This is a genomic window from Actinoplanes subglobosus (genome assembly GCF_042650585.1).
Classification (GTDB): Bacteria; Actinomycetota; Actinomycetes; order Mycobacteriales; family Micromonosporaceae; genus Actinoplanes; species Actinoplanes subglobosus.
In genome coordinates, this window is record NZ_JBHSBL010000020.1 from 1 (window position 1) to 57,671 (window position 57,671).

46 protein-coding genes and 1 tRNA gene (1 of these 47 running past the window's edge) are annotated in these 57,671 nt (G+C 70.4%); 32 read left to right on the plus strand and 15 right to left on the minus strand.

The window, feature by feature from the left end:
• From ACFO0C_RS29185 to ACFO0C_RS29195, 3 genes are all read left to right on the plus strand, one after another.
• A partial coding sequence (locus ACFO0C_RS29185; RefSeq protein ID WP_378069928.1) for a type I polyketide synthase occupies positions 1-5,003 on the plus strand: 5,003 nt, incomplete at its 5' end.
• A gap of 71 nt (positions 5,004-5,074) precedes the next feature.
• Positions 5,075-5,974, plus strand: a complete 900-nt coding sequence (locus ACFO0C_RS29190; RefSeq protein WP_378069929.1) for a proline iminopeptidase-family hydrolase — start codon at positions 5,075-5,077, stop codon at positions 5,972-5,974.
• Positions 5,975-5,988: 14 nt separating this feature from the next.
• Positions 5,989-6,936 carry an ACP S-malonyltransferase gene (locus ACFO0C_RS29195; RefSeq protein WP_378069930.1) on the plus strand — a complete coding sequence of 316 codons (948 nt, stop codon included), beginning with the start codon at positions 5,989-5,991 and terminating at the stop codon, positions 6,934-6,936.
• Positions 6,937-6,970: 34 nt separating this feature from the next.
• Here ACFO0C_RS29195 and ACFO0C_RS29200 read toward each other — a convergent pair whose 3' ends face one another.
• Positions 6,971-7,216 (minus strand): phosphopantetheine-binding protein, encoded by a 246-nt coding sequence (locus ACFO0C_RS29200; RefSeq protein ID WP_378069931.1) that lies wholly within the window; start codon positions 7,214-7,216, stop codon positions 6,971-6,973.
• Positions 7,217-7,333: 117 nt separating this feature from the next.
• Between ACFO0C_RS29200 and ACFO0C_RS29205 the strand changes: the two genes are divergently transcribed.
• The 13 genes from ACFO0C_RS29205 to meaB all read left to right on the plus strand — a co-directional run bounded on the left by ACFO0C_RS29205 (position 7,334) and on the right by meaB (position 22,006).
• Positions 7,334-8,839 (plus strand): AMP-binding protein, encoded by a 1,506-nt coding sequence (locus tag ACFO0C_RS29205; protein WP_378069932.1) that lies wholly within the window; start codon positions 7,334-7,336, stop codon positions 8,837-8,839.
• A gap of 125 nt (positions 8,840-8,964) precedes the next feature.
• On the plus strand, positions 8,965-10,509 hold the full coding sequence (locus ACFO0C_RS29210; protein ID WP_378069933.1) for an AMP-binding protein: 1,545 nt from the start codon (positions 8,965-8,967) through the stop codon (positions 10,507-10,509).
• Entirely contained in the window at positions 10,506-11,753 is a 1,248-nt protein-coding gene (locus ACFO0C_RS29215; RefSeq protein ID WP_378069934.1) for a type III PLP-dependent enzyme, read from the plus strand. Before ACFO0C_RS29210 ends, ACFO0C_RS29215 begins: the two co-directional genes overlap by 4 nt.
• 9 nt (positions 11,754-11,762) lie before the next feature.
• A complete protein-coding gene (locus ACFO0C_RS29220) occupies positions 11,763-12,242 on the plus strand; it encodes a cobalamin B12-binding domain-containing protein (RefSeq protein ID WP_378069935.1) in 480 nt (159 codons plus the stop codon).
• Positions 12,239-13,546, plus strand: coding sequence for a methylaspartate mutase (locus ACFO0C_RS29225; protein ID WP_378069936.1), 1,308 nt, complete (start codon positions 12,239-12,241; stop codon positions 13,544-13,546). Before ACFO0C_RS29220 ends, ACFO0C_RS29225 begins: the two co-directional genes overlap by 4 nt.
• Before the next feature lie 72 nt (positions 13,547-13,618).
• Positions 13,619-13,846, plus strand: coding sequence for a DUF5988 family protein (locus ACFO0C_RS29230; RefSeq protein WP_378069937.1), 228 nt, complete (start codon positions 13,619-13,621; stop codon positions 13,844-13,846).
• Between the two features lie 30 nt (positions 13,847-13,876).
• Positions 13,877-14,218 carry a VOC family protein gene (locus ACFO0C_RS29235; RefSeq protein WP_378069938.1) on the plus strand — a complete coding sequence of 114 codons (342 nt, stop codon included), beginning with the start codon at positions 13,877-13,879 and terminating at the stop codon, positions 14,216-14,218.
• Positions 14,215-15,024: a mycofactocin-coupled SDR family oxidoreductase gene (locus ACFO0C_RS29240; protein ID WP_378069939.1), complete on the plus strand. Its 810-nt coding sequence runs from the start codon at positions 14,215-14,217 to the stop codon at positions 15,022-15,024. The genes ACFO0C_RS29235 and ACFO0C_RS29240 overlap by 4 nt, the downstream gene beginning before the upstream one ends.
• Positions 15,025-15,128: 104 nt before the next feature.
• Positions 15,129-16,550, plus strand: coding sequence for a mycofactocin biosynthesis glycosyltransferase MftF (gene mftF / locus ACFO0C_RS29245; protein ID WP_378069940.1), 1,422 nt, complete (start codon positions 15,129-15,131; stop codon positions 16,548-16,550).
• Positions 16,547-17,719: a pre-mycofactocin synthase MftD gene (gene mftD, locus ACFO0C_RS29250; protein ID WP_378069941.1), complete on the plus strand. Its 1,173-nt coding sequence runs from the start codon at positions 16,547-16,549 to the stop codon at positions 17,717-17,719. Before mftF ends, mftD begins: the two co-directional genes overlap by 4 nt.
• On the plus strand, positions 17,719-19,026 hold the full coding sequence (locus ACFO0C_RS29255) for a methylmalonyl-CoA mutase subunit beta (RefSeq protein ID WP_378069942.1): 1,308 nt from the start codon (positions 17,719-17,721) through the stop codon (positions 19,024-19,026). Before mftD ends, ACFO0C_RS29255 begins: the two co-directional genes overlap by 1 nt.
• Positions 19,023-21,023, plus strand: a complete 2,001-nt coding sequence (gene scpA, locus ACFO0C_RS29260) for a methylmalonyl-CoA mutase (RefSeq protein ID WP_378069943.1) — start codon at positions 19,023-19,025, stop codon at positions 21,021-21,023. Before ACFO0C_RS29255 ends, scpA begins: the two co-directional genes overlap by 4 nt.
• Positions 21,024-21,025: 2 nt before the next feature.
• Positions 21,026-22,006 (plus strand): methylmalonyl Co-A mutase-associated GTPase MeaB, encoded by a 981-nt coding sequence (meaB, locus tag ACFO0C_RS29265; protein ID WP_378069944.1) that lies wholly within the window; start codon positions 21,026-21,028, stop codon positions 22,004-22,006.
• Here meaB and ACFO0C_RS29270 read toward each other — a convergent pair.
• From ACFO0C_RS29270 to ACFO0C_RS29290, 5 genes are all read right to left on the minus strand, one after another.
• Positions 21,996-23,756, minus strand: a complete 1,761-nt coding sequence (locus ACFO0C_RS29270; protein ID WP_378070482.1) for an ATP-binding protein — start codon at positions 23,754-23,756, stop codon at positions 21,996-21,998. The two genes, meaB and ACFO0C_RS29270, sit on opposite strands and share 11 nt — an antisense overlap.
• Before the next feature lie 21 nt (positions 23,757-23,777).
• On the minus strand, positions 23,778-23,966 hold the full coding sequence (locus tag ACFO0C_RS29275) for an acyl-CoA carboxylase subunit epsilon (protein ID WP_378069945.1): 189 nt from the start codon (positions 23,964-23,966) through the stop codon (positions 23,778-23,780).
• Positions 23,963-25,585: an acyl-CoA carboxylase subunit beta gene (locus tag ACFO0C_RS29280; RefSeq protein WP_378069946.1), complete on the minus strand. Its 1,623-nt coding sequence runs from the start codon at positions 25,583-25,585 to the stop codon at positions 23,963-23,965. The genes ACFO0C_RS29275 and ACFO0C_RS29280 overlap by 4 nt, the downstream gene beginning before the upstream one ends.
• An 85-nt stretch (positions 25,586-25,670) precedes the next feature.
• Positions 25,671-26,165 carry a hypothetical protein gene (locus ACFO0C_RS29285; RefSeq protein WP_378069947.1) on the minus strand — a complete coding sequence of 165 codons (495 nt, stop codon included), beginning with the start codon at positions 26,163-26,165 and terminating at the stop codon, positions 25,671-25,673.
• Positions 26,166-26,346: 181 nt separating this feature from the next.
• Positions 26,347-28,524, minus strand: a complete 2,178-nt coding sequence (locus ACFO0C_RS29290) for a hypothetical protein (protein WP_378069948.1) — start codon at positions 28,522-28,524, stop codon at positions 26,347-26,349.
• Positions 28,525-29,061: 537 nt separating this feature from the next.
• Between ACFO0C_RS29290 and ACFO0C_RS29295 the strand changes: the two genes are divergently transcribed.
• A complete protein-coding gene (locus tag ACFO0C_RS29295; protein ID WP_378069949.1) occupies positions 29,062-32,553 on the plus strand; it encodes a TIR domain-containing protein in 3,492 nt (1,163 codons plus the stop codon).
• 54 nt (positions 32,554-32,607) lie between these two features.
• Here ACFO0C_RS29295 and ACFO0C_RS29300 read toward each other — a convergent pair whose 3' ends face one another.
• The 5 genes from ACFO0C_RS29300 to ACFO0C_RS29320 form a co-directional block, all read right to left on the minus strand.
• On the minus strand, positions 32,608-33,672 hold the full coding sequence (locus tag ACFO0C_RS29300; RefSeq protein ID WP_378069950.1) for a calcium-binding protein: 1,065 nt from the start codon (positions 33,670-33,672) through the stop codon (positions 32,608-32,610).
• Positions 33,673-33,885: 213 nt separating this feature from the next.
• Entirely contained in the window at positions 33,886-34,791 is a 906-nt protein-coding gene (locus ACFO0C_RS29305; RefSeq protein ID WP_378069951.1) for a hypothetical protein, read from the minus strand.
• Positions 34,792-34,814: 23 nt separating this feature from the next.
• Complete coding sequence (locus tag ACFO0C_RS29310) at positions 34,815-35,087, minus strand: hypothetical protein (protein ID WP_378069952.1); 273 nt, start codon at positions 35,085-35,087, stop codon at positions 34,815-34,817.
• A gap of 4 nt (positions 35,088-35,091) precedes the next feature.
• A complete protein-coding gene (locus ACFO0C_RS29315) occupies positions 35,092-35,523 on the minus strand; it encodes a DUF697 domain-containing protein (RefSeq protein WP_378069953.1) in 432 nt (143 codons plus the stop codon).
• 705 nt (positions 35,524-36,228) lie between these two features.
• On the minus strand, positions 36,229-36,696 hold the full coding sequence (locus ACFO0C_RS29320) for an aldo/keto reductase (RefSeq protein WP_378070483.1): 468 nt from the start codon (positions 36,694-36,696) through the stop codon (positions 36,229-36,231).
• Between ACFO0C_RS29320 and ACFO0C_RS29325 the strand changes: the two genes are divergently transcribed.
• Complete coding sequence (locus tag ACFO0C_RS29325; RefSeq protein ID WP_378070501.1) at positions 36,607-36,801, plus strand: hypothetical protein; 195 nt, start codon at positions 36,607-36,609, stop codon at positions 36,799-36,801. The genes ACFO0C_RS29320 and ACFO0C_RS29325 overlap by 90 nt on opposite strands.
• 134 nt (positions 36,802-36,935) lie before the next feature.
• Here ACFO0C_RS29325 and ACFO0C_RS29330 read toward each other — a convergent pair whose 3' ends face one another.
• Positions 36,936-37,985, minus strand: coding sequence for an NAD(P)-dependent alcohol dehydrogenase (locus ACFO0C_RS29330; RefSeq protein ID WP_378069954.1), 1,050 nt, complete (start codon positions 37,983-37,985; stop codon positions 36,936-36,938).
• Between the two features lie 214 nt (positions 37,986-38,199).
• Between ACFO0C_RS29330 and ACFO0C_RS29335 the strand changes: the two genes are divergently transcribed.
• Positions 38,200-38,577: a nuclear transport factor 2 family protein gene (locus tag ACFO0C_RS29335; RefSeq protein ID WP_378069955.1), complete on the plus strand. Its 378-nt coding sequence runs from the start codon at positions 38,200-38,202 to the stop codon at positions 38,575-38,577.
• A gap of 10 nt (positions 38,578-38,587) precedes the next feature.
• On the opposite strand, the gene ACFO0C_RS29340 is transcribed toward ACFO0C_RS29335, so the two are convergent.
• Entirely contained in the window at positions 38,588-39,457 is an 870-nt protein-coding gene (locus tag ACFO0C_RS29340; protein WP_378069956.1) for a helix-turn-helix transcriptional regulator, read from the minus strand.
• Positions 39,458-39,598: 141 nt separating this feature from the next.
• Here ACFO0C_RS29340 and ACFO0C_RS29345 point away from each other — a divergent pair, with 141 nt between their 5' ends.
• From ACFO0C_RS29345 to ACFO0C_RS29375, 7 genes are all read left to right on the plus strand, one after another.
• A complete protein-coding gene (locus ACFO0C_RS29345; RefSeq protein WP_378069957.1) occupies positions 39,599-40,633 on the plus strand; it encodes an alcohol dehydrogenase catalytic domain-containing protein in 1,035 nt (344 codons plus the stop codon).
• Positions 40,634-40,693: 60 nt separating this feature from the next.
• Positions 40,694-41,551, plus strand: coding sequence for a helix-turn-helix transcriptional regulator (locus ACFO0C_RS29350; RefSeq protein WP_378069958.1), 858 nt, complete (start codon positions 40,694-40,696; stop codon positions 41,549-41,551).
• Positions 41,552-41,652: 101 nt separating this feature from the next.
• Positions 41,653-42,198, plus strand: a complete 546-nt coding sequence (locus tag ACFO0C_RS29355) for a flavodoxin (RefSeq protein ID WP_378069959.1) — start codon at positions 41,653-41,655, stop codon at positions 42,196-42,198.
• A 15-nt stretch (positions 42,199-42,213) separates the two neighbouring features.
• Positions 42,214-42,591 carry a DUF2255 family protein gene (locus ACFO0C_RS29360; protein WP_378069960.1) on the plus strand — a complete coding sequence of 126 codons (378 nt, stop codon included), beginning with the start codon at positions 42,214-42,216 and terminating at the stop codon, positions 42,589-42,591.
• A gap of 16 nt (positions 42,592-42,607) precedes the next feature.
• Positions 42,608-43,630 carry an aldo/keto reductase gene (locus ACFO0C_RS29365; protein WP_378069961.1) on the plus strand — a complete coding sequence of 341 codons (1,023 nt, stop codon included), beginning with the start codon at positions 42,608-42,610 and terminating at the stop codon, positions 43,628-43,630.
• Between the two features lie 163 nt (positions 43,631-43,793).
• Positions 43,794-45,260 (plus strand): MFS transporter, encoded by a 1,467-nt coding sequence (locus tag ACFO0C_RS29370; RefSeq protein ID WP_378069962.1) that lies wholly within the window; start codon positions 43,794-43,796, stop codon positions 45,258-45,260.
• Between the two features lie 22 nt (positions 45,261-45,282).
• Positions 45,283-46,863 carry a Na+/H+ antiporter gene (locus ACFO0C_RS29375; RefSeq protein WP_378069963.1) on the plus strand — a complete coding sequence of 527 codons (1,581 nt, stop codon included), beginning with the start codon at positions 45,283-45,285 and terminating at the stop codon, positions 46,861-46,863.
• A gap of 54 nt (positions 46,864-46,917) precedes the next feature.
• On the opposite strand, the gene ACFO0C_RS29380 is transcribed toward ACFO0C_RS29375, so the two are convergent.
• Complete coding sequence (locus ACFO0C_RS29380; RefSeq protein WP_378069964.1) at positions 46,918-47,511, minus strand: acyl-CoA-like ligand-binding transcription factor; 594 nt, start codon at positions 47,509-47,511, stop codon at positions 46,918-46,920.
• Positions 47,512-47,599: 88 nt separating this feature from the next.
• Here ACFO0C_RS29380 and ACFO0C_RS29385 point away from each other — a divergent pair, with 88 nt between their 5' ends.
• Both ACFO0C_RS29385 and ACFO0C_RS29390 read left to right on the plus strand, forming a co-directional pair.
• Positions 47,600-49,156 (plus strand): MFS transporter, encoded by a 1,557-nt coding sequence (locus ACFO0C_RS29385; RefSeq protein WP_378069965.1) that lies wholly within the window; start codon positions 47,600-47,602, stop codon positions 49,154-49,156.
• A 657-nt stretch (positions 49,157-49,813) separates the two neighbouring features.
• On the plus strand, positions 49,814-51,361 hold the full coding sequence (locus ACFO0C_RS29390) for a recombinase family protein (protein ID WP_378069966.1): 1,548 nt from the start codon (positions 49,814-49,816) through the stop codon (positions 51,359-51,361).
• A gap of 18 nt (positions 51,362-51,379) precedes the next feature.
• Here the strand turns inward: ACFO0C_RS29390 and ACFO0C_RS29395 are convergent.
• A tRNA-Leu gene (locus ACFO0C_RS29395) sits at positions 51,380-51,464 on the minus strand.
• A gap of 169 nt (positions 51,465-51,633) precedes the next feature.
• Here ACFO0C_RS29395 and ACFO0C_RS29400 point away from each other — a divergent pair.
• The 4 genes from ACFO0C_RS29400 to ACFO0C_RS29415 all read left to right on the plus strand — a co-directional run.
• Complete coding sequence (locus tag ACFO0C_RS29400) at positions 51,634-53,118, plus strand: tetratricopeptide repeat protein (RefSeq protein ID WP_378069967.1); 1,485 nt, start codon at positions 51,634-51,636, stop codon at positions 53,116-53,118.
• Between the two features lie 141 nt (positions 53,119-53,259).
• Complete coding sequence (locus ACFO0C_RS29405; RefSeq protein ID WP_378070484.1) at positions 53,260-55,812, plus strand: fibronectin type III domain-containing protein; 2,553 nt, start codon at positions 53,260-53,262, stop codon at positions 55,810-55,812.
• Entirely contained in the window at positions 55,806-56,777 is a 972-nt protein-coding gene (locus tag ACFO0C_RS29410) for an AAA family ATPase (RefSeq protein ID WP_378069968.1), read from the plus strand. The genes ACFO0C_RS29405 and ACFO0C_RS29410 overlap by 7 nt, the downstream gene beginning before the upstream one ends.
• A gap of 4 nt (positions 56,778-56,781) precedes the next feature.
• Positions 56,782-57,671: the 5' portion of a DUF58 domain-containing protein gene (locus ACFO0C_RS29415; protein WP_378069969.1), read on the plus strand. It continues 232 nt past the right edge of the window; the window shows 890 of its 1,122 coding nt (coding positions 1-890); its start codon is at positions 56,782-56,784; the stop codon falls past the right edge of the window.

A 57,671-nucleotide genomic window follows, 5' to 3' on the forward strand; every position in this document is an offset into this window, starting at 1 on the left:
ATGGCACGGGTACGACGCTCGGTGACCCGATCGAGGCGCAGGCGTTGCTGGCGACCTACGGCCAGGGCCGCTCGGGTCAGCCGCTGTGGCTCGGCTCTCTGAAGTCGAACATCGGTCACGCTCAGGCGGCGGCGGGTGTCGGCGGGATCATCAAGATGGTCATGGCCATGCGCCACGGCGTCCTGCCGAAGACGCTGCACGTGGATGCTCCGTCACCACATGTCGATTGGGCTTCCGGCGATGTCCGGCTGTTGACCGAATCGCGGGAGTGGCCGGTTACGGATCATCCGCGCCGGGCGGGTGTCTCGTCGTTCGGGATCAGCGGGACGAACGCGCACGTCATCCTCGAACAGGCCCCGGTTGTGGAGGCCCCGGTTGGGGAGGCCTCGGTTGGGGAGGCGCAGGCGGGGGAGGCGCCGGTTGGGGAGGCGGGGTCTGCGGTTGTGCCGTGGGTGCTGTCGGCGCGATCGGCTGAGGCTCTGCGCGACCAGGCTCGCAGACTGTCTGCATATGTTGGGAAGAGCCGGGCCGACGATGTGGGGTACTCGCTGGTCACCGGCCGCGCCCTCTGGGAGCACCGCGCAGTCGTGGTCGGCGAGGACTTCGCCGGCCTGCTGCAGGCCGTCGTCGATGGCGACGATGCCCCGGACTCGAGTCGGTCCACCGGTCGGCTGGGCTGGCTGTTCTCTGGTCAGGGTGTGCAGCGCCTGGGTATGGGTCGTGGTCTCTACGAGGCGTTCCCGGTGTTCGCTGCCGCGTTTGACGAGGTCGCCGATCTGGTCCCGGGTGATCCGAAGGGCATCTGGTGGGGTGCGGACCGTGCGACTTTGGATTCGACGGACAACGCGCAGGTCGGCATTTTTGCTTTCCAGGTCGCTTTGGTCGCGCTACTGAAGTCGTGGGGTGTTAAGCCGGAAGTTTTGGCTGGTCATTCGGTTGGCGAGTTCGCCGTCGCCTATGTGGCGGGGATGATCTCGTTGCCTGATGCGGTGCGTCTGGTGGTGGCGCGCGGAAGGTTGATGGCGGCGTTGCCTGCTGGTGGTGCGATGGCGGCGGTGCAGGCGACCCTGGCTGAGGTCGAGCCGTTCGGTATTGCGATCGCTGCGGTGAACGGTCCGGATTCGGTGGTGATCTCCGGCAGTGCTGAGGACGTCGACCGGGTGGTTGAGGCGTTGGGTCGCCGTAATACTCGGCTGCGGGTGTCGCATGCGTTCCATTCGTCGTTGATGGATCCGATGCTGGCTGCTTTCGAGCAGGAACTTTCGACGGTGGTCTTCAGTCCGGCGCAGATTCCGGTCGTCTCGACGGTGACGGGTAAGGCGGCGACTCCGGACGACCTGGCGACCGTCGACTACTGGCTGAGGCACACCCGCGGGACAGTGCTTTTCGCTGACGCCGTGGCCGCGATGGACGCCGGCATCCTGTTGGAGATCGGGTCGGATGCGGCGTTGACGCCGATGGCCGACGGAGCGATCGCACTCCAGCGCCGTGACCGCGATGAGGTCACCGAACTGTTGAGCGGAGTGGGTCAGGCATTCGTGCGGGGTGTGCCGGTCGACTGGAGCAGCTTCTTCTCTGGTGCGCGCCGGGTCGACCTTCCGACCTACGCCTTCCAGCGCGAGAGCTACTGGCTGGAGCCGGCCCCGGTCGTCGGGGATTCCGGCCATCCGCTGCTCGGGGCGATCGTGGTGCTGCCGGACGGCGACGGGGTCGTCGCGACGGGCCGGTTGTCGGTGCAGGCTCAGCCGTGGCTGGCCGATCACCGGGTCAACGACACGGTCCTCGTGCCCGGTACCGGCCTGCTGGAGATGGTGATCCGGGCCGGTGACGAGGTCGGTTGCGCGACGGTCGAGGAGTTGATGCTCCAGGCGCCGCTGGTGCTGCCGGCTCAGGTGCAGGTCGTGGTGGGTGCGGCTGACGACGATGGCCGCCGGCCGGTGACGGTGCACTCGCGGGACGGCGACGAGTGGACCCGGCACGCCGAGGGATTCCTCTTCGCCGGCATCGGCCGCGAGTGGATCGAGGACGCCGGGGAGGCCCGGATCCGGGACGCCGGGGAGGCCCGGATCCCGGACGCCGGGGAGGACCGGATCCGGGACGCCGGGGGAATCGCGGGACTGAGGGAATGGCCGCCACCCGGCGCCGAGCAGGTCGACGTCACCGGTGTCTACGACGCCCTGGCGGACGCCGGCCTGGAGTACGGGCCTGCCTTCCAGGGCCTGACCGCGGCCTGGCGAGCTGGCGACGACGTGTACGCCGAGGTGTCGCTACCGCAGGGCGTGACCGGCACTCAGGGTGCCACCGGCACCGGCACAGGGTTCGGGTTCGGGCTGCACCCGGCACTACTGGACGCGACACTGCACGCCCTGTCGGTCCGGGCGGACGCCGGTGAACGGGCGCTCGTCCCGTTCGCCTGGTCGGGAGTCACCGTGCACCGCGCGGGCGTGGACGCCGTCCGGGTGCACCTGGCGCCGACCGGTTCGGGCAGCGACGTGACCATCCGGATCGCCGACGACACGGGCACCCCGGTCGCCACGGTGGCCGGCCTGACCCTGCGCGAACCGGCCACGGCGGCGGGACCGGCCCCGCTGTTCCGCCTGGACTGGGTGCCGTCGAACCTGTCCGGCAACGCGGCGGACGGCGACGCGGCGGACGGCGACGCGGCGGAGGGCAACGCGGCGGACGGCGACGCGGCGGACGGCGACGCGGCGGACGGCGACGCGACGGGCGACCACGGGATCGAGGTCTGGCACAGCCGCGGAGGCGACGACCCGGCCGCCACCCGCACCGCCGTGCACGAGGCGCTGGTCGCACTGCAGGAGTTCCTGACCAGGACCGACGCCGACCAGCGGACCCTGGCGGTGGTGACTTCCGCGGATCTGGCCGGCGCCGCCGTGTCCGGCCTGGTGCGATCCGCCCAGTCGGAGAACCCCGGCCGCTTCGTGCTGATCGACGCCGACGCGGATGTCGACGTGTCGTCCCTGGCAGCGGCCGCACTGGAGGCCGATGAGGCACAGGTCCGGGTGCGTGACGGCGAGGTCCTGGTGCCGCGCCTGGTGCGGGCCGGCGTCGAGCCTGCGGTCGAGCCCCCGGGCTGGGGCGACGGTCCGGTTCTGATCACTGGTGGTACGGGCGCGCTGGGTGTGGCGGTCGCGAGGCATCTGGTGGCGGCGCACGAGGTACGAGATGTGGTGCTTGTTTCTCGTCGTGGGTCTCTGCCGGACGGGTTGGATGCCCGGGTGCGGGCGGTGGCGTGTGATGTCGCTGATCGGGAGGCGACGTTTGCGCTGGTGGAGGCGGTGCGGCCGTCGGCGGTGGTGCATCTTGCGGGTGTTCTCGACGACGGGGTGTTGTCATCGCTGACGCCGGATCGGGTGGATCGGGTGTTGCGTCCGAAGGTGGATGCGGTGTGGAACCTGCATGAGGCGGCTGGTGATCTGGCGGCGTTCGTGGTGTTCTCGTCGGCGGCGGGGGTGTTCGGCAACCCGGGGCAGGGGTCGTATGCGGCGGCGAACTCCTATCTGGACGCGTTTGCGCAATGGCGTCGTGATCAGGGGTTGCCGGGGCAGTCGTTGGCGTGGGGTCTGTGGGCTGATGGGATGGCCGGGACGCTCAGTGATGCTGATGTGCAGCGGATGAGTCGTGGCGGGGTGACCGCGATGCCGGTCGACGAGGCGCTCGCCCTGTTCGACCTGGCGCGTGCCCTCGACGGGGAAGAGCCCGTGCTCGCCCCGGTCCGCCTCGACACGGCCGCGCTGCGGGCCGCCGGCACCGTCCCGGACATCCTGCGCACCCTGGTCCCGGCCCGTCCCCGGCGTGCCGGCGTCCCCACGGCCCGGCCCGGTGACCTGCGGCAGCGACTCGCCGGTCGGGACGAGACCGAGCGTGAGCGGCTGCTGCTGGAGGCGGTGCTGACCAGCGCCGCCGCGGTCCTCGGGCATGCCGGTGCCGACGATGTCCACCCGGAGCGGGACTTCCTGGAGTCCGGGTTCGACTCGCTCTCCGCCGTCCAGTTGCGCGAGAGTCTCCGGGCGGCGACCGGCCTGCCACTGCCCCCGATGATCGTTTTCGACAGCAAGAGCCCGGCCGGACTCGCCCGGTATCTGCTGGCGCAACTGGGGGAACAGCCCGCGGCCGGTGCTCGGGCGCGAGACCGGGATCAGCTCACCGGCCTCTTCCGCGAGGCGGTGCTCGGTGGCCGTACCACGCAGGGAATCGCTCTTCTGAAGGCCGTCGCCGACCTGCGTCCGCGTTTCGGAGACCGTGCCGACCTGCCGGCGTTGCCGGCTGCCGTCCGTCTCGCGGACGGGCCGGATCCGGTGCGGCTGATCTGTCTCAGTACCCCGATGGCGACCGGTGGTGTGCATCAGCATGCGCGGCTCGCGGCGCCGTTCCGTGGTGTCCGTCCGGTTCTGACCCTGCCGACACCCGGGTTCGCGGCGGGTGACGCGCTGCCCGAGTCGGTGGCGGCGGTGACCGGGGTGCTGGCCGACGCCGTGCTGGCCACGGCCGAGGGGGAGCCGTTCGTGCTGCTCGGCTACTCGTCGGGTGGGGTGCTGGCGCATGCGGTGGCCGAGCGGCTGGAGCATGACGGGCGGGCGCGGCCGGAGGGCCTGGTGCTCGTCGACACCTACCGGGTGCGGGCCGACGACGGGCGGGCGACCGTTTTTGAGGAGATGTCGGTGGCGCTGGTGCGGCGGGACGCCGAGTTCGGGCTGTTCGACAGCGCCGGGCTGTCGGCGATGAGCCGCTACTTCGAGCTGCTGCCGATGTTCGCGCTGGAGCCGGTGAACGTGCCGGTGCTCTTCGTCGGTGCCGAGCAACCGTTCTTCGAGGACGGGACTAGTGGCTGGCAGGCCCGGCCGTGGTCCGGCGGGCACCGGCTGCGGACCGTGCCCGCCAACCACTTCACCATCGTCGAGGAGGCAGCCGGGGCGACCGCCGAGGTGGTCGCCGAATGGCTCGCTGACCTGGGAGGGGTCACGGAAGCAGGGGTGCGCTAGGGGGTTCGCGCGGCGGTCGGCTCTCCTACGTTCGGTGCAGACCGACGAGCCGACCCGAGTGGAGTCCGACAATGCCCGTGGCGCCCAGTGCCAAAGGAACCGTGCCGTTCGGCGAACACCGCACCTGGTACCGGATCAGCGGCGAGATCCGCGACGACCGGCCCACCCTGGTGGTGCTGCACGGTGGTCCCGGCAGCACCCACGACTATCTGCTGAACATCGCCGATCTCGCCGGGCAGGGCTGGGCGGTCGTGCACTACGACCAGCTCGGCAACGGCGGCTCCACCCACCTGCCCGGCCGCGGTGCCGACTTCTGGACCGTCGACCTGTTCCTCGCCGAGCTGGACAACCTGCTGCGCGGCATCGGCGTCGACGACAACTATGTGCTGCTCGGGCAGTCGTGGGGCGGCATGCTCGCGGCCCGGCATGCCGCCGCCCGGCCCGACGGGCTGCGCGGGCTCGTCATCGCCAACTCGCCGGCCTCCTACGAGCTGTGGCTCCAGGAGATGAAGGTGCTGCGTGACGAGCTGCCCGACGGTGTCAACGACGTCCTGCTGCGGCACGAGGCGGCCGGCACCACCGACGACGACGAGTACTTCCAGGCCATGCAGGTCTTCTACAACAAGCACGTGTGCCGGTTGACGCCGTGGCCGCGGGACTTCATGGCGTCGTTCATGGAGATCTACAACGACCCGACGGTGTACTACACGATGAACGGGCCGAACGAGTTCCACGTCATCGGCTCGCTGCGGGACTGGTCGGTGATCCCCTATCTGGCCGACATCGACGTGCCCACCCTGATCCTCTCCGGGCGTCACGACGAGGCCACCCCGGTCACCGTGCAGCCCTTCCAGGACCTCATCCCGGACGCCCGCTGGGTGATCTTCGAGGAGTCCAGTCACCTGCCCCACCTCGAGGAGCCGGGCTTCTTCCGGGACGTCCTCGCCGGTTACCTGAGCAGCCTTTCCTGAGCACGGGAGAAATCGTGGACAACAGTCTTCAGGCGACGACCGCCGTGGTGTTCCCCGGCATGGGGCCGACCAGTTTCGCCGACGTCGGCCGGTTCATGCTCGTCAACCCGTACGCGCGGGAACTGGTGGCGGAGGCCGACGAGGTCCTCGGCTACCCGCTGGTCGAGCGGTACCGGGAGGCGAGCGGCAACTACTCCGAATACGCCCAGGTGGCGTTCATGGTCAACAGTGTGGCGCTGGCCCGCTGGGCCGAGGCGAACCTCGGCATGACCGCGGGCGTGTGTGCCGGCCCCAGTTTCGGCGGCAAGGCGGCGATGGCCTACTCGGGGGCGCTGTCGTTCGCCGACGCGGTCCGCCTGACCGCGGGGATGGCCCGCGCGCTGGACGAGTACTTCGCGGTCGAGCACCGGGACGTGGTCACGCACTCGTTCATCCGTACGCCGGAGGACCGGTTGCGGGAGATCCTCGCCGAACTCGACGAGGCCGGCGAGTGGCACGAGGTCGCCTGCGTGCTCGACGAGGGCTTCCAGATGATGTCGCTGCACCGGGGACGGTCGGAGTGGCTGGAGAACCGTCTGCGCGCGGTCGGCGGGCTGCCGCTGTTCACCATGCACCCGCCACTGCACGCGAGTGTCTTCGGTGCGCTGCGCGACCGGATCGAGTCCGAGTTGCTCGGTGGCCTGACGTTCGCCGACCCGAGGCTGCCGGTGGTCGCCGACCAGGACGGCACGGTACGGACCACCGGCGAGGGGGTACGGCGGATGCTGCTCGACGGTGTCGTCCAGCCGGTCCGGTGGCCGGAGGTGGTGGCCTCGCTGCAGCGCCTCGGAGTGGGCACGATGTACGTCTGCGGCCAGGACAGCCTGTTCGGCCGGGTCGGGGTCACCACCCGCAACTTCGAGCTGCACCGCGTCGACGTCCGGACCGCGATGCAGCCCCGCCGCCGGACCGTGAACGTCTGATCCGGCGGCGGGGCTGATCGATCGGGCGGAACGCTCAGACGGTCACCCTGATCCCGTCGACGGTGCGCCACAACACCCCCGGCGTGGTGAAGTTCGCCGGGTTCAGGGCGTCGTCGACGAAACGCACGTCGTAGCGGCTCTCCAGAGCGGCGAGCAGTTCCACCGTCGCCAGCGAGTCCAATCCCAGATCACGCAGTGCCGAATCCGGCGCCAGTTCCTCCTCCGGCGGAAGGAATGGCAGGAATCGGCGCAGTTCCTCTTCGAACCCGGTGTCCCACATGAGTTTCGTCCTTCGGTCGCGGCATCCATTCACCGATGCCGTCGACGCTCGCACGGACGCGCGCGACGCCGGCACCCCTTCACCACCCCTATTGCGGCGGCACCGATCAGGAGAGTCATGAACGAGACAGGGACGAACGTCGCGGCGGAGCGATTCGGGCGAGGCCGCACCGCCTCACCCGACGGCGATGCTCTGCGTACGGCGGACACCACGATCACCTACCGGGAGATGCACGAGACCGCTCTCCGCTGGGCCGCCGCGCTGCCGCAGGGCCGCCCGGGCGCGCCCGCCGTCGTCGGGGTGCTGGCCGGCAAGACCGCACCGGCCTACCTCGGACTGCTGGCGGCCCTCTACTCCGGCGCGACAGTGGTACCCCTCAACCCGGACTTCCCGGTGGCCCGGCTGCGCCGGATGCTGACCCTGGCCGGGGTGTCCGCCCTGGTCGTGGACGACATCGGCCGTGAGCGGCTGCCGGGGATCTTCGACGGCGGCGAACCCCTGCCGGTCCTCGACCCGGCACGGCCCCCGGCCGGACCCGGGCTCGGTGCGCCTCGCCCGGTCTGCCCGGCGGACGCCGCCTACATCCTGTTCACCTCCGGGTCGACCGGCAACCCCAAGGGCGTGCCGATCAGCCACGCCAGCATCGGCCACTACTTCGGGCTCCTCGACCAGCGGTACGACTTCACACCCGCCGACGTGTTCTCCCAGACGTTCGACCTCAACTTCGACTGCGCGATGTTCGACCTGTTCTGCGCCTGGGGGGCCGGCGCCACGGTGCAGACGATCCCGCCGCACGAGTACCGGGACCTGCCCCGTTTCCTGACGGACAAGCGGGTCACGGTGTGGTTCTCCACCCCGAGCGCGATCGCCCTGGTGCGACGGCTGGGCGGGCTGGGCCCCGGCTCGATGCCCGGCCTGCGCTGGAGCTTCTTCGCCGGCGAGGCGCTGAACTGCCACGACGCCGAGGACTGGCTGGCCGCGGCGGAGAAGTCGACGGTCGAGAACCTGTACGGCCCGACCGAGCTGACCGTCACGATCACCGGCTACCGCTGGACGCCGTCGACCCCGGAGATCGCCGTCAACGGGTTGGTGCCGATCGGTGCCATGCACCCCGGCCACGACCACCTGCTGCTGGGCGACGGCGACGTCCCCGACGACGTGGAGGGGGAGCTGTGCATCACCGGGCCGCAGCTCACCACCGGATACCTGGATCCGGCCGACGACCGGGGACGCTTCCTGGACCGGGACGGTGCCCGCTGGTACCGCACCGGCGACCGGGTGCGCCTCCTGCCCGGCGGCGTGCTCACCTATCTCGGCCGGCTCGACAACCAGGTGCAGGTCCAGGGCTGGCGGGTGGAGCTCGCCGAGGTCGATCACGCGCTGCGGTCGGGCACCGGTGTCCAGGACGCGGTGACCGTCGCCGTGCCGGTCGACGGCAGCACCGAACTCGTGTCCTTCTATACCGGTGAGCCGGTCGCCGCGAGCGAACTGGCCCGCCGCCTCCGTGATTTCCTGCCGCACGGCATGATCCCGAAAGCATTCGTTAACGTCTCTGAATTCCCCCTGAACGCCAACCGCAAAGTGGACCGCCGGGCCCTCGCCGATATCGCCGCCCGCAGGTAGCAATCAATCAGGGGAAATAGCTTCGAGAATGGTGGTTAGGGGTGACTTAGGGGTGCGGGAGTGGCGTTCTGCGCCGTTAGCGTGACCGCGGCCCACGCAGCTATTTCTACGGATGGAGTGCGGCGTTGGAACACCGTGCGAAAGCATCGACGACCCTTCTCGACAGCCCGCCCGTCGCGGGCACGGTGCCGGAACTGCTGGCCGGGGCGGTCCACGAGTCCCCGGACGCGCCGGCGATCCGCGACGCGGACGGCGTGTGGAGTTACCGCGAACTGGCGGAGGCCGCACAGGCCTTCGCCGGCTGGCTGCGCCGGCAGGGAGTCCGGCGCGGCGACCGTGTCGTGGCGCAGCTGCCGAGCCGGCGTGAACTGGTGGCGATGTTCTACGGCACGGTGCAGACCGGCGCCATCTTCGTCCCGCTCAATCCGGCGATGAAGCCGTACCACCTGCGCGGTGTCCTGGAGAACGCCGAGCCGGTGCTGATCGTGGCCGCCGACGAGGCGGTCGCCGGCATCAAGGAGCTGGCCTCGGTGCCGGTGCTCGCCTCCTCGGACGTCTGGTCCGAGGTCGAGACGCCGCGCGCCGGACCGGACCCCGCCGGGACCGGCTACATCCGCCCCGACGACGTCGCCGTGCTGGTCTACACCTCCGGCAGCACGGCCGCCCCGAAGGCGGTGGTCTGCCCGCACGGGCAGGCCACCTTCGCCTCCCGCTCGATCCAGCAGGTGCTCGGCTACCGGCCGGACGATGTGGTCTTCTGCCGGTTCCCCCTCTCCTGGGACTACGGGCTCTACAAGGTGCTGCTGGCCTGCCTGGGCCGGTCCGAGCTGGTGCTCGCGGGCGAGGAGTCGGACCTGGTGCTGCTGCGCCGGATGCGCGAGACCGGCGCCACCGTGGTGCCGATCGTCCCGTCGCTGGCGACCATGATCGCCACCCTGGCCGCCCGCGACCAGGAGCCGCCACCGCCGGTCCGGATGTTCACCAACACCGGCGCGGCACTGCCGCAGAGCACCATCGACGCACTGCGGGCCGCGTTCCCCGGCGTCCGCGTGGTGCGGCAGTTCGGCCAGACCGAGTGCAAGCGCATCTCGATCATGCCGCCGGAGCAGGACCGCGAACGGCCGCAGTCGGTGGGACTGCCGCTGCCCGGAACCGAGGTGCTGATCCTCGGCCCGGACGGCGAGACGCTGCCCGCCGGCCAGGTCGGCGAGATCGTCGTGGCCGGGCCGCACGTCATGCCCGCCTACTGGAACGCGCCGGAGGTGTCGGCGAAGACCTTCCGGCCCGACCCGGTGACCGGAGCACGGCGGCTGCACACCGGCGACTACGGCAGCCTCGACGCCGATGGCTACCTGTACTTCGACGGCCGGCGCGACGACATGTTCAAACGCAAGGGCATCCGGATGAGCACGCTGGAGATCGAGGCCGCCGCCATGGACGTCCCCGGTGTCACCGCGGCCTGCGCCGTACCGCCCGGCGACGGCCACGACCTGGTGCTCTTCGTCTCCGGTGACGTCGCGCCGCACGGCGTGCTGCGCGAGATCTCCCGGCGGCTGGAACCGGCCAAGGTGCCCTCGGTCTGCCGGGTCCTGGCGGAGTTCCCGCTCACCGCGCACGGCAAGAACGCACGGCAGACCCTCACCCGCATGCTCGAGGAGGAGTCCCGGTGAACGACGCCGATCACGCGCAGCGCTACGGAACCCCGCTCTACCTCTACGACCTGGACCGGGTGGCGGCCGCCCGGGACGCGCTCCTCGGCGCGCTGCCGGACGCCTTCGAGCTCTACTACGCCGTCAAGGCCAACCCCCACCCCGACCTTCTGCGTACGCTCCACAACAGCCTCGGCCGCGGCTGCCGGGCCGAGATCAGCTCCACCGGTGAACTGGAAGCGGCCCTGACCGCGGGGTTCACCGGTGCCGACTGTCTCTACACCGGCCCCGGCAAGACGCCCGGTGAGCTGGAGATCGCGATCAGCGCCGGGGTCCGCACCTTCTCCGCCGAGTCACTGTCCGACCTCGTCCACATCGGCGAGGCCGCCGCGGCCCAGTCGGTCGTCGCCCGCTGCCTGCTGCGGATCAACAGCGCCTCGGCGAGCGCCACCACCAGCATCCGGATGACCGGTACACCCTCCCAGTTCGGCATCGACAGCGAGACCCTCGCCGGCCTCATGCCGGAGTTGCGTGCCGTACCCGGTGTCGACATCGCCGGCTTCCACTTCTTCCCGCTCAGCAACGCCCGCGACGAGGCCAGCCTGATCGGCGAGTTCCAGCACACCATCGCGCTGGCCGCCCGGCTGCAGGCGGAGACCGGACTGACGCTGCGCTACCTCGACATCGGTGGCGGGTTCTCGGTGCCGTACGCCGTACCCGGCGCCCGTGGCCACTACCCGAAACTGCGTGCCGAGCTGGAGGCCGCCCTCGACCTGCATCTGCCGGCCTGGCGCACCGGCGAACTCACCCTCGCCTGCGAGTCCGGCCGTTACCTGGTCGGCGACAGCGGCCGGCTGATCACCACCGTCACCAACGTCAAGACCAGCCGCGGCCGCCGGTTCGTCATCGCCGACGCCGGGATCAACACCTTCGGCGGGATGTCCGGACTGGGTCGGCTGCTGCCGGTCGCGGTCGAGCTCGACACCGACCGGACCGCGCAGAGGGCGTCGCTGGTGGGGCCGCTGTGCACGCCCGGCGACGTGCTCGGCCGGGAGATCGAACTGCCCGCACTCGAACCCGGCGACGTCATCGGCATCCCCAACGCCGGCGCCTACGGTGTCACCTCCAGCCTGCTGATGTTCCTCGGGCGGCCCTGCCCGGCCGAGGTCGTCGTCCGTGGCGACGAGGTGGTGTCCGTCTCGCGACTCACCCATACCCGCACGTTCGAGGCCGGCCGGGACACGGGTCCCGTCCGGCCGGAGTAGGCCGCCGACATGCGCAGCATCCTGAACGACCCCGCCACCACGGACCTCGCCGTGCACCGCGGCACCGTCGTGGTCAGCACCATGGCCTCCGACGCGCACACCTGGAACCTGGTCTTCCTCCAGCTGCTCATCGAGGAGCTGGGTTACCGGGTCCGCAACCTCGGCCCGTGCGTGCCCGACGACGTCCTGGTCGACGAGGTCCGCCGCAGCGGCGCCGACCTGGTCGTGCTCAGCAGCGTCAACGGCCACGGCTTCCAGGACGGGATGCGTGTCATCCCGGAACTGCGGGCCTGCCCGGAACTGTCCGCGGTCCCGATGGTGATCGGCGGCAAGCTCGGCGTCGACGGGGCCGGCGGCGACTCCGGCGCTCTCGTCGACGCCGGTTTCGACGCCGTCTTCAGCGATGACCAGCGGGGCATCGAGACCTTCCGGGCGCTGCTCACCACACTCCCCGCCCGCCCACCGGTGCCGGACATGGTCACCGCATGACAGCGCCGGCGCCGGTGGACTTCGGTGCCTTCGTCCGGGCCGCGGGTGCCCGCGGCCGGCTCGTGGTGCAGCCGCGGATGGGTTTCAGCGACCCGGACCGGATGCGGGAGGGACTGATCGCCACCCGGGCGGCCCGGGCCGTCACCGTCGGCACCCTGACACTCGACAGCTACACCCGGGTCGGTGAGCATCAGGCCGCGGCCGACGCGCTGCGCGACGGGATACCCCTCAACGGATACCCGATCGTCGAGCATCCGGCGGAGACCACCCGCCGGGTGCTCGACGGTGTGTGGGATCCGGAGTTCCCGGTCCAGGTCCGGCACGGATCGGCCACCCCACTGCGGATCTTCTCCACCCTGGTACGGCTACGCCTCAACGCGACCGAGGGCGGGCCGGTCTCGTACTGCCTGCCCTACGGCCGGACGCCGCTCGCCGACTCGGTCCGCAACTGGGCGCGCAGCTGTGAGCTCTACGCCCAGCTGCGCGACTCCGGGATCGAACCGCACCTGGAGACGTTCGGCGGCTGCATGCTGGGCCAGCTCTGCCCGCCCAGCCAGCTGGTGGCGATCAGCGTGCTGGAGGCGATCTTCTTCCACCAGCACGGCATCCGCAGCGTGTCGGTCAGCTACGCCCAGCAGACCAACGCCGAGCAGGACCGCGAGGCCGTGACGGCGCTGCGCCGGCTCTGCCGCGAGCTGCTGCCCACACCCGACTGGCACATCGTCATCTACGCGTACATGGGCGTCTACCCGACCACCCCGCGCGGGGCGCTGCGCCTGCTGGGGGAGGCCGCCGAACTGGCCGCGGCGACCGGCTCGGAACGGCTCATCGTCAAGACGGTCGCCGAGTCGATGCGCATCCCGACCATCGCGGAGAACGTGGAGGCGCTGGAGCACGCCTACACCACCGCGCGGCAGAGCCCGGCGGTCGTCGCGGACGAGCCGGCCGACTCACAGACCTATGCGGAGGCGGCCGCTCTGGTGCATGCCGTGCTCGACCTGCACGAGGACATCGGGCAGGCGCTGATCGCGGCGTTCCGGCGGGGCTACCTGGACATCCCGTACTGCCTGCATCCGGACAACCGGGGCCGCAGCCGCAGCTATCTGGACGCCGAGGGCCGGCTGCGCTGGGCGTCGCTGGGGTCGCTGCCGCTGCACGGCGTGGTGAGCACCGGCCGTGCCCAGCCGGTCACGTCCAGCGGCCTGCTCCGGGACCTGATGTACCTGCGCCGCGGCTTCGACGAGCAGGGGTGGCTGAGCCGCGGCGGTGCGGCGGTTCCCCCGGCGTCCATAGGGGTGCGTTGAGGGGTTCAGCCCGCGAAATCCCGCGGATACGGTTTCGGCACGGTACTTCACACATCGACGGAGGTGCTGATCATGAACGTTCTACCGGGAACGGTGACCAAGGCAATGTCCGCACTATTGGCGGGCGGGCCGGACAGTCTCCCCGCTGAGCTGCGGCGATGCGCCGCGCCGGAGAGCGACGACCGGATAAAGGTCGAACATTGGGGTGGGTACGAGCATTTCCAGCGCCGTTCCGTGCAGAATCCGGACGACGGTTTCGTCATTTTCGACTGGGTCACCCGGACCCGCATCGCGGAATAGGCGTCGGCGGTGACCGTCAACGGCGAATCCATGCGGCGGCACGTTGAGGTCGACGACGCGGACGCGGCGGTGCTCTTCTACACCGCGGTGTTCGGGGGCGTCGAGTCGAGTCGTGAGTCCCTCTTCGACGGTCGCGTCCTGCACGTCGACATCCGGGTCGGCGACTACCTGCTGAGTGTCGGCACCCCGTGGTGGCGACCGCACCCGGTCGTCCCGGCCGCCGGTCCCAGCGAGCTCGTCCTCACCGGGGCCGACATGGACCAGGTGCTGCTGCGGTTCGCCGAGGCCGGCGCGACGGTCGAGCGGACCGGTGACGCCGCCACGGTCGGCGACCGGTTCGGCCACCGCTGGCACATGGTGCGTGCCGGTTGAGCCCGGAACCCCGGTGTGCGGTGGTGACCGGCGCGGCCCGTGGCATCGGTGCCGCGACCGTGCTGACGCTCGCCGAGCAGGGCTGGGCGGTGCTGGCGATGGACCTCGCCGCCGGCGATCCGGCGTTGCCGTACCCCCTCGGCAGCGCCGCCGAACTGACCGGGGTGGTCGCGGAGGCAGGCCGCCGGGCCGGTCGTCCGGGACGGGTCAGGGCCTTCATCGGTGACGTCCGCGACCACGACACGGTCCTGGCCGCGGTCGCCGAGGCCGAACAGCACTGGGGTGGACTGGACGCCGCCGTCGCCGCGGCCGGGGTGATCGCCGGTGGGGTGCCGCAGTGGGAGGTGCCGATCGACCAGGAACGGGCGGTGCTCGACGTCAACCTCGGCGGCGTCCTGACTCTGGCCCGGGCGGCGGTGCCCGCCCTGCTGCGGCGGGAGCCGCCACGCCACGGCCGGTTCCTGGCCGTCGCCTCGGCTGCCGCCACCCGGGGACTGCCCCTGCTCGCGGCGTACTGCGCGGCCAAGGCGGGCGTTGCCGGCCTGATCCGTGCCCTCGCCGTCGAACTCGCCGCCCACGGTGTGACCGCCAACGCGGTCAGCCCCGGTTCGACGGCCACCCCGATCCTCGACGAGAGCGCCCGCCTCTACGACCTGGGCGGCGCCGGTGACTTCGCCGCGCAACAGCCGATCGGCAGGCTCCTGCGGGCCGGGGAGATCGCGGCGGTGCTGGCCTTCCTCGCCGGGCCGCACAGCAGCGGCATGACCGGCGCGGTCGTCCCGGTGGACGGCGGGCTGGCGCTGTGACCGCGCGTGCTGGTGGACGGCGGGCCGGTGCTGTCGCCGCGCGTGCTGGTGGACGGCGGGCCGGTGCTGTCGCCGCGCGTCCTGGTGGACGGCGGGCCGGTGCTGTGACCGCGCGGCCGCCGCTGCCGGTGGGCTTCCGGGTCGACCTCGATCCGGCGACGCTGCGCCTCACCGGCGACCTGTGGTTCGGTGGATCGCCGGCCCGGATACTGCGCCTGACCGCTGCCGGGCAGGCCCTCTGGCAGCGCCTGGAGAGCGGAACGGTCACGTCGCGTGCCGAGGGGATCCTGGCCCGCCGGATGACCGACGAGGGACTCGCCCACCCCCTGCCGCCCGAACCGGCCACGACCCCGGCGATCACCGTGGTCGTGCCGGTGCGCGGGCGACCGGAGATGCTCGACCGCTGCCTCACCGGACTCGGTGACCGGCACCCGGTGATCGTCGTCGACGACGCCACCACCGACCCGCGGGTGGTCGCCGGGGTGGCCGCCCGGCACGGCGCCACCCTCGTCCGGCGGGACATCAACGGGGGACCGGCCGCCGCCCGCAACACCGGCCTGCGGCATGTCACCACCGAGCTCGTGGCCCTGGTCGACAGCGACTGCCGGCCGGTGCACGGCTGGTTGGAGCAGCTGGCGGCACACTTCGCCGACCCGCTGGTCGCGGTGGCCGCGCCGCGGGTGGTCGCCGCCGGGGACGGGCCGTGCGCGCTCGACATGGGTGACCGGCCGGCCCGTGTCGTCGCCCGGACCCCGGTTCCCTACGTGCCGACCGCGGCGCTGCTGGCCCGCACGTCGGCGCTACGTCAGATGGAACGCGACGGCGACGTCTTCGAGGTGGCGCTGCGGCCCGGCGAGGACGTCGACCTGGTCTGGCGGCTGCACCGGGCCGGCTGGCTGGTGCGGTACGACCCGTCGGTGCGCGTGGCCCACGAGGAGCCGGCCACCCGGGCCGCGCTGCTGGCACGGCGCTTCCACTACGGCACGTCGGTGGCGCCGCTGGCCGTACGCCATCCCGGCGCGATGTCGCCGCTGGAGCTGCATCCGTGGCCCGCCCTGACCGTCGCCGGACTGCTGGCCCGCCGCCCCACGCTGGCCGGAGCCGCGTTCACCGCCTCCGTGTTCGCGATGCTGCGGACCCTGCGAAAGGCCGGCGTGCCCGAGGCCGGGACCGTGCCCGCCATGGCCGAAGCCGTCCGCCAGACCTGGCTGGGCACCGGCCGGTACGCCACCCGGTTCGCGTCACCGCTGCTCGCCGCCGTGCTGGTGGCGCCCGGCGGCCGGACACCGGCCCGCCGCTGGGGCAGACGGCTCGCCGCGGCGTCGCTGCTGCTCGGGCCGGCTCTCACCGCCTGGCTGCCCCGGCGCTCGTCGACCGGCCCGGTCCGGTTCGTCGCGGACAGCATCGCCGACGACATCGCCTACGGCGCCGGTGTCTGGGCGGGCTGCCTGCGGGAGCGCACCACCGAACCACTGCGGCCGGTGATCAACCGGCATCCCCTGCGAGACGAGAGGCCGACGAGATGAGCAACGCCTGGTTCGAGAGCGTCGCCGAAGCCCAGCGCCGGGCCCGGAGACGCCTGCCCGCCTCGGTGTACAAGGCCATCCTGGCCGGCTCCGAGCGGGGGATCACCCTGCGCGACAACGTCGACGCCTTCGACGAGATCGGCTTCGCCCCGCACACCGCCGGCCTGAGCGGCAAACGCGACCTGACCACCACCGTCCTCGGGCGGTCGCTGGCCCTGCCGGTGCTGATCTCGCCGACCGGGGTGCAGGCCGTGCACCCGGACGGTGAGGTCGCGGTGGCCCGTGCCGCCGCCGCGCGGGGCACCGCGATCGGGCTCAGCTCGTTCGGCAGCAAACCGATCGAGGAGGTCGTCGCGGCCAACCCGATGACGTTCTTCCAGGTCTACTGGTGCGGCAGCCGCGACCAGATGCTGGCCCGGATGGACCGGGCGCGTACCGCCGGGGCCGCCGGGCTGATCGTCACCCTCGACTGGTCGTTCTCGCACTCCCGGGACTGGGGCAGCCCCTACATCCCGCAGCGGATCGACCTGCGGGAGGCGGTGCGGTTCGCCCCGGAGGTCGCCGTCCGGCCGCGCTGGCTCCTCTCCTACGCGCGCAGTCGCCGGCTGCCCGACCTCACGGTGCCCAACATGGTGCCGCGCGGTGCCGAGGCACCCGGTTTCTTCGCCGCCTACGGCGAATGGATGCAGACCGCGCCGCCGAGCTGGGAGGACATCCGCTGGCTGCGGGAGCAGTGGGACGGGCCGTTCCTGCTGAAGGGTGTGACCCGGGTCGACGACGCGCGCCGGGCGGTGGCCTGCGGTGTCACGGCCATCTCGGTCTCCAACCACGGCGGTAACAACCTGGACGGGACACCGGCCGCGATCCGGACCCTGCCGGCCGTCGCCGAGGCTGTCGGCGACCAGGTGGAGGTGCTGCTCGACGGCGGCATCCGCCGCGGCGGTGACGTGGTCAAGGCGCTCGCCCTGGGCGCCCGTGCGGTGCTGGCCGGGCGGGCCTATCTGTGGGGGCTGGCCGCCAACGGGCAGGCCGGTGTGGAGAACGTGCTGGACGTGCTGCGCAACGGCATCGACTCGGCGCTGCTCGCCCTGGGCCGTGACTCGGTGCGTGACCTGTGCCGCGACGACGTCCTGGTGCCGGCCGGTTTCGAACGATCGCTCGGCCGGTAGTGGACACGACCACGGACCGGGAGCGCTGGCGTTCCCTGGCGGCGCGGGCGCTGAGCCGTACCAGCGGGAGCAGCGTCGACCCGGCCGATGTGGAGCGACTGCTCACCACGACCACCTACGACGGTGTGGAGATCCGGCCCCTCTACACCGAGGAGGACGCCGGTCATCCGTACCCCCGCAGCGGAGCCCGCGAAGCCGGCGGCTGGCGGATCCGGCAGCACCACCGCATCGCCGATCCGGGCGAAGCCCGCCGGGACCTGGACGCCGGCGTGACCTCGCTGTGGGTCGCGGGTGGCGCCGGTCTGACCGGCGTGCTCGCCGAGATCGACCCGGCCGCGCACACGATCGTGCTGGACGCCGGCGACGACCTGGCCGCGGCGGCGGAGACCCTTCTGCGGTACGCCGCCGGCCTGCCCGGACCACTCGAAGGCGGCCTCGGCGCCGACCCGATCACCCGTCGCGTGCCTGGCGAGGACGCCACCGCCCTGGCCGTGCGCTGCGCGCGATCCTTCCCCGGGCTGCGGGCCTTCACCGTCGACGCCACCGTCCACCACGACGCGGGTGGCAGCGACGCCGAGGAACTGGGCTGCGGGCTGGCCGTGGCCGTCGAGTACCTGCGGCGGATGACCGGTGCCGGGCTCACCGCGGGGGAGGCGTTCCAGCAGATCGAGCACCGGTATGCCGCGACCGCCGACCAGTTCGCGACGATCGCCAAGTTGCGGGCCGCCCGGCGGTTGTGGGCGCGGGTGGCCGAGCTCTTCGGCGCGGCCCCGGGCGCTGCCGTCCAGGTGCAGCACGCGGTGACGTCGGGCGCGATGATGACCGTCCGGGACCCCTGGAACAACATGCTGCGCGCCACGCTGGCCTGCTTCGGTGCGGGTGTCGGCGGCGCGGACGCGGTGACTGTCCGGCCCTACGACGACGTGCTGGAGTCGCCCAGTGAGCTGGGCCGCCGGGTGGCCCGCAACACCGGCGCGATCCTGCTCGACGAGTCCCGGCTGGGTGCGGTGGCGGACCCGGCCGGTGGCTCGTGGTTCGTCGAGAGTCTCACCGACGGGCTGGCAGGCGCGGCGTGGGACTGGTTCACCGAGATCGAAAACGGTGGCGGCGCGGCGGCTGCCCTGGAGTCCGGGCTGATCGAGAAACGGCTGGCCGCGACCCGTGACCGGCGTCGTGACGACATCGCGAATGGCCGTACCACCATCGTCGGGGTCACCGCCTTTCCCGATCCGGACGAGATCCCTGATCGACCGGCCACACCGGACGGCGTGCCGTCCGGGCACCGCTACGCGGAGGAATTCGAGTGACCGAGATCGGCTATCCCGGGCTGCCGCCGTTCGTCCGGGGCCCCTATCCGACGATGTACGCCACCCAGCCGTGGACCATCCGCCAGTACGCCGGGTTCTCCACCGCGGCCGAGTCGAACGCCTTCTACCGGCGTAACCTCGCGGCCGGGCAGAGGGGCCTGTCGGTCGCGTTCGACCTGCCCACCCACCGCGGCTACGACAGCGACCACCCGCGGGTCGCCGGTGACGTCGGGATGGCCGGGGTGGCGATCGACTCGATCCTCGACATGCGGCAGCTGTTCGACGGCATCCCGCTGGACCGGATGAGCGTGTCGATGACCATGAACGGCGCCGTCCTGCCGATCATGGCGTTGTTCGTGGTGGCGGCCCGGGAGCAGGGTGTCGCACCGGAACAGCTGACCGGGACCATCCAGAACGACGTCCTCAAGGAGTTCATGGTCCGCAACACCTACATCTACCCGCCCGGGCCGTCGATGCGGATCGTCTCCGACATCCTCGGCTGGACCGCGCGGCACATGCCGAGGTTCAACTCGATCTCGGTCTCCGGCTACCACATGCACGAGGCCGGGGCGACCGCCGACCTGGAACTGGCGTACACCCTGGCCAACGGCGTGGAGTACCTGCGGGCCGGTGTCGCCGCCGGCCTGGACGTCGACGCGTTCGCCCCCCGGATGTCGTTCTTCTGGGCGGTCGGCGCCGACTTCTTCACCGAGGTCGCCAAGCTGCGGGCGGCCCGGCTGCTGTGGACGTCGCTGGTCCGCGAGTTCCAGCCGCGCGACGACCGGTCGCTGATGCTGCGCATGCACTGCCAGACCTCGGGCTGGTCGCTGACCGCGCAGGACCCGTTCAACAACGTGATCCGTACCTGCGTGGAGGCGATGGCCGCCACCCAGGGCCACACCCAGTCGCTGCACACCAACGCCCTGGACGAGGCGCTGGCCCTGCCCACCCCGTTCTCGGCGCGGATCGCCCGTAACACCCAGCTCGTGCTCCAGCACGAGTCCGGCACCACCCGGGTGGCCGACCCGTGGGGCGGCTCCCACCACGTCGAACGGCTCACCGCCGACCTCGCCCGGCGGGCCCGCGAGCACCTCGACGAGATCGAGGCGGCCGGTGGCATGGCCCGTGCCATCGACGCCGGTCTGCCCAAGGCCCGGATCGAGGAGGCGGCTGCCCGTACCCAGGCCCGGATCGACACCGGCCGGCAGCCGGTGATCGGCGTCAACCGCAACCGGCCGGAGACCGAGGAGCCCTTGGAGATCCGCACCGTGGACAACACCGCGGTCCGGGCCGAGCAGTGCGCGAAGTTGCGCCGGCTGCGTGCCGAACGCGACGGTGCGGCCTGCGAGGCGGCGTTGCGGGCGCTCACCGAGGGTGCCGCCGGTGATGCCGATCTGCTCGAACTGTCGGTGCGGGCGGCCGCCGCCGGTGCCACCGTGGGTGAGATGTCCGACGCGCTGGAGCGGGTCTTCGGCCGCCACACCGGGCAGGTGCGGGTCGTCACCGGCGTCTACGACCAGGAGGCCGGTGCGGCCGGCGCGGTCGGCCGGGCGCGCCGGGCCGCCGACGAGTTCCTCGAGGCCGAGGGCCGCCGGGCGCGGATCCTGGTCGCCAAGATGGGCCAGGACGGCCACGACCGCGGCCAGAAGGTCGTCGCCACCGCGTTCGCCGACCTCGGTTTCGACGTCGACGTCGGCCCGTTGTTCCAGACCCCGGACGAGGTGGCCCGCCAGGCGATCGAGGCCGACGTGCACATCGTGGGCGTGAACTCGCTGGCCGCCGGACATCTGACGCTGATCCCGGCGCTGCGCGCCGAGCTGGACCGGCTGGGCCGGCCCGACATCCTGCTGGTGGCCGGTGGCGTCATCCCGGAGCAGGACCATGCGGCCTTGCGGGCCGCGGGGGCGCAGGCGGTCTTCCGGCCCGGCACGCCACTCGCGGAGGCGGCCCTCGAGGTTCTTTCCCTGCTCGCGGTACGGCCGGACGCGCCGGCCTGACCATGCGAGCCACCGACCTGTCCCGCGCTGTCGAGGGCGTGCTCGCCGGCGACCGGGTGTGGGTGGCGCGTGCCCTCACCCTGGTCGAGTCGATCCGCCCGGACCACCGCGACACCGCCGAGCGGCTGCTCGGCGCGCTCACCCCGCACGCCGGGCACGCCGTCCGGGTGGGGGTCAGCGGCCCGCCCGGTGTCGGCAAGTCCACCTTCGTCGAGGCGCTCGGCACCACCCTGACGGCGGGCGGGCGCCGGGTCGCGGTCCTGGCCGTCGACCCGTCGTCCCCGCGCGGCGGCGGCAGCATCCTCGGCGACCGCACCCGGATGGGCCGGCTCGCGGCGGATCCGGCGGCGTTCGTCCGCCCGTCACCCAGCGCCGGAACCCTCGGCGGGGTGACCGCGGCGACCCGTGCGGCGATCGTCGTGATGGAGGCCGCCGGATACGACGTGGTGCTGGTCGAGACGGTCGGTGTCGGCCAGTCCGAGACCGCGGTGGCCGCGATGGTGGACACGCTGCTGCTGCTGGCCCAGCCCGGAGCCGGCGACGAGCTGCAGGGTGTCAAACGCGGTGTCCTGGAGTTCGCCGACGTCATCGCCGTCACCAAGGCCGACGGCTCGCGGGCCGCCGACGCCCGCCGTGCCGCCGCCGAACTGTCCACCGCGATGCGGCTGCTGCACCCGTCCGGCACATCGTGGCGGCCGCCGGTGCTGACCTGCAGCGCGGTCGAGAACACCGGCATCACCGACGTGTGGGCGGCGGTGACCCGGCACCGGGCCGCGTCCGGCCACCCGGCGGCACTGGCCGAGAAGCAGGCCGCGTCGCTGTGGGCCCTGCTCCAGGAGCGGGTCATGGCGCAGCTGCGCGCCGACCCGGAGGTGCGGCGCCTGCTCCCGGACCTCCAGCGGCGTGTCCGCACCGGTGGGTGTTCCGCGACCGAGGCCGCGGAACACTTGGTCCAGGCGTTCCGCGGCGGGATCAGCCGATGATGTCGCAGATCGCCGAGCCGGTGGTCACCGCGCTGCCCGCCTCGGCCCGGATGCCGCTGACCGTGCCGTCGCGGTGAGCGTGCAGCGGCTGTTCCATCTTCATCGCCTCCAGCACCGCCACCAGTTCACCGGCCCGCACGTACTGCCCGTCTGCGACGGCCACCTTCACGATCGTGCCCTGCATCGGCGCGGTCAGCGTGTTCTGGTCCAGCACCGCGGCGCCACGACCGGAGCCGCGGCGTGCCGGCCGGGCCGGCTGCGGCGTCGCCGGCGTGGCCGTGACCCGTGCGGCCGGCAGGGTGACCGCGACCCGCCGCCCGTCCACCTCCACGACCACGGTCTCCCGCGGGTCGTCGGCCGCCTCGGTGACCACCGGCGTGGCAGCGGGCAGGTCGGCGGCGAACTCGGTCTCGATCCACCGGGTGTGCACGGTGAACGGCCCGCCGTCACCGGTGACCTCGGGCGCGAACGCCGGATCGGCCACCACCGCCCGGTGGAACGGCAGCACCGTGGGCACCCCGGCAACCTCGAACTCGGCGAGCGCGCGGGCCGCCCGGCGCAGCGCCTCGGCCCGGGTCGCGCCGGTCACGATCAGCTTGGCCAGCAGCGAGTCCCAGGCCGGGCCGACGACCGTACCGGCCTCCACGCCGGCGTCGAGCCGCACTCCCGGGCCGCCCGGCGGACGGAACACGGTGACCGTGCCCGGTGTGGGCAGGAAACCCCGGCCCGGGTCCTCGGCGTTCACCCGGAACTCGATCGCGTGCCCGCGGACCGGCGGATCCGGGTAGTCGAGCATGCCACCGTCGGCGATCCGCAGCATCTCGGCCACCAGGTCCAGCCCGGTCACCTGCTCGGTCACCGGATGCTCCACCTGCAGGCGGGTGTTGACCTCCAGGAACGACAGCGTGCCGTCCGCGCCGACCAGGAACTCCACGGTGCCGGCGCCGACGTAACCGGCGGTACGCAGGATCGCCTTCGACGCGGCGTAGAGCTCGGCGTCCTGTTCGGCGGTCAGGAACGGGGCCGGTGCCTCCTCGACCAGCTTCTGGTGGCGTCGTTGCAGTGTGCAGTCCCGGGTGGACACGACGACGACGGTGCCGTAGCGGTCGGCCAGGCACTGGGTCTCGACGTGCCGGGGACGGTCCAGGTAGCGCTCGACGAAACACTCGCCGCGACCGAACGCCGCGGTGGCCTCGCGGACGGCTGACTCGTACGCCTCGGTGATCTCCTCCGGGTGGCGCACCACCCGCATGCCGCGGCCGCCACCGCCGTAGGACGCCTTGATCGCGATCGGCAGACCGTGCGCCCGGGCGAACGCCTCGACCTCCGCCGCGTCGCCGACCGGCCCGGGAGTCCCGGCGACCAGGGGAGCGCCGGACCGCTGCGCGATCGCCCGGGCCGACACCTTGTCGCCGAGCAGGCGGATCGCCTCCGGCGGCGGACCGACCCAGGTGACCCCGGCGGCCAGTACGGCCTCGGCGAACTCGGCGTTCTCGGAGAGGAAGCCGTAGCCCGGGTGCACCGCGTCGGCGCCCGAGCGGGACACCGCGGCCAGCACTCTGCCGATGTCGAGATAGCTGGTGAGCGGGCTGTCACCGCCGAGGGCGTACGCCTCGTCGGCCAGCCGGACGTGCGGCGCGTCCCGGTCCGGGTCGGCGTAGACGGCCACGCTGGTCAGCCCGGCGTCCCGGCAGGCCCGGACGACCCGGACGGCGATCTCGCCGCGGTTGGCGATGAGGACCTTCTTGATCGGCATGCTCGTTGGCTCCGCTCATCGGGGGCGCCAGCCCGGCAACGGCCGGGACGCCCAGGAGGTGGACAGCGCCGCCCGGTCCCATGTCGCGCGGGGCCGCACCGGCGGGGCGTCGTCCACCGCCGGGCCGCGCCGGCTGAGCAGGACGGCGGTCAGGGCGGCCAGTTCGGCCGGTGTGAGGGGGCCGCCCCGGACCACGATGGTCATTGCGGCGGATTGCCGTGTTTACGGCCAGGCAGGGTACGGGCCTTCGACTCCAGCGCGGTCAGGGCGTCGATCAGGCGCACCCGGGTCTCGCCCGGTTCGATCACGTCGTCGACCAGGCCCCGCTCGGCGGCGTAGTAGGGGTGCATCAGCTCGTCGCGGTACTGGGCGATGCTGGCCGCCCGGGCCGCGTCCGGATCGGCGGCGGCACTGATCTGCCGCCGGAAGACCACGTTCGCGGCACCCTCGGCACCCATCACCGCGATCTCGTTGGTCGGCCAGGCCAGCGACACGTCACAGCCGATCGAGCGGGAGTCCATCACGATGTACGCGCCGCCGTACGCCTTGCGCAGGATGACCTGCACCCGCGGGACCGTGGCGTTGCAGTAGGCGTACAGCAGTTTCGCGCCGTGCCGGATCACCCCGCCGTGCTCCTGGTCGACGCCGGGCAGGAATCCCGGCACGTCCACCAGCGTCACCAGTGGAATGTTGAACGCGTCGCACATGGTGACGAACCGTGCCGCCTTCTCACTGGACGCGATGTCCAGCACCCCGGCGAACCGGCTCGGCTGGTTGCCGACGAAACCGGTCACCCGGCCGCCCAGCCGGGCCAGGCCGACCACCACGTTCGGCGCCCAGCCCTCGTGCACCTCCAGGAACTCACCGTCGTCGACGATCTCACCGACGACGGCGCGGATGTCGTACGCCCGGCGCGGGTCGGCCGGCACCAGGTCGAGCAGCGCGTCGGTGCGGCGGTCGACGGGATCGTGGACCGGCAGGGCGGGCGGCTGCTCCCGATTGTTCGACGGCAGCAGCGACAGCAGGTAACGCACGTCCGCCAGGCACTCCTGCTCGTCGTCGTGGACGAACGACGCGACCCCGGACTTGGTGGCGTGCACGTCCGCGCCGCCGAGCTCCTCCATCGTGATCGTCTCGCCGGTCACCGTCTGCACGACGTCCGGCCCGGTCACGAACATCTGCGACCGGTCGCGGACCATGAACACGAAGTCGGTCAGCGACGGTGAGTAGGCGGCACCGCCGGCGCACGGGCCGAGCATCACGCTGATCTGCGGGAGGACACCGGAGTTGCGTACGTTGCGCTGGAAGATCCCGCCGTAGCCGGCCAGCGCCGAGACACCCTCCTGGATCCGTGCCCCGGCCCCGTCGCACAGCCCGACGATCGGGGCGCCCGCGGCCTCGGCCAGGTCCATGATCTTGTGGATCTTCTCGGCGTGCGCCTCACCGAGGGCACCTCCGAAGATCCGGAAGTCGTGCGCGTAGACGAACACGGTCCGCCCGTTGACCGGCCCCCACCCGGTCACCACCCCGTCGGTGTAGGGCCGCCGCTTCTCCAGCCCGAACCCGGACGCCCGGTGCCGCCGCAGGCCGTCGATCTCGGTGAACCGCCCGTCGTCGAACAACAGGGCGATGCGTTCCCGGACGGTGAGTTTGCCCCGGGCGTGCTGTCTGCGGGTGGCGTCGTCACCGGGCCCGTCCAGCACCTCCCGCCGGATCCGCCGCAGCCGGGCGGCAGCCGTTCGGGCGTCCTCCGGCTCGGGCGCCTCCTGCGGAGCCGGTCCGAGCCGGGCGTCCTCCTCGGCCGCCTCCTGAATGATCGTCATGGCGCCGCTCCTGACTGGCCGTCCCTACGGTTCGTCCCGCCATTCGATTCCACGCCGCCGCTCCCGGACACCCCTATCCCGCCCCCTACCGGGATCGACCGGCATCGTCCCCGGTGACTGTCCGGTGCAGATCCACCAGATAGCCGCTGGCCTCCGCGGTGCGAACAATTGCTTCCGCGGGCTGGGCACGGAATCTCCGTTCGCCGTGACCGCCGGTCGGTACGAGTCTCGTGATGGCCTGCACACGCCAGCGGTAGGCCATGGGGCGCCGCAACGCGGGCTCCAACTCGTCCACGACGTAGTCGTCGGCGACGCTGACGGTTCCTCGCAGGCGTACCCAGGTGCCGGCGTCGGGGGCAGCCTCGGTCTCGTCCTGAGCGGTGACGTGGATCGGGACTCCGGCGAGGTCCAGTACCCATCCCCCCAGCTCGGACGTGCCGTTCAGGGGCAGTACGACTCCGGTCAGGAAAATCTCCGCCTGCTGGTCGGAACTGGACGTGGCCCGCACGACCTCAGGCCGGCGGTCGCCCTCGGCCACATGGTCCCAGCGGTACGAGTGAGCGGTCAGAGTCACGGACACCTCGCCACCCACCCGCGCCCGGAAGCCGCTGCTTCCCACCAGGTCAGGGGCTACGAGTACGTCCGGGAGAGACAGGTTGGCAGGCTCAGGAAATCCCATCGAACTCCGATCACGGGTCATTTTCGACCGAGCGACCGAGGCCGCCGCGTACCGTGCGGCGACCTCGGTCTCGTCCTCCGTTTTAACCGATCGCGTTCTTGACCCAGTTCGGGCACCGTCCGACGTAGGTGTTGCAGTACGCCGTGGGGAATCCGAAACTGTACCCGTCCCGCAGGAGCCGGAAATCGACCGAGGCCACGATCGCCGTCTTCTTCAGGCTCTTGCACCGTCGGATGATGCCCGACCACGTGCAACGCATCTTATGGACCGGGTAGCTTTCGTAGGTGTATTTCTTACCGTTGACGTGATACCAGTACTGCGGTCGTTTCGTGGTGATCTGGAGAACCCGGACCGTCAGATTGTGCTTGCGGTCGATCTTCTCCAGGTTATGGCCCGTGATGTTGCCGTTCGAATCGAAATTGGCGACACCTTCCCGGATGACCGTGTGCACACCACGCACTTCCCGCCAGGCGGCGACGCGAGTGTAGGCACTCATGATTCCCACGGTCGGGGGCTCGACCGGAACCGGTGCGTATTCGGCCGATCCCCGTCCCGAGCTCGGCGCGTCGGGTTCGACCGGAGGCGGGCTACCCTCGCCGCCCGAAGCCGTCCATGCCTCGTTGAACGCGGTGTCGTCGTTCGGGTCCAGGGGCTCCGGAGTGCCCTCGGCCGCCGGCGGTTCCAGCGCGGAGGAGGCGGAGGCGTCGGCGGCGGGCACGATCGCCTGGTCGATCTGGGCACGGGTGTAGCCCATGGCGACGAGCTTGTTCTCCATCTCCGCGCCGGTCATCTCCATGCCTTCGGTGATCCCGGCTCCCGCCATCACGGCGAACTCGCCCTCACCGCTTTCGTAGGTGATCGTCGAGTAGGGCACCTGAGCGGTGTCGTCGGCGTTACGGGAGCGGAATTCCTTCCACTGCTTCGTGTCGGCCTCGTTGGTCGCCCGTACTCCCATGTGGCCCCACGAACTGTCGGCCGCCGCCGCACGCTGGAAGAAGGTGCGCGAGTCGATCGACACCCAGCCGTCGTTGCAGGAGGAGTTGAAGCCCTTCGTCTCGGTCGACGTCGCCTCCTTCGTCAGCCACCGGGGCTGGTTGGCCCATCGGGTGTCCGCGTCGGCCGGCTCCGTCGTCCAGATCTCCCACGACGTCTTGCTGCACGTCGTCGAATACCAGTTGTAGAAGTAGGTACGCGCTGCCGTGATCTCCATGCCGCGTAGCGCCGAGGTGTTCCACTTGACGAAGGTTCGCGACTTCTTCGGCGATGCCGACGTCGTCACCCCCAGGCGCAGGTAGTCCGCGCCGCCCTGGTCAGCCGACGTGCCCTCGGAGACGGTGGTGTCGAAGTAGGTGGTCAGCTTGCTGATCTGCGGGTCGATCGTGATCGGGTACCTGGTCTTCGGGTCGGTCAGCCACGCCTGGTCGGGGTTCAACTGGAGAGTGACCGAACCGGTCGGCTCCGGCTCGCTTCGAGCGAGGGTCCTGGCCCCCGACGGCTTCGCCGGCTTCCGCACGGCCACGTCGATCTCGGCGGTCCGGGCCGGGGTCTCGCCGTTGGGCGCCAGCTGGGCGTCCCACATCAGCGGCGTGGGCACGGTTCCCATGGTCTTGCCCTGCCGGTTCTTGACCTCGAGCGACCCCGTGGAGTCCTCCGTCACCGAACCCACGCCGGCGCCGGTCAGAGGAAAGGACAGGCTCTTCACGGCGGGCAGTGCCGCCGGGGTCTTGACCACGACGAACTGCTCGAAGCCCGAGCGGGTCGCCTCGACCACCACGTCGATACCGGGCGAGACCTCCCGGTAGACGGCCTTGTTCCGGTCGAGCTGCGGCTCCGGCAATGCTGAGGGCCACTCCATGTTGACGACACCGGCACCGTCGCCGAGCGACGCCAGCGTCCCCGATCCGGTCCGTGAACCGGAGAGTTTCAGTCCGATGGGATGTGCCACCGGAACCACCGAGCCGTCCGCGGCCTTCCGCAGGTCGAGGTTGACCGGCGTCCAGCCGTTGTCGCGGCGGATCCGCACGGGACCGGCGGCGACGCTGGCCTCGACCGCCCCGGACGGCAGGGCGAAGTATTCGGATGTCTCGGACGTCAGCGAGGTGATCCGAACACGCTGACCCGTCTCCATCGCGGCCGCGATCGCCGTCTTCCGGTCAGGGCGCTCGATGGTCTGCTGTGTCCCGGCCCCTGGCGCGGCCACCTCCGCCGCGGGCGTTGCGGGGTTCGCCGACGCGGGCTGAGCCACCACGCCGTCGGTCATTCCGAGAACTGACGCTACCGCCACACCGATGGCGAAAATGCGACCCGTACGCCCGTGGAGCGGACTCCGGGCGAAAGTGGAATCGTCTGCCGATGGCAATTTTTTTAACAAACCTTGTTCCCCGTTTTCCATCAACCGCAGTGATCAACTACTGCGGCGCCGTACCGTAGCAGATTCGGTGCGGAGGCCTCCGCGGGGAATGTGATTCGATGTTGATCAACTCAGGCATAACCGATCAATGGTGGGGTATGTGCCGACACTTCCCGGATATGCGGCAGGCCCTGTTCCGGGAAATGTGGTGTTCCGAGCCAATTCAGGGCCCCGCGGAAAGCGGTTACATGCGGCGACGGGGCGAATCGGCGGTTCCATCGGTCACCGGCCGTGGCGGCGCCGGGGCGGGGAGGGTGCCGCCGGCGGCCACGCCGGGTGGGATCGTGCACGTCGCCCAGGTGTGCCGCGAAGTGATGTATCTGATTCCACCGATGGCTTCCAGCGTGCACAATCGGTCGGCGTTCACGACCGACGACAGGACCCGGCATGAGCTTCAACGGCTTCATCTCCTACAGCCATGCAGCTGACGGCAAGCTGGCCCCGGCGGTTCAGCGGGGACTGCACCGGCTCGCGAAGCCATGGCACCGCCGCCGGGCATTGTGGATCTTCCGTGACCAGACCGGCCTGTCGGTGACACCCGGGCTGTGGTCGTCGATCCAGAAGGCGCTGGACGGCTCGGAGTGGTTCGTGCTGCTCGCGTCACCGGCGGCGGCCCGGTCACCCTGGGTGAACCGGGAGATCGAGTACTGGATCGCGACGAAACCGGCCGACCGGATCCTGCCCGTGGTGACCGACGGCGAATGGCGGTGGGACGCCCGGCTCGGCGACCTCTCGGCGGACTCGACGGCCGTACCGGACGCACTGCGTGGTGTGTTCGCCGAGGAGCCGCTCTTCCTCGACCTGCGCTGGGTGCACGACGACCAGAGGCTCAACCTGCGCGACATCCGCTTCCGGGACGCGATCGCGGAACTGGCCGCCCCGATGCACGGGGTCAGCAAGGACGAACTGGAGAGCGAGGATCTCCGGCACCACCGGCAGAGCCGCCGGCTGCGCCGGATGGCGGTGGCGGCCGTCGCCCTGCTCACCGCGGTGGCGTCCGGGACCGCCGTGCTCGCCGACCACAACGCCGACCGGGCCACCGCCGCGGCGGTGGAGGCTCAGCGCCAGCAGCAGGACGCCTCACACCAGCGTGGCGAGGCCGAGCGGTACGCCGAGGAGGCCGGCCGCCAGAAGAAGAACGCGCAGACGCAGGAGGCCCGGGCGCACGCCGCCACCGAAGAACGCCTGCAGCAGGAGAAACGCGCCCGGGAACTGCAAGCCTCGGCCCAGCAGGCGGCGGCCGAGGCACGACGGCAGGAGAAGGCCGCACGCCGCCAGCAGGAACTGGCCGCCCGTTCCCAGTCCCTGGCACGCCAGCAGGAGGCCGTGGCCCGGGAACAACGCGAGCTGGCACAGCAGGCGGCGCGCGAGACGGCAAGCCAGCGGATCATCGCGGAGCAGCAGCAACGCCTCGCCGAGGAAGCCGCCGCCGAGACCGAACGGCAGCGGAACAACGCCCAGCAACAGCAGCGGATGGCCGAGGAGGCCGCCGCCGAGGCCGACCGGCAGAAGGCGATCGCCGAGCAGAACGAGCGGATGGCCGGGGAGGCCGCGGCGGAGGCCGACCGGCAGAAGGCTCTGGCTGAGCAGAACGAGCGGAAGGCGGGAGAAGCCGCGGCGGAGGCCGACCGGCAGAAGGTGATCGCCGAGCAGAACGAGCGGAAGGCGGGGGAGGCCGCGGCGGAGGCCGACCGGCAGAAGATCCTGGCCGAGCAGAACGAGCGGAAGGCGGGAGAAGCCGCGGCGGAGGCCCGTCGGCAGGAGGCCAACGCCGAGGAGCAGAAGAAGATCACCGCCGGGCGACGGCTGATCAACCAGGCGAAAGCGACGATGGACAACGACCCGGTGACGGCGCTGCGGCTGGGGATCGCCGCGCAGCGGATCCAGCCGGGCACCGAGGCACGCACGGAACTGGCGGGAATCGTCAGCTCCGTCCGCCGGGCCGGCACGATGAACGACGCCTGGTACGCCGCACACGGGCCCGGCGACGTCGTCGCTGTCGTCGAGTCCGAGTTCAACGCCGCCCTGTGGAGCGTCGCCGACCGTGCCGACCCGGTCCGGCTCGCCCCGCTCGACGGCTTCCTCTTCACCTCTCAGCCCGTCTTCAGCCCGGACGGGAAGCTGCTGGCGATCGCCGGCGACTACGCGCTCGTGCCGCATCTGTTCGACGTGTCCGACCCGGCACATCCGAAGCGGGTCGGCACCGTCCCGTCCGAGCTGAGCAAATGGAACACCTTCAGCCCGGACGGGACGATGCTCGGCACCGTCGACTACTACGGCGTGTGGTCCCTGTGGGACGTCACCGACCCCGCCCGTCCCACCATGCTCACCCAGCAGACCGGCGGATATCCGGCGCCGCTGGCGTTCAGCCCCGACAGCCGGAGCGTGGTGACCGCCGGCGCGCCCGGAACCGTCTGGGACATCACCGACCGCACCCGCCCCCAGCGGGTGGCCACGCTGCCCGGCAGCTGGGCACGGGCCGTCGCCAACCCGGTCCGGCCCCTGCTGGCCACCAGCGACAAGGAGGGGACGCTGGCGTTCTGGAACCTGGCCGACCCGGCGAAGCCGCAGCGGGGCGCCACGACGTCGGTCCGTGCCCACAGCATGGCGTTCAGCCCGGACGGCCGGACGATGGCCAGCGGCGACGACGCCGGCATGACGCGGCTCTGGGACCTGACCGACACGCCGGTACCCATGATCGAGCTCAACGACCAGGGCGGCTCCCCGAGATCGATGTCGTTCAGCCAGGACAGCCGGATCCTGTCCGTGGTCGGCAGCCTCCGCACGCTGAGCCTGTGGAACGCCGCGGCACACGGTGAACCGACGGGTGTCGGCCAAGCTGACGGGACCACCGGACAGACCGTGACGGCGGCCCTCACCCCGGACGGGCGACGGCTGACCACCGTCCACGCCGACGGGACGGCGACGATCTGGGACGTCTCGGACCGGACCCACCCGGTCGCGCGTGGCACCGTGCGCATCCGGGACGGGGGCATCAGCATGGCGGCGGTCAGCCCCACCGGCGACGTGATCGCCGCGAGCGGGATGACGTACGGCGAACGGATCACGTTCACCGACGTGAAAGACCCCGGCGCACCGAAACCGCTCGGCTGGATTCCCGGCTGGGATCTGGACAGCCGCATGACGTTCAGCCCCGACGGGCGCACGCTCGCCATCGACATCGGGGCGTACACCGTCATGCTCTGGGACGTCACCGACCCGTCCGACCCCGGCCCGGTGACCATCCTGGACGGCGTGGACTGGGTCGACGCCATCGCCTTCAGCCCCGACGGGCGCACCGTCGCCGTCGGCGAGGGCCGGTCGGTCGTCCTCTGGGACCTGACCGACCGGGGGAATCCGGTACGGGGCGCGACGCTCAAGGGACACGCCGACGCCGTACTCGCCGCGGCGTTCAGCCCCGACGGGCGCACGCTGGTGACCGGCAGCGCCGACCGGACCGCGGCAGTGTGGACCCTGACCGGCCGCCCTCGCCGGCAGGCGATCCTGACCGGTACCAAGGCCGCGGTGTGGTCGGTGGCGTTCGGGCCGGACGGGCGGACCCTGATGACCGGTTCGAAGGACGGCGCGGTGGCGTTCTGGGACGTCGGAGAGCCGTCCGGCCCGATCCGGATGGCGTCGATGCGGCGCGCCGCCCTGGGGTCGAAGATCCTGCTGCCACACCCGGACGGCCGGACGCTGACGGCCGACGGCGGCGAGTCCGGGGTCCGGCGCGCGGCACTGTGGGACTACACGGCCCTGACCGCCCTGCGGGACGAGCCGGCTGCGGCCGCCTGCGTGGCAGCCGGCGGAGGTTTCACGGCCGACGAGTGGGACGCCTACATCCCGGAGATGGCATACCAGCCGACCTGCCCGGCGTAGCGGAGACCCGGCAGCGGCGGTGGCCGCCGCTGCCGGGAAGCCACCCCGGAGGGACTACCAGCGACGCTCTTCCTCGCAGGAGACCAGAGTGTTCGAGGCCTCCGCGTGTCCCGAGCACACGTCGGTACCGGAGCCGCCGTCGAGAACGCTGACACCGGTCAGGTTCGACGCCGAGATGTCGTCGTCGCCGGCCTCCCCGTGAACCTGGTTCGCGCCGTTCCAGCCGAGCAGGCGGTCCGCGCCGCCGCCACCGAGAATCACGTCGGCACCGTCCCAGCCGTGGATCTCGTTGGCTGCCGCGTTCCCGGTCAGGCGATCGTTGCCGGAGCCGCCGTAGATGTCCTCGACATCGGCGCCGACCGTGTCGTGCTCGCCCGCGATCCCGTCGTCGCGGGAGGCCCCGTCCAGGTCGACGGTGACCGCCTTGGTGTAGCCGTGGTAGACCACCAGGTCCCGCCCGGAGCCGCCGAGCAGAACGTCCGCCGCGGCCGTGCTCGAACCCTCGTCACCGTAGAGCTCGTCGTTGCCCGCCCCGCCCTCGATCCGGTCCCTGCCCACCGAGCCGTAGAGGAAGTCGTCGCCGTTCCCGCCGTAGATCCGGTCGTCACCGGGCCCGGCCGACACGAGATCGCGCCCGTTGCCGCCGTAGACCACGTCGTTGCCGGAACGGTCCGGGCCGTTGACGCACTCACCCTCACTGTTCACGGTGTCGTCGCCGTCACCGGCGGAGACGTAGTCGGCACCGTCCCCGGCCACGATGGTGTCGTTGCCGCCCCGGCCGTAGATCTTGTCGTTTCCGGCGTTGACCCGGTCGCACGGGTCGTCGCCGTAGAACACGTCCCCCTTGGGCCCACCGGCGAGCTTGTCGGCGCCGTCCCCGCCGTGGGCCACCAGCTTGAGGTCGCTGTTGTTGACCACCGAGTCGTTGCGGTCGTACACCTTCACGACCACCTGGGCAGGGGTCTTCTTCGTCTTGCAGCGGACCTTGGTCTTGTCGCCCTTGACCCGCTTACAGCCTTTGCCGGGCGTGATCGCGACCCGGTCGTCGATGGTGACGGTCCGCCCGGAACGGGTGATGACCACCGTGTTCTTGACCCCGTAGGCGGCGGTGAAGGTCACCTTCGAAGTCCCAGCGGCCGCGTCCCCCGAACCGTCGGCCCGAGCCGGACCGGCGACCAGCGCGACCGAGGCGGCGGTAAGAAGAACGAGACCGGCCCGAGCTGGCCAGCGCGAAGCGATCATCGATACATTTCCCCTGATGAAGTTACTGCGCGGAGCATAGCGACCGAAGATCAGGACCGCTGTCCCGGCAAACCTCGGCAGGTGCTCGGATCAGACGGCGCCCTCGGGGAACTTCACGTGCAGCCGGAACGAGGCGGAAGTCGTGTGGCGAAGGTGGCCACCGAGATCGAGTTTGGAGGCGGCCAGGACGCCGGCGAGCTTCGGGGAGATCTCCATCTCGGTTCCAGGCCGGAACTCCACCTTGGTCTCGTGGAGGCGCCCCTGGAGCCGCGCCGACACGATGTCCGCCAGCACGGGATCCTTGGCGAGCCAGACCGAGTCCCGCCGGTCGAAGTCGGGTCTGCCGCCCGGGCCCCGCCAGTAGTAGGAGACGGCAGCCGACTCGGTCGCCCTACCGGCCAATCTCGCATCGACCGGAGTCGCCACCGGCGCGGGCAGCGAAAAGGACAGGCCGAGGACCTCCATCGAGTCCTCGTCCGAGCCCTCCACGTCGAACTCGCACGCGCCGAGACTCCGCATGATCTTGGAGTATTCGCTGATCCGGCTCTGCAGGACGTAGAGATTCAGGTTGCACACCCGCACATACGTCGAGGCAATCAGCGGGTGCAGAGCGTAGACCACACCAGGGACGTACGGACCTTCCGGGAAGTCGAGCCCGTCCGCCACCGACCGGCTCACGTAGGTGACGCCGGCCTTGTCCTTCCGGCGGGAATCCCAGGACTTCCAGGCCCAGGTGCCGGCGAACGCGACTCCGGCGACCCCGACCGCACCGATGGCCACGGCCGGGTTGGCCCGGCCCGCCTGAATGATCTTCTTCGCTACCGAGGCGGCGAGTTCCACCGACTCCAGCGGGCGGTTGGCGACGACCTGGCTGGGCGGCGGTTGCGCCACGACCTGCGTCGGGTCCGGCACGGTCGTTGTTCCCTGGCGTACGCAGATGAGCTGCCGCCGGTTCTTGCTGAGCCGCGTGAACTCCGATGCGTCCTCGACAATCACACTTACTCTCCTCGATCAGGTGATCAATATCCGCCGACGCAGGACCCGTCCGGGGCATAGACCTTCCCGTCACTGCTGAACCAGCAGTTCGGAATGCCGTCGTAGGTCCCGTGGTAGCTTCCGCGGCCGAACAGCGGGCCGTGCGGCGAGTTGAGAACGACATCGACGACCTGACCCGGGGACAAGTCGTTCACGTCGACTCCGCAGCCGGCCAGAGCCTCCAGTGCTGCGTGCGGATCGGTGACGCCGCCGTCGGCGAGTGCCTCGATCAGTGCCTGCCAGACGGAATCCGACATCTGATCAGCCGATCCCCTTCTCGCGCAGACCTTCCCGGAACCTCTGCTGCGCGAGTCGCATGTTCCGGTCGTTCTTGAAGTAGAACTTGGCGGCCATACCCACGGCGTACGCGGTGGCGGACCCGACCGAGGCGTCGATCGCCACCGCGGCGCCGTACCCGATTCCGGTGGTGGCCAGCAGGAGCGAGAGCACCTTCCCGGCCCCGAACGCCGCCGCTGTCGCCGCACCCGCACCCTGGAGGAACTGCTTCACCAGTTTCCAGGACTCGTCCTTCGACAACGGCACGCCGTAGGCAGCGCCGATCGCCACCACGCCGGTGCCCATCGCGGCGATGAAGGCCACGGTGTTCACCGTCGGAATCACCGACATGGCGAGTGCCCCGGTGACCATCGTCCCGACGATCACGTCCGCTGTGCTGTCCTGCTCGGAAGTCACGGGACGCCCTTCTCTGTGGCGCGATGCGACGCAGCTGTCTCCTCCCGGTCAACTGACGAGAGCGACACCGGTGACGTGGCGACACAGCCCGAGCGGTCCATGATCACCCGTCCGGGGCCCGAATCGGCGGCCTCGTCCGGCGGGTGCGGATCTTGAAGAAAGGGTGGAATGCAGAAAACCCCACCAGGAACCACACGAAACGTGGTTTACCTGCATGGGGTTTAACGTGTCCGAGGGGACTTGAACCCCCACGCGTAGCACCCATTTCCATAGTGGGTGCTCATGCGATCAGTGTAGCGGTATTGACACGTAGGTCTGGCCCAAGGCCCCGTTACCTTCGGTGATCGCCTTCATCGTCGGCTGTGTGTCGTGGACGACGTCGAACGACAGTCAACTCGCGCAATTGCTCAAGACATGGAGGGCGTTGGAGGACTGCTCTGATCTGTGCCGCCTGCCAGAACCTGCTGGCGCAGAGCCTGACTTGGTCCGGCCAGGCAGGGAATCCGGGGTGATCACCAGCCAGCGCGCACGCACCATTGATTCGGCTGATCGGAATGCTCTTGGATTGGACTTAGCAGGACCGCAGCTGATGCCGTCATGTCACAGTCCTACGAGCATGGGCAGAGTTCTCAAGCGGCCTGTCGGCTCGGATCCCGCAAGCTATCCGAGCCGACCTCTACTGACGCATAAGCTCTGACTTCGGCGTCAGGCTTCGGGGACGGTGATGTTGAAGCTGAGGAAGTCCATCTGGTCGGGGTTCATGGTGTCGCCGATGTGTAGGGCGTCGATGCGGGCGAGTTCGTCGTCGGTGAGGTGGAAGTCGAAGACGTCGAAGTTCTCGGCGATGCGTTCGGCGCGTACCGATTTGGGGATGGCGGAGCGGCCCTGCTGGAAGTGCCAGCGCAGCATGACCTGCGCGGTGGTCTTGCCGTATTGGTCGCCGATGGCCGTGATGACGGGGTCGGTCAGCGGGGTCTGTGGGTTGCCGCTGTAGTGGCGGATGCCGCCGATGGGTGCCCACGCCTGGGTGAGGATACCGTGCTTGGCGTTCGCGGCTTGCGACTGCGGCCGGATGTTGTACGGATGGAGTTCGATCTGGTTGACCGCCGGCACGATCTCGGTGCGGGCCGTCAGCTCGTCGAGGCGGATCGGCAGGAAGTTGCTGACGCCGATCGCGCGTACCTTGCCGTCGGCGAGCAGTTTCTCCAGGGCCTGGTAGGCGGCGACGGTGCGGTCGAAGTGTGCGGGCAGGCGGCGGCGGTGTCGATGTGCCGGTAGCCGACTTCCAGGGCGGTCTGCACGGCCGCGACGGTCTGCTCGGGCGGGGTCTGGAAGACACCGAGCCCGAGCGCCGGCATGGTGACGCCGTTGTTGAGCGTGATGGTCGTCGTCATAGGAGAGCGGCTTTCTGGTCAGGCGAGGGTGGCGTTGTCGATGACGAAGCGGTAGCGCACGTCGGAGTCGAGGACGCGCTGGTAGGCCTCGTTGATGCGGTCGGCGGAGATCAGTTCGATGTCGGCGGTCACCTGGTGTTCGGCGGCGAAGTCGAGCATCTCCTGGGTTTCGCGGATGCCGCCGAACTGGGAGCCGACCACGGCCCGGCCGTTGGTCATCAGCGCGAACGGGTTGTATGCCAGCGGCTCGGTGGTGACGCCGACGTTGGCGAGGGTGCCGTCGCGGCGCAGCATGCCGAGGTGGGCGTCCACGTCGATCGGGGCGCTGACGGTGTTGAGGATGATGTCGAAGGTGTTGGCCAGTTGCTGGTAGGTGCTGGTGTCGCCGGTGGCGGCGTAGGCGTCCGCGCCCAGGGCAAGGGCCGCCTCCCGCTTGGACTCCGACCGGGAGAGCACGGTGACCTGCGCGCCCATGGCCTTGGCCATCTTGACGCCGAGGTGTCCGAGTCCGCCGAGCCCGACGACGGCGACGCGTTTGCCGGGGCCGGCGCCCCACTTCTTCAGCGGCGCGTAGACGGTGATGCCGGCGCACAGCAGCGGCGCGGCCGAGGCCGGGTCGAGGGAGGCGGGCACACGGACGACGAAGTCCTCGTTCGCCACGATCATCTGCGAGTAGCCGCCCTGGGTGTAGGAGCCGTCGCGGTCGACGTTGCCGAAGACCAGGGTGTGGCCGTTGAGGCAGTACTGTTCCTCGCCGGCCTGGCAGTTCTCGCATTCGCGGCAGGAGTTGACCATGCAGCCGATGCCGACCCGGTCACCGACGGCGTGCTTGGTGACCTGCTCGCCGATCTCGGTGACCACGCCGACGATCTCGTGACCGGGCACGAGCGGGGAGACGGGCAGCGGCCCGAAGTCGCCGGAGGTGAAGTGGATGTCGGAGTGGCAGACTCCGCAGAACTGGATGTCGATCTTCACGTCGTGGGCGCCGGTGTCGCGGCGTTCGATCGCGACGGGCTCCAGCGGGGCTTTCGCGGAAGCGGCCCCGTAGGCGCGAACGGTGGTAGGCACGAGAATCTCCTCGATGTGGAACAGATGGCGGTGACCGTTCCAGTTGACCTGTCCGCAGCCGTGGACGGCAGTGCCTGTTGATCCCGGTACTGACAGACACCCCCACCACGGCTCGGGCATCTCGTTTCTCCTGGTTGACCGCGCTGGTCGGGGGTAACCTCGCCTGCGGCTCAGCGACGGCGGACGGCGGACGGCGGACGGCGGAGAGTTCACGATGACGGCAGGCGCGGGTTACGAGGGCGAGATCATCGACGCGTACCGGGCGATGTACCGCGGCATGCTGGAACGCGACACCGCTCTGCTCGATGATCTGCTGGCCGAGGACTACACGTTGACGCACATGACCGGCTATGTGCAGCCCAAGCGCGAGTGGTTGCAGCAGATCGATTCCGGGCGGATGCAGTACCACTGCGCCCGTCCGCACAGCGTCACCACTCAGATCGACGGCGACTCCGCGGAACTGGTCGGCCGGGAGGTCGTGGACGCCACCATCTGGGGCGGCCGGGGCACCTGGAACCTTCAGCTGAGCACCACGTATGAGCGGCGCGATGACGCGTGGATCGCGGTGCGGACCGTCGCCACGACGTTCTGAGTGAGCCCGTTCAGCCGCGGTTGGCGGGGGCGGCGCTCCAGCTGGCGAGCACGTCGAGCTTGTCGCGGTCGGTGGAGCCGGGCTCGGCGCTGTAGGCGTTGATGCGCAGCCCTTGGCCGTCGGTGAGCTCCATCGACTCGTAGCCGAGGTTCAGCTCGCCGACCACCGGGTGACGCAGGTGCTTGATCCCGGAGCGGTGCAACCGGACGTTGTGCGCGGCCCACCAGGTCCGGAATACCTCGCTGCGGGTGGTGAGCTCACCGATCAGGTCGCTCAGATTCCGGTCGTACGGGTCACGGCCGGCTTCCCCGCGCAGCAGTGCGACCACGTCCTCCGCCAACTGGTCCCAGTCGCGGTAAAAGTCCTGCGCGGCCGGGTCGAGGAACAGGAACCTGGCCAGGTTCGGGGTGCCGTTCGCCCCGTCGAAGATCGGGGCGAACACGGCCCGGCCGAGGGCATTGCTGGCCAGCAGGTCGAGACGGCCGTTGCGGATGTAGGCGGGCGCTGCGGTCATCGCGTCGAGGATGTGCTGCACGCCGGGCCGGATCTGCTGCGCGGGGCGCCGCCGGGAGGCCTGCGCGGATTTGGCAGGGCCGCTGTTGGCCTGCCGGGCCAGGTCGAACAGGTGCTCGCGTTCCGCGTCGTCCAAACGCAGCGCCCGGGCCAGGGACTCCAGCACGCTCTCGGAGACGCCGGTGAGGTTGCCGCGTTCCAGACGGGTGTAGTAGTCGACGCTGACCCCGGCGAGCATCGCGGCTTCCTCACGGCGCAGCCCGGGCACCCGCCGGTTGGAGCCGTACGCGGGCAGGCCCGCCTGCTGCGGCGTGATGCGGTTGCGGCGGGTGGTGAGGAAGTCGCGGGTCTCGCTGCGATGGTCCATGCCTTCGACGGTACGTCCGTGGATGTGACGCTGGGGGGTTCTGCCATTACCTGGATCAGTAGTGACTCCCACAGCAGCAGGTGAGGCGGTTTCCTGGAGGACGAACCACTGCAAGACCTTCCAGCGAAAGGCACTGTGACAATGCGTGCGACTTACATGTTCGGCGCCGGTGACGTGCGCGTGATCGACGTGCCGGACCCCGAGATCGAACAGCCCACCGACGCGCTCGTGCGGGTGGTGGCGGCCTGTGTCTGCGGCAGCGACCTGCACCCGTACCACGGCATGCCGGCCGACGAGAACGGCAAGCCGATGGGCCACGAGTTCGTCGGTGTGGTCGAGCAGACCGGCTCGGCGGTATCCAGCGTGAAGGCCGGTGACCTGGTCATCGCGCCGTTCGCGTGGCAGGACAACACCTGCGACTTCTGCCGCGAGGGTTTCCAGACCTCGTGCCGGCACGGCGGGTTCTGGGCCGCCGGGGGTATCGGCGGCGGCCAGGCCGAAGCGGTCCGCGTGCCGCTGGCCGACGGCACCCTGGTCAAGGCGCCGGTCGGCGAGGATTCGGCGCTGCTGCCGTCGCTACTGACCCTGTCGGACGTGTTCGCCACCGGCCACCACGCCGCCGTGCGCGCTGGCGTCAACGCCCGCACCAGCGTGACCGTGATCGGTGACGGCGCGGTCGGCTTGCTCGCGGTGCTGTCGGCCAAGCGGCTCGGCGCCGAGCGGATCATCCTGATGGGCCGGCACAAGGCTCGCACCGACCTGGGTCTGGAGTTCGGTGCGACCGAGGTCGTCGCCGAGCGCGGCGAGGAGGGCATCGCCAAGGTCCTGGAACTGACCGGCGGCGACGGCACCCACACCGTCCTGGAGTGCGTCGGGCACATGCCCGCCTACGAGCAGGCCCTTGGCGTCGCCCGGGTCGGCGGTGTGATCAGCCGCGTCGGTGTGCCGCAGTACACCGACGGCGACATCGGCTGGACGCTGTTCGGCCGCAACCTCACGCTGACCGGCGGGCCCGCGCCGGTGCGCCAGTACATCGAGGAATTGCTGCCCGACGTGCTCAGCGGCGCCATCGACCCGGGCAAGGTCTTCGACCGCACGGTGAGCCTGGAGCAGACGCCGGACGCGTACCGGGCGATGGACGACCGTGAGGCCCTCAAGGTCCTCGTCCGTCCCTGACATCGTTGACAAGGTCGCCGGATCCGCGATGCGGATCCGGCGGCCCCGGGGAGGCCCGTTGTGAACCACCGTGAGCAGGTCCGCGACTTTCTGACCACCCGCCGCGCCAAGCTCACCCCCGACCAGGTCGGGCTACCGACCGGCGGGACCACCCGGCGCGTGGCGGGCCTGCGGCGTGAGGAGGCGGCGATGCTCGCCGGGGTCAGCGTCGACTACTACACCCGGCTCGAACGCGGCAATCTCGCCGGCGCTTCCGACAGCGTGCTGGAGTCCCTGGCCCGGGCGCTGCACCTCGACGACGCCGAACGCGAGCACCTGTTCAACCTGGCCCGCACCGCGAGCGCCGTTCCACCCCCGCGCCGCCGCCCGGCCGCACCACGCGGGCTGCGTCCCGCCGTGCAGCAGATCATGGACAGCATGGTCGGCACCCCGGCCTGGATCCACAACGCCCGCCTGGACGTGCTCGCCGCCAACACCCTCGGCAGATCTCTGTACGCGCCGCTGATGCAAGACGCGATCCGGCCGGTCAACAACGCCCGCTTCACGTTCCTCAACCCCCAGGCCCGCACCTTCTACCGCGACTGGCCGCGCGTCGCCGACGACGTCGTGGCGATCCTGCGCGCCGAAGCCGGCCGCACCCCGTACGACAAGGACCTCACCGGCCTGATCGGGGAGCTGTCCACCCGTAGTCTCGAGTTCCGCACCCGGTGGGCGGCGCACGACGTGCGCAAGCATCACAGCGGCACCAAACGCCTGCACCACCCCGTCGTCGGCGACATCGATCTCACCTTCGAAGCGGTGGACCTGGCCGCCGACCACGGCCTGACCCTGGTGGCGTACGTCGCCGAGCCCGGATCGGCGAGTGCGGCCGCTCTACGGCTGCTCGCCGAGACCGTGGCCGTGGGGCAGGCACGATGACCGACCGGCGAACATTTCTCCAGCTCGGCATGGCGGGGATCGCGCTGTCCGACTGCGGCACACCGGCACGACCACCGCTCGCCGAAGGGCCGCGATCTTCCATGACAGCGTCTGCCCCGGGCCGCCGGGTGCTGCTTGCCTACTTCTCCCGGGCGGGAGAGAACTACTACAACGGCGGCCGGCGCATGCTCCAGGTCGGTAATACCGAGGTAGTCGCGCAGATGATCCGCGACGCGCTGGGCTGCGACGTGTTCCGGATCGAGGCCGCGCAACCCTACCCGCGCGAGTACGACCCGACCGTGGCCCGCAACGTCCGCGAACAGGCCGCCGACGCCCGGCCGCCGATCGCCGCAGCGCTGCCCTCGCTCGCCGATTACGACACCGTGATCCTGGGCAGCCCGATCTGGAACGTCCGCACCCCGATGATCATGACCACCTTCACCGAAGCGCTCGACTTCACCGGCACGACGGTGTTCCCGCTGACCACGCACGCGATGAGCGGACTCGGCCGGGCCGTCGAGGACTACAGGGCGTCCTGCCGCGGCGCCACCCTCGGCGAAGCCCTGGCCATCCGCGGCGAACAGGCCGCGGACAGCCGGCCAGAGGTCGAGACGTGGCTGCGCCGGATCAGCCTGATCGCCAGCTAGAGAAGAGGAACTGCAATGACCTGGACCAGCGACGAACTCGCCAGGGTCGGTAGGGCCGAGGAACTGCGCGTCGCCTCCTACCGGCCGGACGGCACGCTACGGCCGTACGTGACGATCTGGGCGGTACGCGCGGGAGACGACCTGTACGTGCGCAGCGCCTACGGCGCGGACAACGGCTGGTTCCGGCGTGCCACCGCCTCCGGCTCCGGCCGGATCCAGGCCGGAGGCGTCGAACGCGACGTCACATTCACCTCCGCCGAACCCGGCGCGCAGGCCGAGATCGACGAGGCCTACCACCGCAAGTACGACCGCTACGGACCGGCGATCGTCGGCTCGGTCACCGGCCCGCAAGCGCCCGCGGTGACCCTGCGCCTGCTGCCCACCGCCGCCTGATCAGAAGGGAACCACCATGCAACTGCGACCGCTGGGACGTACCGGTGTCCAGGTCAGCAAGCTGTGCCTCGGCACCATGATGTTCGGTGACTGGGGCACCAAGGACCACGACGAAAGCATCAAGATCATCCATCGGGCGCTCGACGCCGGAATCAACTTCGTCGACACCGCCGACGTCTACTCCGCCGGGGAGTCCGAGGAGATCGTCGGCAAAGCGCTCAAGGGCCGCCGTGACGACATCGTGCTCGCCACGAAGTTCTTCATGCCGATGGGCGACAACCCGAACCACCGAGGCGGATCCCGCCACTGGATCATGAAATCGGTCGAGGACTCGCTGCGCCGCCTCGGCACCGACTACCTCGACCTCTACCAGATCCACCGCTGGGACCCCGCCGTCGACCTCGACGAAACCCTGGGCGCGCTGACCGACCTGGTGCGGGCGGGCAAGGTCCGCTACATCGGCCACTCCACCTTCCCTGCCTCGACCATCGTCGAAGCGCAGTGGCTCGCCGAGAAACGCGGACGGGAACGATTCGTCACCGAGCAGCCGCCCTACAACATCCTCGTGCGCAACATCGAGAACGAGGTGCTGCCGGTCGCGCAGCGCTACGGCATGGGCGTCATCCCGTACAGCCCTCTTGCCGGCGGATGGCTCTCCGGCCGCTACCGCAAGAATGCCCAGGAAGGGCCGATGTCCGAGGCCCGCAAGCGGCTCGCCGCCCGCTTCGACCTGTCCCTGCCGGAGAACCAGCGCAAGCTGGAGGCCGCCGAGCAGCTCGCCCAGTTGGCCGACGACGCCGGCCTGACGCTCATTCAGCTGGCGATCGCGTTCGTGCTGCGGCACCCGGCGATCACCTCCCCGATCATCGGCCCGCGCACCATGGATCACCTGGAATCGCAGCTCGCCGCCGCCGACGTCGTGCTCTCCGACGACGTGCTCAACCGCATCGACGAGATCGTCGCGCCCGGCCTGACCATCAACCCGGCCGAAAACGGGTGGGTCAGCCCGTCTCTGCAACCGGCCGCCCGGCGCCGGTAACGCCCTGCCTCCAGCACCCGTCGCGCGAGCCCAACGGCTCGCCCGGCGGGTGCTCGCGCATGAAGGGGGTACAGCCAGTACCGGGCAAGACCGATACTCCCTGGCCTGCCGCATTCGCGGTTGTCTTGAGGCAGCAGAAATCAGCGATGAAGGGAAGTGCCCGGTGCCGACACCGCGCCTGACGACCGAACCCGCGACCCGGGCCACGGCCGGTCACCCCACGATGATCCTGACGATCATCTGCCTCAGCTACTTCATGGTCATCCTCGACAACTCGATCATCTTCACCGGCCTGCCGAAGATCGAAGAAGCCATGGCGTTCACCCCGACCGGGCTCACCTGGGTCCAGGACGCCTACACCCTGGTCTTCGGCGGTCTACTGCTGCTCGGCGCCCGCTCCGGTGACATCGTCGGCCGGCGCCGCATGTTCGTCATCGGCCTCATCATCTTCGGCATCGCGTCGTTGCTGGTCGGCGTGGCACCGACGGCCTGGTGGATGATCGCCGCCCGCGCCCTGCAAGGCGTCGGCGCCGCCATCCTCGCACCGTCGTCGCTGTCACTGCTGACCGCGAGCTTCCCCGAAGGCCACCAGCGGGCCAAGGCCGTCGCCGCGTACAGCGCGGTCGCCGGGATCGGCGCCAGCGCGGGCCTCGTCGTCGGTGGCGTCCTGGCCGACCTCGTCTCCTGGCGAGCCGGGTTCTTCCTCAACGTGCCCATCGCCGCCGCGATGATCGCGCTCGCGATGCGGACGATCGGTGAAACCGAACGCCGCCGCGGCCGCTTCGATCTGGTCGGCGCGTTGTGCGCGACGCTGGGCATGACAGCCCTGGTCTTCGCCATCGTCGACGCCGCCGAGGTCGGCTGGACCGCACCGACCACCATCGGCGCGTTCGTCCTGGGTGTGCTGCTGCTGGCCGCTCTTGTGGTCAACGAGGCCCGCGCCGAGCAGCCCATCATGCCGCTGCGGCTGTTCGCCAGCCGGGAGCGCACCGGCGCCTACCTGGTCCGGATGCTGTACCTGGGCGCGATGATCGGATTCTTCTTCTTCACCACGCAGTATCTGCAAGGGGTGCTCGGTTTCTCCCCGCTGCAGGCGGGGATCGCGTTCCTGCCCATGTCGGCGGTCAACTTCGCCGTCGCCCTGCTGGTCAACCGTTTCGTGCGCCGCTTCGGCGCCACCCCGGTGCTGATCGCGGGAGTCGCGCTGACGCTGGCCGGGATGGGGTGGTTGAGCCGTGCCGGTGCCGACAGCGGATACCTGACCGCGGTGGCGTTGCCGATGGTGCTCATCGGCGTCGGCCAGGGCTTGGCATTCGCGCCGATGACCTCCGCCGGGCTCGCGGGCGTTGACAGCGCAGACGCAGGCGCTGCTTCCGGCCTGGTCAACACGTTCCATCAGATCGGCAGTGCGCTCGGCCTCGGCATCCTCACCTCGGTCGCCGCAACGGCCGTTCACGAGCGTGCCTCCGCATCGGCCGCTCTGGTGGACCGCGTCGGCGCCGCACTGACCGGCAGCACCGTTCTGCTCGCTGTCGCACTGCTCCTGGTCATCACCCTCATCGCCCGCATGCCTCGGCAAACCCAGGCCGGGCAGGTCGTTACGCCGCAGCCCGCACACACCGGCCGCTGACCGCCCTGCGAAGGAGGACCCTGTGCTCGCGCTCGTCGTAGTCGTGGTGCTCGGCGCCGCGATGCTCGCCTCCGGCGCGCTCGCCGTTCGCCTACGCTTGGCTCCTCCTGTGTTGCTGCTCGGCTGCGGCGTCCTGCTCGGCTTCGTCCCCGCGCTGCGCGAGGTTCACCTGCCGCCGGAGACGGTACTGCTGCTCTTTCTGCCAGCCCTGCTCTATTGGGAGAGCCTGACCACCTCGCTACGCGAGATCCGCCGTGACCTTCGCGGCATCATCCTGATGGGCACCGTCCTGGTGGTTCTTACCGCCGGTGCAGTCGCCGCAACCGCGCATGCCCTCGGTTTGCCGTGGGGCCCGGCGTGGGTGCTCGGTGCCGCTCTGGCTCCGACCGACGCCACCGCCGTCGGCGTGCTAGCCCGGCGGCTGCCGCGCCGTAATGTCACCCTGCTGCGAGCCGAGAGCCTCATCAACGACGGCACCGCCCTGGTGATCTACGCCCTGGCAGTCGGAATCACCGTCGGCGAGCAACAGCTCACCACCGTGCACGTGTCATGGCTGCTGCTACTGGCCTACGGCGGCGGAGCCCTCGCTGGACTGATCACCGCGTGGGCGGGGGTGCGGCTGCGCCGCAGACTCAATGATCCGATGCTCGGGAACGTCGCCATGCTGATCATCCCGTTCACCGCCTTCTTGCTCGCCGAGGTGATCGAGGCGTCCGGAGTGGTCGCTGTCGTGATCTGCGGCCTCGTCATGAGCCAGGCGGGGCCACGGGCGGTCAACGCCGAGACCCGCAGCCAAGCCGTGGCGTTCTGGTCACTGGCCACATTCATGCTCAACGGGGCACTGTTCGTCCTTGTCGGCATCGAAGTCCAAGCCGCCGTACGTGGCTTGAACAGTGTCGATCTGTTCCGGGGAACCGTGGCCGTGGCCGTGGTCGCGGTGGTCATGTTCGCCGCCCGACTGGCCTTTCTGTTCGTCTCCGCCTACACCATCCGTGGCCTCGACCGCCGACCGCAGCAACGTCTACGCCGCATCAGCCACCGTGCGCGGATGGTCAGTGCGATCGCCGGATTCCGTGGCGCTGTGTCTTTGGCAGCTGCCCTGGCGGTCCCCGCCACTCTCGCCTCCGGGCAGCCGTTCCCCGGCCGCGACACCATCGTTTTCGTCACCGCGGGCGTGATCGTGGTGACCTTGGTGGTGCAGGCACCGCTACTGCCGGTGATCGTGCGGTGGGCCCGTCTGCCGCACGACGTTTCCGTGGAGAAGGAACGCAGACTCGCCGAAACGACCGCAATCCGCGAAGCCCTAGCCGAACTCCCGGCACTCGCCGCCGTTCTGGGCACCGACCCGCAGGTGACTGACGCCCTTCGACGCGAGTACGACCGGCATCTCGAAATGTTGATGTCGCAGGATCCCGCCAGCGACGGCTCAACGTTGCGCCACCACGATGACGCCGCTCTGCGGCGAGCGCTGGTCGCCCACAAACGAGCGACAGTTCTTCGGCTACGCGACCAGGGCCACATCGACGACACCGTCCTGCGCCGGGTGCAGGCCCGCCTCGACATCGAGGACCTTCGCCTGTCCGACCACGACCTCGTCGAATGATCAATTCCGGCGTGTTGGCCCGGTCAAGCAGCGATCGGGGCGACCTGCGGTTCGTCAGGCGACAGTGATCGCTGCGAAGGCCTCATCCAGCAGGGTGTTCAGGTCCTGGTCTCCGTCGGAGACGGTCCAGCGGTCGACGGCGACACTCAAGCAGACGATGGCAGACGCCGAGCGGACCAGAGCGGACATGCTGTCGGCCGTCGGGCGGCCGGTTCGCTCGGCGAGGATGCCGGCCAGAACAGGCCGAAGGTTCGCTTGCCGTTCTAGATTGCGTGCGCGAAGGGCCGGGGTGTCCGCGATGAGCTTCGCCATGGAGAGCGCCGATGCGGGGTCCTGCCGGTAGTGCTCCAGGACGGGATTGAACGCCTGGCGCAGCGCGGTCCAGTCGTCCTCGCCGGCCGGCCGGTCGCGCAGCGCTTGTGCGACCTCAGCCTCATGCTCGTCCGCAGCGCTGAGGACGGCTTCCTCCTTCGTACCGAAGTAGCGCAGGAAGGTGCTGCGAGAGACACCGGCTGCCTCGGCGACGTCGTTAACGGTGACGCGGTCGAACCCATCACGGCGAAACAGGTCGAGAGCGACCTCAGTCAGCCGGGCCCGGATGGCGTTGCGAGCGATGTCTCTGGCGGTGCCGTGCGCTGAGGTTCCCACCCGCTGATCATAGATTCGACAACTCGGTTGCAGGAAGGTTGCCAGTCTCTTTCTGAGCTTGTGCTGCAAACTGACACTCAGTATCTTTTTGAAGCAGAGGTTCGGCGCCTTTGGTGAAGCGAGCCTCCCCTCCCGCGATGGCCGCCACCGAGCCAGTGATCAGCCACGCAGGCGCTCTGACAGATACAGGGGAAACCGAGTGACAAAATCCGAATCGGCCGTCCGCCCGGGCGGCATCGTGGCGGTACTGGCGTTCGCCGGCATCGTCGGCGCGATCATGCAGACAGTCGTGGTGCCGATCATCGGCGAGCTGCCGCAACTGCTGAACACCTCGGCCGGCAACGCGACCTGGGTCATCACCGCCACGCTGCTGGCTGCGGCCGTGTTCATGCCGGTCATCGGCCGCCTCGGCGACATGTACGGCAAGAAGAGAGTGCTGCTCATCTGCTGCGCGCCGCTGTTCGCCGGTTCACTACTGTGCGCAGTAGCGACGTCGCTGGTGCCCATGGTCATCGGCCGGGGCCTGCAAGGCGTCGGCATGGGCATGATCCCGCTCGGCATCAGCGTGCTGCGCGACGTCCTGCCCGCGGACAAACTCGGCTCGTCGATCGCGCTGCTGAGCGCGTCGCTCGGCATCGGCGGCGGCCTGGGCCTGCCGCTGTCGGCTGCCGTGGCCGAGTACGCCGACTGGCGTGTGCTGTTCTGGGGCGCCGCGGCTGCCACCGTGCTGATCGTCGTGCTGATCTGGAAACTGGTGCCGACGCCGCCCACCTACGCCAAGGGACAGACCTTCGACTACCTGGGTGCTGTAGCGCTCGGCGCGGGCATCATCTGCCTGCTGCTGTCGGTCACCAAGGGCAGCCAGTGGGGCTGGGGCGAGCCCAAGACCATCGGACTGCTCGCCGTCGGCATACTCGTGCTGCTGGCCTGGGGCTGGTGGGAGCGACGTCATACCGACCCGCTCGTCGACCTCAAGGTGAGCGCCCGCCCGCAGGTGCTACTGACCAACATCGCCTCGGTTCTGGTCGGCTTCGCGATGTACGCCCAGTCCCTGGCGGTTCCGCAGTTGCTGCAACTGCCGGAGGCGACCGGCTACGGTCTGGGGCAGTCGATGCTGGCCATGGGCCTGTGGCTCTTGCCCGCCGGTCTGATGATGATGGCGGTCTCCCCGCTGGGCGGCAGGCTGTCGGCCGCTCGCGGCCCGAAGTTCACGCTCGTCGCCGGCACTCTGGTGATCGCCCTCGGTTACGGCGTCTCGCTGGCCCTGCTGGGTACCACATGGGGCCTGATGGTCGTCGGCATGATCACCAACGCCGGGGTTGGCTTGGCGTACGGCGCGATGCCCGCTCTGATCATGGGTTCGGTGCCGCGGTCGGAGACCGGCGCGGCCAACAGCTTCAACACGCTGATGCGCTCGATGGGCAGCTCCGCCGCCTCGGCGGTGATCGGGGTGGTGCTTTCGCGGCTGACCACCGACTTCGGCGGGCACGCACTGCCATCGGAGAACGGCTTCCGGGTCACGATGCTGATTGGCTGCGGCGTCGCGTTGCTGGCGGCCACCATCGCCGCGACCATCCCGACCCGCGCCGTTGCGGCGGCGGAAGCGGCCGAGGGCGCCACGGGTCGCCGGCACGCCCACGCCTGACCACCGTCGTCCCGCGGGCCCGGACCTGGCCAGGTCGGGCCTGCGGCTTTCGGGTGATCTCCCGGTGGCGCCGCCAGATACCGCTCCCTCCTGGCGGAATCGGGCTGATCGAGGCGAGTCTGTTGGCGGCGCATGGACCTGTGGCGGCTGCTGCCGCGGTGGCACTGACATATCGTCTTGCAACTTCTGCTTGATCCTCTTGGCAGGCTCCGTCTCCTACGTCTATCTGCGGCGGCACGCCCGCGACGTCGCCCGTCCGTTATCGGCGGGCGTCGTCGTGTCCGACGCGTCCTAGTGCCTCGTGATGCTGATCGATTTACCTACCGTTGCTCGCAACGAGTTTCTTGATGTTGCGCTGAGTCAGTCGGACCTTGGCGAGGATCTCGTCGATGATTGCCGTCAAGGTGAACGGTTGAGGGCTGATATTCCAGGGGTGCTGTAGGTGCGGATCGTGCCGACTGGAGCGTCGCCGGATATCGAATTGATTCTTGGACAGTGACTGATCCGAGCGTGACGGCGTGGCGAAGCCGGGTAGGTGGTCACTCCGGTGGGTGATCGTCGTCGATGTCACGTCATCGCCGACGGTTGGTGCGGTCTCACCTGTATCCGGCTCGGATGGGGGTGATTGTGACGTCGCCTGTTGATACCGCTGATCTGATGGCTGCCTGGCTGACCACCCCGCCGCCGTCCGCGCGGGTCCGCGGTCGGCCGGAGCCGCTGCCGGTCGGGGTGTTGCGGTTCGCGTTCTACGGCCGTATGTCGACGGTCGAGTATCAGGATGACCTGTCGTCGCGGGGCTGGCAGCGTGACAGTGCCCTGCACCTGATTGCTGGGCACGGTGTGATCGTCGCGAGCTATTTCGATGCCGGCTGTTCGCGGAGCCTGCCGTGGTCACAGCGGTCGCAAGCGGCGGCTCTGTTGGCCGCGGCGGCGGATCCGTGTCGGCCTTTCGACGCGATTGTCGTGGGAGAGTTCGAGCGGGCGTTCTCGGCCGGGCAGTTCGAGCAGCTGCTTCTGCTTCTCGACGAGTACGGCGTCCAGTTGTGGCTGCCGGAGTTGGGCGGGCCCGTCGAGCCGGATGATCCGGTGCATCAGGCGACGATGCGGATGTTGGGTAGCCAGTCGCAGCGGGAGATCCTGCGGGCCCGGTTCCGGACGAGTGCGGCGATGCGGGTCCAGGCGCGTGAGCAGGGCCGGCATCTGGGTGGGCGCCCGCCGTACGGGTATCGGCTTGTTGATGCGGGTCCGCATCCGAACGCAGCGCATGCGCGGTGGGGCCGGCGGTTGCATCGGCTGGATCCGGACCCGGAGACGGCGCCGACGGTGCGGTGGATCTTCGCCCAGCGGCTCGCGGGGTGGAGTGTGGCGGGGATCGCGCGGACGTTGAACGCGACGGGGGTTCTGTCGCCGTCGGCCTATGACCGGGCCCGGAACCCGCACCGCACCGGCACGTCGTGGACGGTCCGGACGGTGGCCGCGATCCTGGAGAACCCGCGGTACACCGGCCGGCAGGTGTGGAACCGGCAGGGCATCGACCACCATGAGGTGAACCCGGGCGACAAGAGCAGCCGCCCGGCAGGCCGCAAGCCGTCACATCACTGGAACGACCGGGACCAGTGGGTGATCTCCACTGCGGTGGTGCATCCGCCGCTGGTCAGCGAACAGGACTTCCTGCGGGCCCAGCAGGTCAGCGCGCTCGCCGTGCCGGACGACGCGAACCCGCACCGCTATCAGCTGACTGGTCTTCTGATCTGCGGGTTGTGCGGGCGGCGTCTGGAGGGGCAGTGGGTGCACGGGCGGGCCGGGTACCGGTGCCGGCACGGCTATACCAGCGGCGGTGATGTGCGGCCGGACCGGGCGAAGATCCTCTATCTACGGGAGGAGCAGGTGCTGGCCGAGGCCCGTCGTCAGCTGGCTCACCATGTCGGCGTTGATCCGCAGGTACTGGACGGCGGGGAGTTGGGCCGGCAGTTGCGGTGGCACGGGTACACGATTCTGTGTACGCCGGTCAGCATCACCCTCGACGTCGGAGAGGAAACGGCCCGCGCGAGTACCGATGTCCCGGCGTCCCGGTCAGGCCGAGCACGTGAAAGAACAGAAGACGATCCGGAGTCTGGGCAGTTGCCGTTGCCGGGTCTGTCGGCCATTCCGCATCAACGGCGGAAAGCATTCAACCCACACCAGAATCATCCAAAACGTGAATGACCTTGGTGTGGGTTAACGTGTCCGAGGGGGGACTTGAACCCCCACGCCCGATAAAGGGCACTAGCACCTCAAGCTAGCGCGTCTGCCATTCCGCCACCCGGACCTGCTCCGTACAGCTTAGCGGGGCCGTCGCCCTGGCTTTCACCTGGGTTTTGGCTGCCTGCTCAGCGGCACGGACAGAACTATATACGGCCCTGACGCCGGGCCTAACCGGGGGCCGGTCGTTACCGGGGGTGTGGCGCGGAGCGGGGGAAACGGGCAGCATGGCGGACGTGTCTCCCTCCCCTCTCACTCCCGCCATCGAACGTGCCCGTGTCCTGATCGCCTCCGGGGATCTCGGGTCGGCCCAGGTCTTGCTGGAGCGGGCTGTGGAGCTGGGGCGGGAGAACCTGGGTAAGGACGAGCCGGACGTTCTCACCGCTCAGCGGGAGCTCGCGGGGGTCTTCCTGCTGTCCGATGATCCGATGGGTGCCCGGCGGATGCTCGAGGACGCCTACGCGGCGGGGCAGTGGCGGCTCGGGGACAGCGATCCGATCATGCTGCACATCTCCCATGATCTCGGCGTCGTCGCTCAGGAGCTGGGGAACCGGCACGAGGCGCGGAAGGCGTTCGGGCGGGTTGCCACCAGCGGGCCTTCGGCCCTCGGTGAGGGGCATCAGTTCGTCGCCAGGGCCCGGGCCTACCTCGGTGAGGATCCTTCGGGAGCGGTGGTACGGCCGGAGGCGCCGCCCACCCAGCCGGCGGTGACTCAGCCGACCGTGACGCGGCCCACGAATGTCACGCCGCCCCGGCCGAATGAGAACCAGCCGAGCGTGGCCCAGCCGAGCGTGGCCCAGCCGAGCGTGCCCCGGCCCAGTGAGAGCCAGTCGAGCATGACGCAGCCGACGGTGGCGCAACCGACGGTTCAGCGGGACCGCGGTGGCGAAGCGCATATCCGGGCGGTCCTGGAGGGCCCCACCAACGTGCTGCCGGTCACCAGGCCGGCCCCGCAGTCTGAGCCCGTCTCCCGCCCGGAGACGAAGTTCGTGCCGCAACCGGAACCGCAGCGGCAGGGCAACCCGTGGGACACCGCACCGGTGGTCCCGGAGCAGCGCCAACCCACGGTCAACGAGTGGAACTCCGGCCCTCACCACCGCCCGGCGCCCCAGCCGGCCCCTGCGCAGGACGGCGGATACCGGACCGCTCAGACCGGCTATCAGTCCAGCCACCAGGGCGGATACCGCAGTGTGGATAACCCGCAACCCGTCCACCAGCACGGATACCCCCGGACGCACAACGCGACAGCCGAGACCGCGACGACGCCTCATCAGGATCCGGGTACGGGACAGCCGTACCGAAAGAGTGGTCTTGCCGTTGGTCTGACCGTTGTCGCGACCCTCGTCGCGCTGGTCGCGGTGGGTGCCCTCGTCGTCGTCCTCGTCGACCGGGAGAAGGACCAGCCCACCCCGCCGGTGGCGACCGCCTCGGCCGGCGCCCCGCAGCTGGGAGGTGCTCCGCCGACCGCGGTGAAGCTGGCCGATCGGGGTTCCGCAGTGGACGTGAGCTGGGCGGATCCGAGTGGCGGCAAGGCGCCGTTCATGATCACGATGGCCCGTGAGGGGCAGCAGTTCAAGCCGGTGTCGCAGGTCGGTCTGGGCAAGCGGGAGACGACGGTGGCGGGGCTGAATCCCAAGCTGGAGTACTGCTTCGCAGTGGTCGCCGTCTATTCGTCGAGTAAGTACGCCAGCTCGAACCAGGTGTGCACCGAACGCGGCTGAGGTTATCCACAGCCCGTGGGACACGGGTATCGACGGCGACCGTCGTTTCGCTATGGTGGCCCACGTCCTTGAGGCGGCGACACGGGGAGGGCAGCCGCAGTGACCAGCACCGATGCCACCACACCGCGGCGCGGGGTCCGGATGCCGAGCCGGGGCCAGCTGGTCACGATGGCGACCGTCGTCGTTCTCGCGGCCGGTCTCGGGCTGACCGTGCGCGGGCTCGGCGCCGCCGATGACGCACTGGCCAGCTTCGATGCCGCCTCCTGGGTGTGGAGCAAAGGTGCCGGCGAGCTGGCCCGGGTCAACGGGGTGAGCGCCCGCGTCGACACGCGTGCCAACGTGCCGGATGCGTTGCGGCATCAGGTGCAGGTCAGCCAGAGCGACCGGTTCGTGCTGCTGCGTGACGCCGACACCGGCGCGATCGCCTCGATGGACCTCACCGACCTGCAGGTCTACTGGAATCAGCAGTCCCAGCCGGGCATCGGCGTGAGTGTGGCGCTGCATGGTGACGACGCGTTCGTCGTCGACGCGGTCCAGGGCAGGGTGCAGCAGGTCGACCCGTCGAGCGTGCAGCCGATGGGTGAGCCGCTGCAGTTCCCGCCGGGTATCAGCGGCGGTGTGTTCGACGGGGCCGGCCGGCTGTGGATCGCCGCGCCCAGCGAGGGCACCGTGACCGCGATCGTGACCGGCGAGGCGGGCGCGACACGGCTGCGCACCGATCCGGTCGCCGCGCCCAGTCACGATCTGGCCGTGACCGCACTGGACAAGGGCGTCGCCGTGCTCGACCGGACGACGAACGCACTGGTTCGCGTGGATGACAAGGGCGCCGGGCAGCCGGTGACGCTGCCGCTGGCCTCGCCCGGTGAGCTGCCGGCCCACTCCGACGGCGACATGATCGCCGTCACCCTGCCGGACGAGCGGCGGGTCTACACCGTCACCTCCTCCGGCGTGCGGGACGTCACCGTCCCGGCTTCCGGTGGTGAGCTGCGGCCGGCGGTCACCTACCAGGGTTATCTGTATGTGCCGGCGGCCGACGGCACGGTGCACGTCTTCGACAGCGAGGGCAGGCGGCAGGAGCCGATCGCCATCGCCCGGCCCGGCGGTGACCTGGAGCTGGAGGTCCGGGAGAACCGGCTGTTCATCAACGCGCCGGGCTCCTCGACGGCGCGTGTCGTCGACGACAACCACGAGGTCCGGACGGTCGACAAGTATGACGACGACGTCCTCGGCGGCGACCCGCCAGAGGTGTTGGCGCCGCCGACCCCGCCGAAGGAGCAGAAGCCGAAGAAGCCGGTGGCCGCGAAACCGGGCGCCCCGCGCAGCGTGCGGGCCGCTGCCGGCAACGCCGAGGCCCGGGTCTCCTGGCAGGCGGCCCCGGACAACGGCGCCGCGATCAGCAAGTACGTGGTGGCCGGCGCGGGACGCACCTTCCAGGTCGGCGCCGACCAGCGGTCGCTGGTGGTGGACGGGCTGACCAACGGCGAGAAATACCGGTTCGAGGTGCACGCCGTCAACCGCAAGGGCGACGGGCCGGGCCGTGACAGCAACGAGGTCATGCCGACCTCCGAGGTGCCGGACGCGCCGGGAGTCCCGGTCGCCGAGGCCGAGCCGGACGGGACGGTCACGCTCACCTGGCCGGCCGCCAACGGTCAGGGCCACGACATCGTGCGGTATGCGGTGACGGCCGTGACCGAGGGCGGCACCGCCCCGATCGGTGAGGCGACCGGCACCGAGCTGACCGTGGCGGCGAACCAGGTCGAATTCGGCAAGGCGTATGCGTTCACGGTCGTCGCGATCAACGACATCGGCGCCGGCTCCGAGGCGTCCGCCGTCAGCAACAGCGTGGTCCCGTTCGCGGCGCCGGGCGCCCCGGAGAACCTGGCCGCCACCACCGTCGCCGGGCAGGCCGGTGCGGTCAGCGTGACCTGGACGGCGCCGGCCGACAACGGGCGGCCCATCACGAAGTACGTGGTGACGTCGGGCGGCACGCGGACCGAGGTCACGGCGACCGCGACCACCCTCACCGGGCTCGGGAACGGCGCGACGGTGCAGGTCGAGGTGACAGCGGTCAACGAGGCCGGCCCCGGGGCGGCAGCGACGGCGTCGGCCCGCACGGTGGCGGCTCCCACGGTGACCGTCACCGCGGTCGACCCGACCTACAACACCGCGAAGGTGACGTTCGCCGTCAACAACGGCGGCGGCACCACCACGTGCACGCTCACCGTGTCGGGCGGCGGCAAGGGCTCCACCGGCAGTTGCTCGTCGCTGAACGCCAGCGGGCTGAAACCGAGCACCGGCTACACGTTCACGGTCACCGCCAAGAACGCGGCGGGCAGTGCAGCCAAGGGCATGGCGAAGACGACCGACGCCCTCTACGGCACGGCCACCTGCATCAACGGTGACTCCGGCGACCAGAGGACGTACTGCGACTCCGACGTCGACGGCCGCAACGGCAACGAGATCTTCAAGGTCGCCAGGCAGGACGACGACGAGCAGGCCGGTTGGGTCAAGAACGGGACGCGACTGAAGACGTACTGCAAGAAGGCCGGTGAAGAGGTCTACGCGTACGTCTACAACGACAACAAGCGAAGCACGTGGTGGGTCCAGGTGGACTACAAGGGCAAGACGTACATCCCGTGGGCGTGGCTCAACCTCGACGGCGGGGACGACCTGGCGGACCTGTCGACGTGCTGACCCCCGCCCACATCAAGGGGTTCGCCGACGTCGCGGCCGAACTCGCCAACCGGATCGGCACCGTCGTCCTCGGCAAACCCGAGGTCGTCCGGCTGGCGATCACCGCGATGTTCGCCCAGGGGCACGTGCTGCTGGAGGACGTGCCCGGCGTCGGCAAGACCACCCTGGCCCGGGCGCTGGCCGCTTCGATCCGCGGGCAGTGGCGGCGCATCCAGTTCACGCCCGACCTGCTGCCCTCCGACGTCTCCGGCGTGACCGTCTTCAACCAGGCCAGCCGCGGTTTCGAGTTCCACCCGGGCCCGGTCTTCGCCAACCTGGTGATCGCCGACGAGATCAACCGGGCGTCACCGAAGACACAGTCGGCGCTGCTCGAGGTGATGGAGGAGCGCCGGGTCACCGTCGACGGCGTGCCGCACCCGGTGCCGCAGCCGTTCCTCGTCGTCGCCACCCAGAACCCGGTCGAGATGGACGGCACCTACCGTCTCCCGGAGGCGCAGCTCGACCGTTTCCTGGTCAAACTCTCCGTCGGGTACCCCTCCGAGGAGGTCGAGATCGAGGTGCTGCGCGGCGCCGCGGTCCGGTCACCGGACACCCTCGACCCGGTCACCGACACCGCCATGATCGGCGAGATGACACGGATGGTCGCGGCGGTCCACATCGCCGACCCCCTTTACGCGTACGCCGTCCGCCTCGCCGCCGCCACCCGCAACCACCCGCAGGTCCGTGTCGGCGTCAGCCCCCGCGGCGTGATCGCCCTGACCCGTGCCGCCTCGGCGTACGCGCTGATCAACGGCCGTGGCTACGTCCTGCCGGAGGACTTCAAGGACCTCGTCGAACCGGTCTTCGCCCACCGTGTCCTGCTCTCCGCCGACGCCCAGCTGCGCGGGGTCACCCCGGCCGAGGTGCTCGCCGACGCCCTGCGGTCGGTGCCCGTCCCGCTGCCCGACCAGCACGTCCCGGCCTGATCCGGTGTTCCGCGGGATCACAGCACGAGGCGCCGGCCTGATCGCCGGGGCGACGGTCCTGCTCGGCGCCGGTTTCCGCTACGGCTACCCGGATCTGGCGGTACTCGGCGCGGCCGCCGCTCTCGCCGTGCTCGCGGCGGCGGTGTTCGCGTTCTGGCGCCCGAGCCTCGGCGTCACCCGGGTGGCCGACCCGGACCGGGTCGGCCGCGGCGAGCCGGCGAACGTCACGTTGACCATCAGCAACACCAGCCGGATGCGGGCCGCCACCCTGTTCGCCACCGACCGCTGCGGGACGGCGACGGTCCAGGTGCCGCTGCTGCGGTTGCGGGCCGGCCACGACACCGTCGAGACCTATCCGGTGCCCACCCACCGCCGCGGGCTCGTGCCGGTCGGCCCGTTGCACGTCACCCGCCGTGACCCGCTCGGGCTGATCACGCTGGCCCGGTCCTACGGCGAGACGATCGTGGTGCGCGTCCATCCGAAGGTGCATCCGCTGCGTGCCACCCCGGCCGGCCTGACCCGCAGTCTCGACGGCAACGCCGACAAGGTTCCGCACGGGACGATCACGTTCGACACGTTGCGTGAGTACGTTCCCGGCGACGAGATGCGGCGGGTGCATTGGCGCAGCAGCGCCAAAGTGGGCGAACTGATGGTCCGTGAGCAGCTCGACACCGCGGAGCCGACGATCGTGGTGCTCCTCGACGACCGGGCCGCTGCGCACCGTGGTGACAGTTTCGAGGACGCGTGTGAGGCGGCAGCGTCGATCGTGGTCGCCGCCGTCCGGGAGGATCTGCCGGTCAGTCTGCATCTGATCGGTGGAGGTGGCACGGGGCCGTATCTCGACGTGCTGACCGAGGCGGTACCCGGTGACGGGGATCTGGCGGCCACTCTGCG

What these genes read in the sequence shown, in the direction of transcription:
- ACFO0C_RS29390 (WP_378069966.1), top strand. Translation starts at nt 49,814, where the DNA reads ATGGCTGCCTGGCTGACCACCCCGCCGCCGTCCGCGCGGGTCCGCGGT.
- meaB (WP_378069944.1), top strand. Translation starts at nt 21,026, where the DNA reads ATGCGAGCCACCGACCTGTCCCGCGCTGTCGAGGGCGTGCTCGCCGGC.
- ACFO0C_RS29405 (WP_378070484.1), top strand. Translation starts at nt 53,260, where the DNA reads ATGCCGAGCCGGGGCCAGCTGGTCACGATGGCGACCGTCGTCGTTCTC.
- ACFO0C_RS29230 (WP_378069937.1), top strand. Translation starts at nt 13,619, where the DNA reads ATGAACGTTCTACCGGGAACGGTGACCAAGGCAATGTCCGCACTATTG.
- ACFO0C_RS29365 (WP_378069961.1), top strand. Translation starts at nt 42,608, where the DNA reads ATGCAACTGCGACCGCTGGGACGTACCGGTGTCCAGGTCAGCAAGCTG.
- ACFO0C_RS29200 (WP_378069931.1), bottom strand. Translation starts at nt 7,216, where the DNA reads ATGTGGGACACCGGGTTCGAAGAGGAACTGCGCCGATTCCTGCCATTC.
- ACFO0C_RS29325 (WP_378070501.1), top strand. Translation starts at nt 36,607, where the DNA reads ATGGAGTTCGATCTGGTTGACCGCCGGCACGATCTCGGTGCGGGCCGT.
- ACFO0C_RS29275 (WP_378069945.1), bottom strand. Translation starts at nt 23,966, where the DNA reads ATGACCATCGTGGTCCGGGGCGGCCCCCTCACACCGGCCGAACTGGCC.
- ACFO0C_RS29295 (WP_378069949.1), top strand. Translation starts at nt 29,062, where the DNA reads ATGAGCTTCAACGGCTTCATCTCCTACAGCCATGCAGCTGACGGCAAG.
- ACFO0C_RS29220 (WP_378069935.1), top strand. Translation starts at nt 11,763, where the DNA reads ATGCGCAGCATCCTGAACGACCCCGCCACCACGGACCTCGCCGTGCAC.
- ACFO0C_RS29360 (WP_378069960.1), top strand. Translation starts at nt 42,214, where the DNA reads ATGACCTGGACCAGCGACGAACTCGCCAGGGTCGGTAGGGCCGAGGAA.
- ACFO0C_RS29290 (WP_378069948.1), bottom strand. Translation starts at nt 28,524, where the DNA reads ATGACCGACGGCGTGGTGGCTCAGCCCGCGTCGGCGAACCCCGCAACG.
- ACFO0C_RS29335 (WP_378069955.1), top strand. Translation starts at nt 38,200, where the DNA reads ATGACGGCAGGCGCGGGTTACGAGGGCGAGATCATCGACGCGTACCGG.
- ACFO0C_RS29235 (WP_378069938.1), top strand. Translation starts at nt 13,877, where the DNA reads ATGCGGCGGCACGTTGAGGTCGACGACGCGGACGCGGCGGTGCTCTTC.
- ACFO0C_RS29205 (WP_378069932.1), top strand. Translation starts at nt 7,334, where the DNA reads ATGAACGAGACAGGGACGAACGTCGCGGCGGAGCGATTCGGGCGAGGC.
- ACFO0C_RS29340 (WP_378069956.1), bottom strand. Translation starts at nt 39,457, where the DNA reads ATGGACCATCGCAGCGAGACCCGCGACTTCCTCACCACCCGCCGCAAC.
- ACFO0C_RS29190 (WP_378069929.1), top strand. Translation starts at nt 5,075, where the DNA reads ATGCCCGTGGCGCCCAGTGCCAAAGGAACCGTGCCGTTCGGCGAACAC.
- ACFO0C_RS29345 (WP_378069957.1), top strand. Translation starts at nt 39,599, where the DNA reads ATGCGTGCGACTTACATGTTCGGCGCCGGTGACGTGCGCGTGATCGAC.
- ACFO0C_RS29310 (WP_378069952.1), bottom strand. Translation starts at nt 35,087, where the DNA reads ATGTCGGATTCCGTCTGGCAGGCACTGATCGAGGCACTCGCCGACGGC.
- mftD (WP_378069941.1), top strand. Translation starts at nt 16,547, where the DNA reads ATGAGCAACGCCTGGTTCGAGAGCGTCGCCGAAGCCCAGCGCCGGGCC.
- ACFO0C_RS29280 (WP_378069946.1), bottom strand. Translation starts at nt 25,585, where the DNA reads ATGACGATCATTCAGGAGGCGGCCGAGGAGGACGCCCGGCTCGGACCG.
- ACFO0C_RS29225 (WP_378069936.1), top strand. Translation starts at nt 12,239, where the DNA reads ATGACAGCGCCGGCGCCGGTGGACTTCGGTGCCTTCGTCCGGGCCGCG.
- ACFO0C_RS29355 (WP_378069959.1), top strand. Translation starts at nt 41,653, where the DNA reads ATGACAGCGTCTGCCCCGGGCCGCCGGGTGCTGCTTGCCTACTTCTCC.